We start from the raw sequence: 57,219 nt of genomic DNA on the forward strand, positions 1-57,219 counted from the left end.
CATCACCCCCGTCGACATCTCCGAACAGTTCACCGATGCCGACACCGGCGACGAGCTGACCTACTCGGCCACCGGCCTGCCCCCGGGCCTGACCATCGACCCGGACACCGGCATCATCTCCGGCACCCTGGACAAGTCCGCCTCGCAAGGCGGCGAGCACGGCGTCTACGCCGTCACCATCACCGCCACCGACAAGAGCGGCGCGTCGGTCTCGCAAGACTTCTCGTGGGACGTCGCCAACCCGGCGCCCACCGCCGTCGCCGACAATGGCGCGACCGACGAAGACAACGCCCTGAACGTGGACGCCGAAAACGGCGTGCTGGCCAATGACACCGATCCGGACGGCGACGCCCTCCATGTCTCGCAGGTCAATGGCCAGGCGGGCAATGTGGGCACGGCCGTTGCCGGNCTGAACGCCGACGGCTCCTACAGCTTCAACCCCGGGTCGACTTTCAACAGCCTGCCCGCCGGCGAGACCGCCACCAGCTCGATCACCTACACCGTCTCGGACGGCCAAGGCGGCGCCAGCACGGCCACCCTGACTGTCACCGTCACCGGCACCAACGACAACCCCGCCCTCACCCCGGGCGTGACGCTGGACGACCAGGCCAACAACGACGGCCAACGCATCACCCCCGTCGACATCTCCGAACAGTTCACCGATGCCGATACCGGCGACGAGCTGACCTACTCGGCCACCGGCCTGCCCCCGGGCCTGACGATCGATCCGGATACCGGCATCATCTCCGGCACCCTGGACAAGTCCGCCTCACAAGGCGGCGAGCATGGCGTCTATGCCGTCACCATCACCGCCACCGACAAGAGCGGCGCATCGGTCNCCCCGGGCCTGACCATCGATCCGGATACCGGCATCATCTCCGGCACCCTGGACAAGTCCGCCTCACAAGGCGGCGAGCATGGCGTCTATGCCGTCACCATCACCGCCACCGACAAGAGCGGCGCATCGGTCTCGCAAGACTTCTCGTGGGACGTCAAGAACCCGGCGCCGACCGCCGTCGCCGACAGCGGCGACACCGACCAAGGCACGACGCTCAGCGTCACCGCCAAGGACGGCGTGCTGGCCAATGACACCGATCCGGATGGCGATGCCCTGCACGTCTCGCTGGTCAATGGCCAGGCGGGCAACGTGGGCACGGCCGTTGCCGGCGTGGGCGGCGGCACCTTCACGCTGAACGCCGACGGCTCCTACAGCTTCAACCCCGGGTCGACTTTCAACAGCCTGCCCNGTGGGCACGGCCGTTGCCGGCGTGGGCGGCGGCACCTTCACGCTGAACGCCGACGGCTCCTACAGCTTCAACCCCGGGTCGACTTTCAACAGCCTGCCCGCCGGCGAGACCGCCACCAGCTCGATCACCTACACCGTCTCCGACGGCCAAGGCGGCACCAGCACGGCCACCCTGACTGTCACCATCACCGGCACGAATGCGGCTCCGGTTCTGGTGCCCCATACCAACGAAATTCTGGAAGATCAAACCGCGTCCGGCAACGTACTGACTGGCGCCACGGATGCCGATCACGACACGCTGACCGTCACGGAGTACACGATCAACGGAAGAACGTACACCGCTGGTACCTCCACGACCATCACGGATGTCGGCACGATCGTTATCAACGCCAATGGCAGCTACACCTTCAACCCCGCGGCGAACTGGAATGGGGAAGTTCCGCAGATCACCTACAGCGTGACTGACGGCGAGACCACCACCTCATCCAGTCTGAACATCGATGTTCTGCCCGTCAACGACGCACCTAGTTCCGAAGATGGCTCGGCCAACGTGGCGGAAGGCAAGACCTACACCTTCGGGACGGACGATTTTGCATTTTCCGATCCGGTGGAAGGCCACTCACTGGTCTCGGTGACGATCGACTCCCTGCCGTCCGGCGGCACGCTGTATATCGACGGCCGTCCGGTCCTTCAAGGGCAGGAGATCAGGGCAGCCGACATCGAAGGCGGCAAACTGGTCTTTAAGCCCGACGCATCCAACGTCGGCGAAAACGCAGGCTCATCCTTCCAGTTCCACGTCAAGGACTCTGGCGGTACCGCCAACGGCGGCCAGGACAGCTCCAGCCCGCAGACTTTCGAAATCCACGTGGATCAGTTCGTGGGCGCCGGCAACGGCAACGACACCGTCAAGGGCGGTTCGGGCAACGACGTGCTGCTGGGCGACCAAGGCGGCATGCTGAAGAACGTGACCCCGGGCACCAGCTACAACATCGCCCTGGTGCTCGACCTGTCCGACTCGATGAACGACTCGTGGGGCAGCGGTTCCAGCAAGGAGACGCGACTGGCGACTGCAAAGAAGGCATTGCGCTCACTGCTGGAAGATCTGGTGGACCACGAGGGCACGATCAACATCTCGTTGATCACGTTCAAGGGCACCTCCAGCACGCTGCAAACTTCCATTTCCGGTCTGGACGATAGCAACATCGATCAGATCGTCAATAAGATCCTGGGCCTGAGCGCAAGCGGCAACACGCCCTATGGTGCGGCGTTCAACGAAGCGACCGATTGGTTTGACGACCAGCCCAAGGTGGACGCTTATGGCAAGCCCTACGAGAACCTGACGTTCTTCCTGACAGATGGCGAACCCACTGATTCCTCGTGGTCCCGCGACCAGGCGTTCACCAACTTGGCCGGCGTGAGCCAGGTGCACGGTATCGGCATCGGCGATGGTGTATCCGTGTCCACCTTGGACAAGTACGACAACACGGGCGGCAATTACACGACTGGCGGTTCCGTCTATGCGAATTTCGAGAATACTCAAGGACTGAACAACCCCACCAACTGGGTGAAGACCGGCACTGGCGAACTGACCAGGTATGACGCAGGCAACTGGTGGTCCAGCGACTACAAGCTGCGCATCACCGATTCGAATCCGAACGGCCAGGCTTTCACCGTCACCATGCCGGAATCGCAGAAGATGATCATCACTGCGGCATCCGGCGCCTCGTTCGGGTTCAGCGCGACGATGGGCAACAAGGCCGCGGCCGACACTTTCGAGTGGCGCTTGCTGATGAAGGTCGGCTCGGAGTGGAAGGTTGTCGAACGCGGTACCCAGGCCGATACCATGACGGGTATCCATGGCCCCGGCGAATACCGCTTCGAATTCGCGGTGAACGACAATAGCAACAACGGAGATCGTTTCCGCGTCGACATAGACGACATCCGGTCATACACGTCCGGCCGCATTGGCGAGTCCCAAGTCGTGCGAGACCCTTCGGATCTGGAAACCGCGCTGGTCGGCGGCAGCACGACCGATGAACTTGCCCCGGTCGGCAACGACAAGCTTTTCGGCGGCGAAGGGTCGGACATCCTGTTTGGCGACACGATCAATTCGGATCATTTGCCGTGGGGAACTGGCGGCAACCCCGCCAAACCCGCGGACTTGCCAGAAGGCTCCGGCCTGGATGCGCTCAAGCTGTTCTTACTCATGAAGAACGGCACGCAGCCCACGGACGCCGATCTGCATAAGTACATATCCGACAACCACGGTCTCTTTGACGTGGCGGGCGACACGCGCGGCGGCAACGACGAATTGCATGGCGGTGCGGGCAACGACATCCTGTACGGCCAAGGCGGCGACGACATACTCTACGGCGATGACGGCAACGACATCCTGTATGGCGGCGCCGGCAAGGACACGCTGCATGGCGGCGCTGGCAACGATGTGCTGATCGGCGGCAAGGGCGACGACATCCTGTACGGCAATGGCGGCAGCGATACCTTCAAGTGGGAACTGGGCGACCAGGGCACCACGGCGCAGCCGGCGGTGGACGTCATCAAGGATTTCTCGAACGCCGCGGTTTCCGCCGGCGGAGACGTACTGGATCTGAAGGACCTGCTGCAGCAGGAGACGGATGGCACGTTGAGCCAGTATCTCCACTTCTCGAAGGATCCGGCGAACAGCGCCAACACGATCATCGAAATCAGCACCACGGGCAAGATCGGCCAGGGTGCGGACCAGAAGATCGTGCTGGAGAACGTCGACCTGACGGACGGCGGCAGGCTTGCAACCGACCATGCCATCATCAATGACCTGCTGACGAAGGGGAAGCTGCACGTCGACCACAACAACTAACCTGCAGCGCGGGGAGAGCCGACGGCGCTCTCCCCGTTTAACGCCGCACATTTTTTCCAAGGGCACCTCCAAGATCCCCGAAAAATGTGAAAATCCGTTTCATGTCATCGCCTCGCCGCTACAACAGCACGCTCACTCTATGCCGAGTGGCTCTGCTATGCCTGGCCTGCGGCTGGGGCGGCAGCTCTGCCCTTGAAGTGAATTCCGATCGGCTGCAAAGCCTGTCGGTCAATCGCTATGGTGCGAAAGGCTCCAAATCGGTCTCAAACTGGCTGCAGCTATTGCGCACCCCTGCGCCTGCGCTGGACAAAGACAGGCTGACGCTGGCCAACGATTTCTGGAACCGCGCCCTGCTTTCCGGCGAAGACGTGAACATCTGGAAGCAGGCCGACTATTGGGCCACGCCCCTGGAATCGCTGGGCAAAGGCGCGGGCGATTGCGAAGACTACGTCATCGGCAAGTATTTCACCCTGCTGGCGCAGGGCGTCCCGGCCAACAAGCTGCGTTTCATCTATGTCCGCGCCCGCATCGGCGGCCCCGCCAGCAGCAGCCAGGTGGCCCACATGGTGCTGGGCTATTACGAAACCCCGAACGCCGTCCCGCTGGTGCTGGACAGCCTGATCTCAACCATTCTGCCGGCGACGCAGCGGCGCGACCTGACGCCGGTATTCAGTTTCAACGCCGACGGCGTCTACGTGGACGGCAAGGCAGCCGCGCCCGTGGACCGTCTCAGCCGCTGGCGCGATCTTCTTCAACGCATGGAACGGGAAGGCATCCGCCCCTGATGTCCGGAAACAAGACTATGTCCATACTTCGTCAGCTACTGCTCAGCGTGACCCTTGCCATCAGCGTCATCTTGCTGGGCACTCTGGCGCTCAGCGTCAACTCCGCGCGCGAATACCTGTCGGGCCAGCTCCAGGTGCAGAGCACCGACGCCGCCGTGTCCCTGGCGCTGTCCCTGTCGCAGCCCGCGAACAACGACCCGGTCGTCCAGGAACTGTTGGTGTCGGCGCTGTACGACGGCGGGCATTTTTCGCTGGTGCGCCTGACCGACCCGGACGGCAAGGTCCTGATCGAACGCCAAGCCACGACCACCGCGGCCGCCGTGCCGGCCTGGTTCCAGGCCCTGGCGCCGCTGGATACGCAGCCGGCCACGCATGCGGTCAGCGACGGATGGCGGCAGATCGGCGAGGTCACGCTGATCGCCAACGACGCTTATGCCTGGGAGGCCCTGTGGCGCAGCAGCCTGAAGATGATTGCCCTGGTGGTGGGCGCGGGCATCCTGTGGGCGGTGTTCGCCTTTGTGCTGGTCGGCTGGATCAAGAACCGCCTGCTGCGCGAAATCAGTGACCACGTCCGCAGCATCGGCCAGGATTCGCCGGCCGAGCAGGTCGAGGCGCGCGTTCCCGAGCTGTCCGGCGTCGTCCAGGCCTTGAATCAGACGCGCGAGCGCGTGCACGCCAGCGTCGAAGAGCAAAACGCCAAGATCGAATCGCTGGAGCTCGAACTGAACCAGGACCCCGTGACCGGCTTGCCAAACCGCAAGTACTTCGTCAACGAGTTCCGGCGCGCGCTGGAAGCAAAGCCCGCCCGGACGCCGCACGGGATCGACGGCGGCCATGTGCTGGTGTTCCGTCAACGCGACCTGGCCGATCTGAACCGCTATATGCCCCGCGAGTTCATCGATCAATGGCTGCGCTCGGCATGCGAACGCATCCTGGGCACGTTGAAAAGCATGCATGTGGCGGCGCCCATGCTGGCCCGCCTGAATGGATCGGATTTCGCATTGCTGCTGCCCGGTTGCGCGGCGCCCCAGGCCATGATGGTCGCCGAACAACTGCGCGCGGATCTGCACGCCTCGCGTATTCCGGTCGGCGAAGGCCATTTGTGCCGCTGGGCTCAGGCCATGACCGACTATGGGCACGGCAACCAGGCCGGCCCGGTGCTCGCCCGGCTGGATTTCGGCCTGATGCGCGCCGAAAGCGCCGGCAACGATCAAGTCGTGATCGCGGGCGCTACCGACATGCAATCGCCGTCGGAATCGGGCGAGCGCGCCTGGAAGGATGCCATCCAGTCCGCGTTGGAAGACCATCGTTTCGAACTGGAAACCGAACACCTGGTGGCCCTGGACGGACATACCGTCCGGAACGAGGCGATGCTGATGCTGCGCACCGCCCCCGATCAGGTGCCGATCCCGGCCACGCTCTTCATCCCGCCCGCCGTGCGTCTGGACCTGGTGGCCGACTGCGATCTGGAATCGGTCCGCCTGGGCCTGGACTGGCTGGCCGCCCACGAAGGCGAACTGGCGGTCCGCGTTGCCCTGCCTTCGTTGCGGGGACAGAAATTCCTGCGCCAACTGGCTCTGCTGCTGACCGAGCGCCGGCCCTTGGCGCGCCGCCTGTTCCTTGAGATCGATGCGCACGGCCTGGTGGAATGCCACGAGCAGATCGCCGCCCTGGCGCGTGTCGTCTCGGAGTTCGGGGCGCACCTCGGCGTGCGAAGGCTGGCGCAGCAGTTCGGCGCCATTGCGCAACTGCACACGCTGCCCTTGTCCTACGTGAAGCTGGGCGGCGGTTTCGTGGGCGGAATGTCGCAAAGCCCGGGCAGCCAGCAGTTGACGGCTTCCGTGCTGGAAACGGCGCGGGCCCTGAATATCGCGGTTTACGCGGAAGATGTGCCGGACGCCGAAACGCAGCGCATTCTTGCCGGCCTTGGCATCGGCATCATGCGGGGTCAGGGCGTCAAGACCGCGAGCGCGGCGTAAGAAAGCGGCCTCGCCCCGAGGCCGCGCCCGCTCAACGGGCGGCGTTGCCTTTCGACTGCTCGTACAACGGCATCACCTTCTGCGCCGCCGCTTGCAGATCACCGATCCGCGAGGCGGCCGAAGGGTGGGTCGAAAGGATCTCGGGTGGCGCATTGCCCTGCTCGGCCGCACCCATTTTCTGCCAGAGCGACACGGCGGCGCGCGGGTCATAGCCCGCCCGTGCCGCCAATTCCACCCCCATCCTGTCGGCCTCCGTCTCGTGCGTGCGGCTGTTGGGCAGCGTGAACATCACGCTGGTCAGCTGCTCGCCCAGGTCCGTGGCCGCGGACGAGCCCATGGCGATGGACAGCACCGACAGGCCGAGATTGGTCGCCATCTGCTGGGACACCCGTTCACGCGCGTGCTCGCGCAGCGCGTGCGCGATCTCGTGGCCCAGCACCGCGGCCAGCTCATCGTCGGAAGGCTTGATCTTCGCGATCAGCCCCGTATAGACGGCAATCTTGCCGCCGGGCATGCACCAGGCATTGATCTCGTCGCTGGACAGCACATGCACTTCCCATTTCCAGTTGGCCGCGTCGGGGCGGAACACACCCGCCTGACCGATCAGGCGCTGGGAAATGGCCTGCACGCGTGCCAGCTGCTGGGCGTCGCGATCCAGCAGGCCTTTGGACTTTGCCTCTTTCAGGATGTCGGCGTACTGCTGGGTTGCCTCTTGCTCGAGCGCCTGCGAAGGCACCATGCTGGACATGTACTGGGTTCGGTCGACGCCCACGGCGCCGGACTGCGTGGTATTCATGCCCGTGCAACCTGCCAATGCGGCCAGCGACAGCACGGCTCCGGCATAGCGCAGAAAGTGACGCTTCTGGTTCATGTCGGCCTCCAAGCCATTTCAACAGCGACAGCGTATCAGACCGGCTCGCCGCATTGCCCGCGATGCCGCAGGGCGTGGTCGATGAGCACGAGCGCCAGCATGGCTTCGGCAATGGGGGTGGCCCGGATGCCAACGCACGGATCATGGCGACCCAAGGTCTGCACCAGCACGGGCTCATTGGCGCGGTTGACCGAGCGACGCTCGACCCGGATGCTGGATGTGGGCTTGATCGCCAGCGACACGGTGATCGGCTGGCCGGTGGAAATGCCCCCCAATACCCCGCCCGCATGGTTGGTCAGGAAGCCATCGGGGGTGATCTCGTCGCCGTGCTCCGAGCCGCGTTGCGCGATGCAGTCAAAACCCGCGCCGATGGACACGCCCTTTACCGCATTCAGGCCCATCATCACGTGCGCGATGTCGGCATCGAGGCGGTCGTAGATAGGTTCGCCCCAGCCCGCGGGCAAGTTTTCGGCCACGACTTCGATGCGCGCGCCGACGGAATCCCCGTCGCGGCGCAACTGGTCCATGTAGGCTTCGAGTTCTGGGACGACCTCGGCGTTGGGCGCGTAGAACGGATTGTTGGGCACTTCGTCCCAGGACACGAAAGGAATCGCAACGGGGCCAAGCTGGCTCATGTAGCCGCGCACCTTCACGCCGTACTGCTCGGACAGCCACTTCTTGGCAATCGCGCCCGCCGCCACGGTGGGCGCCGTCAACCGCGCCGACGAACGTCCTCCGCCGCGCGGGTCGCGCACGCCAAACTTGCGCCAGTAGGCGTAGTCGGCATGCCCGGGCCGGAAGGTGTCGGCAATGTTGGAGTAGTCCTTGCTGCGCGCATCGGTATTGCGAATCAGGAGGCCGATCGGCGTGCCGGTGGTGACCCCTTCGTATACGCCCGACAGGATCTCTACCTGGTCCGCTTCCTGGCGCTGCGTGACGTGGCGCGAGGTGCCCGGACGGCGCCGGTCCAATTCAAGCTGGATGTCGGAGGCGTCCAGGGCCAATCCCGGAGGACAGCCGTCGACGACACAACCGATGGCCGGCCCGTGGGATTCGCCGAAATTCGTGACGGTAAAGAGGGTACCTAGGGTATTGCCGGGCATAGGGAGTCAACAGGGTCGGGTTTGCAAGCAACCCCGATTATGACACCGCCGAGGCCAAAGCCTGGATTTCGGACGCCGGCGCGGGCCGGCCCAGCAGGAAGCCCTGCATCACCCGGCAGCCCAGGGACTTCAGGATTTCACGCTGGCCTTCGGTCTCGACGCCTTCGGCCACCACGGGCAAATGCATCGCCTGGCACAGGCCGAACAGCGCGGAAACGACCTCGCGGCTGCCCGCATCGGATTCCAGCGCCGAGATGAAACTGCGATCGATCTTGACCCAATCGATAGGCAGGTGCCGCAGGTGATTCAGGCTGGAGTAGCCGCAACCGAAGTCGTCCAGCGCCACGCCGATCCCCTTGTCACGCAAGGTGTTCAGGATTTTCACGTGCCGTTCGTAGTGCAGGATGAAGATGGATTCGGTGATTTCCAGCACCAGCTTGCGCGGCGCCAGACGGGTCGAGGCCAATACGTCGGTAACGAGCTGGACCAGGCCGTCCTCGTTCATCTGCTTGACCGACAGGTTCACATGCACGCGCCAGGCGGACGGCCAAAGCGCCGCTTGCGAACATGCGCGCTCCAGGATCCACGCGCCCAGCGGCACGATCAGGCCGCTGCGCTCAGCCAGTTCTATGGTCACGGCGGGAGAGACGCTGCCCAGTTCGGGGTGGTGCCAGCGCAGCAGCGCCTCGCAGCCCTGCACGACGCCGGTGCCGCTGTCGCAGACCGGCTGGTAATACAGTTCAAACTGTTCCATGGCCGGGGTGGTCAGCGCCAGTCTCAGGTCGTTTTCCAGCCCCTGCTGGTCCCGCTGGCGAGCGAGCAGCCGGAAATCGAACAGGTTCCAGCCCGGGCCGCCGCGCTCTTTGAGCGGAACCAGGGCCACCTGCACGCAGCGCTGCAATTCCTCGACGCTGCGGCCGTGCTCGGGATACAGCGCGGCTCCGATCCGAAAAACGGCAATGAGAGGACGCCCCCCGAGATCGTAGGGTGCGCTCAGATCTTCCAGCAGTTTGGCCGACACCTGCGCCGCGCCCTGTTCGTCCACCTCCGGCACACAGACGGTGAACGCGTCGGTGCCGGTGCGCGCAGCCATGCCGCCCAAGGTACGGGTAATGAGGCTGAGCCGGTCCGCCACCAGCACCAGCAGCGCCTGGTCTTCACCGGCGCGAAGCATGGCGCTGATCTGGGCGTAGTGTTCAAAACTGATCAGGAAGAAGGCACCCTGGCGGGCGGCCCCTTGAGGTTTGCCAAGCCACGCGCGCGCGCGACGATGCAGCTCCTGTTGGCTAAGGAGGCCAGTCAATTCGTCGCGCGTCAGGCGGCGGCGCAACGCGCGTTCCCGGCGAACGAACAACAGACTTATCGCTGCAAGTGCGCCCCCGAGGGTCAGGCACAGTGCGAGCAGGTAACTCTCACGCACGGAGCCCCCTATCTATACGCCCCTGACGTTGCGGCCCGCACACGGGCCCAAGGGCTGTAACATTCTTTAAATTATGCATTGTTTTCGCAAAAAGACGCCACATTTCAGAGGCAACGCACCCCTTTTTACTGAATTCCTTCGGATCTGTGTCTGCTCTTGGCGGCACATGACGGGTCCTGGTTAGCGGTCGCTGGCCGGTCCTTTTCGCCATGCCTTGCCCTTTCTACGACAGCCGAACCCCAAAAATTAATACGCTGTGTCTCAATAGTTCTCAGTGAGGCAATTATCACGAGCGAAATAATTGCACAGGTTGTCTGAAATCGAACCAGATTTCGTAATATTCTGTGCGTTCTGTGACATGCCGAATTACAGTGTAAGCGCCGTCACCGAGCTATTGGTAACGTGTGTCACGTTTCTTATCCAGGTTTTTTTCCCCTGCCAGGGCCCTCGCTGCGTGCTGCCTCCCTTTGAAGGCCAACCGAGCGCCCCACGACGCAGGCAACCGCGCAGTTCAGGAAGGGACCCTCAAGTACATGCCTACCCTACGCCGGCTACTTTTATGTTCCGCCCTGCTGATCGGGTTCATCCTGCTTGGCGCCCAGGCCTTGGGCATGCTGGCGGCGCACCGCTATCTGAATGCCCAACTGGCGCAGCAAAGTGAAGCGGGCGTCAACGCGTTGGCGTGGGCGCTGTCGCATGGCGAGGCGACTGGCGCCGAACAGGCGAAACTGGCAGACGAACTGTTCGGACAAGGCCTGTACTCCCTGGTGCGTATCACGAACGAAGGGAATGCAGTCAGCGCGGAACGGCGCCTGCATCCGGACGGCTCTAGCCGCGAGCGGGACTGGCGCGGCGCGTGGCTCAATATGGAAGCGCCCGTGGTGTCCCGGCCGTTCACTGCCGCGGACGGTGGGACAAAAGGCACCATAACGGTGCAATCGGACGCCCGGCTGGCGCGCGATACCCTATGGCAAGGCGGCATGAGAGTGCTTGGCCTGGTGCTGGCCGCTGGCGTCTTCTGGGCGCTCTTCGCCGTCAACCTCGTCCGCTGGATAGAAGCGCGAACCTCGCGCGACATCTGCGAGCGCGTACGCGCCCTTGCCCCGGGCAACGAAACACCATTGACGGGATCGTGCGAACTCGTCGGGGTGGATCAGGCACTGGTGGACGCGCAGCGCAGAGTGGCGGCCACGGTACAGGAACAGAACGCCAGGATCGAATCCCTGCAAAGCGAGATCTATCGGGATCCCATCACCCGCCTGTCCAACCGGAAGTATTTCGTCGACCAGTTCCGGCAGGCGCTGGCCGACAAGACCCACGACGCGGGGGGGCATCTGTTGATGTTCCGCCAGCGCGACCTGGCCCAGATCAACCGGCATCTGTCGCGCGCCTTCACGGACCAGTGGCTGCGTTCGTCGTCGGACCGGCTGCGCAAGCTGGTGGCGGAATTCGGCGGACCGGCCTCGCAGGTCGCCCGCATCAGCGGATCGGACTTCGCGCTACTGCTGCCGCGCACCTCCGCGCCGCAGGCCAGCCTGCTTGCCGAACGCGTGCGGCGCGAACTGCGTTCGCTGCGTGTGCCAATGGATAAATACGGATGGTGCCGCTGGGCGCTGGCCATGGCGGCCTTCGCGCCGGGCGACAACATGAGCGATACGCTGGCGCGGCTGGATCACGCGCTGATGTGCGCCGAAAGCGCCGATGACGATCAGATCACGCCGGCCAGCCAGGCGGCCGACAGCACCCGCATCGGCGAATACAGCTGGCACGACGCCCTGATCACGGCCCTGGAGCAGCACCGGTTCTCGCTTTCGGCCCAGCCGCTGCATGACCTGTCCGGCGCGCTGCTGCATCACGAAGCCAGACTGACTCTGCACGACCTTTCCGGCACCGATCCCGTGCCGGCCTCCATCTTCATGCCGCCCGCGGTACGCCTCGGCCTGTCGGCCGATTGCGACATCCAGGCGATCAGGCTGGGGCTGGACTGGCTGTTCACCCATGACGGCGCGCTGACAGTGCCCGTCTCGCTGGCGTCGCTGGCACAGGGGTCCTTTCTGCTCAGACTCGAGCGCATGCTGGCCGACCGCCCGGCGCTGACGTTGCGCCTGATCATCGAGGTCGATGCCGTGGGCCTGGTGGAACACGGGGCCGACGTGCGCCAGCTCTGCGACATCGTCACCAGCGCGGGCGCCCGTGTCGGCCTGTCGCGGCTGTCACAGCAATTCGGCGCCATGGAACACCTGCACGAATTTCCCGTGTCGTACCTGACGCTATGCGGCAGCTTCATCGCCGGACTGCTGCACAGCCCCGGCAGCCAGCATCTTGCGGCCACCGTGGTCGCCACCGCCATGACCCTCGACATGGCGGTCTACGCCGCGGACGTCCCCGACACGGCCACGCAATTCGTTCTGGAAGAAATAGGCGTCCGCGCGATACGCGGGGCTGTCGTAAACTTCGCCCACGCGCACGATCTCGCGCTTGATCACCAATGGGTTCCTAGTTGACGGAAGGATTGTTTCTTCGCACCCGCTGGCATTTCCGCCACCGCCGCGCCTGCTCCACGGACGCCACTTCGCAATACTCCTGGTCGCGAATGGGGCTGCTGTTCTGCGTCCTGTTCTGGCCCGGCTACGCCATGGCCTATGGCCTGAATGGCGACTACGAGAACATCCAGTCCGGCCTGACCGCGGGCGTCGCGATCGCTTGCGGCCTGGCGTGCGGCATCGCCTGGGCTCATACCCGGAACACCATGTACGCGGCAGGCCTCGCCTTCATGCTCATTGAAGGTTTGTTCCGCTCGCTGCCCACGCTGATGCCCCCGGGCGCGCTACAGGCAGGGTCATACGCGGCCCTGCTGGCGCTGACGATCCCGCTGTTGCAGGGTTCGCGCATAGCCGCCATGCTCGCGGCAGCATGCCGCTGGACCAGCATCGCGCTGGCCGGCATTGCGGCATTGGCGCTGATCTTCGTCTACGAAACCGAAAACGGCATCCTGCCCACGGCAATCGCCGCCGTCTGTGCCGTCATCAGCCTGCCATTGGCGGCGTGGTTTCTGGCGCGGGCGGCACGGCAGTCACAGGGCCGCGCCTCGTCCCTGGCGCTGGCATTCGCCTACGGTTTTTCGGCCTGGATGCTGTGGCACGACGCCTGGCACGCGGACGGCGCCGACACCGCTGGTATGGCTGCCGAACTGCTGCGGCTGATGCTGGTATCGGGCGCCCTGGCCTGGCTGGCGCTGAGCACGCCCGCTCGGGCGCAGGCCGCTTCGCCCCCCAATGCCATCGACCCTACCGACGCCGAGCATCTCGCCCAGGGAGAACTGCGGCTCGCGGAGCTTGCGGGCGCCCTGGATACGCAGCGCCAGATGAACGCGCTGATTTCGCACGAACTGCGCGCGCCGCTGGCCACCATCAGCGCGGCAGCCCAGTCGTTGGACATGATTCTTTCCGACAGCGGCGAAACCGTCGATAACCGCCTGGCGCGCATCCATCGCTCGGTCACCCGCATGACCGAGCTGATGGACCAATTGCTGAACCAGGACAGGCTGGACGAACAGGCATGGAACCCGCGCGGCGAACAGGCAGACATGGCGGAACTGGCGCGCGATGTCGTCACCGCCATGCAACCGGACACCGCCCATGCGCTGATGCTGCAAGCGGACGGAACCTTGCCCGTGTACTGCGATCGTCCCCTGACCAGCGTGGTGGTGCGTAATCTGATCCACAACGCAATCAAGTATTCACCCGCCAATGAGCCGGTCCGGATTGAAACGGGACACACCCGCGTTGGCGACATGCCGATGACCTGGCTGGCGGTCATTGATCGCGGGGCCGGCATCGGCGAAGAAGAGCAGGCCCGAATCTTCGAGCCGCGCTTCCGGCGTTCCGCGCATCGGGAAACCCAGGGCATGGGGATAGGTCTGTACCTGGCCCGGCGAATCTGCCAAAACCAGGGTGGCTCGCTGACCATGCAAAGCAAGGTGGGCGTCGGCACGCGTTTTGTCGTCACGTTGCCCGCCACCGCCCCGGCGGTGTGACCCCTACCCCGGCGACGGGGGCAGCCGGCCTCAGGCCGCGAACACGTATCCCTGTCCGCGCACTGACAGAACCGGCAGTTTCAGACCCGCGCTCTGCGCCTTGGCGCGCAGACGGCTCACCAGCACATCGATGCGGCGCAGTTCGAAACCGCCCGGGCTGTCGGGCAGAAACAGTTCCGCCAGGGCCTGGCGGCTGACCGCATTGCCAGCGGCATCCATCAAGGCAACCAGGAACGTCCGCTCCTGGGCGCTGAGGTGCAGCGAAGCGCCATCGGGCGCAACCAGGATCCACCCGCCATCCTGCAAGGACCAGTTGGTGTCCGCGGACGCGCGCGTTTCGGCGTCGGCCGGCCGAGGCGCTTTCGCCAGACGCATCCGGCGGGCCAGGCTGCGAATGACCGAGCTGAGTTCAAGTAGATCCACGGGCTTGGTCATATAGACATCGGCGCCGCCCTCCAGCCCGCGCACCCGATCTTCCAGGGCGCTGCGGCCCGTCAGCATCACAATGCCCACCGGGCTCAAGGCACGCAGGCGGGTTGCGACGGAAAAACCATCCTCGCCGGGAAGATGAGCATCCAATATGACGATGTCGCAGGGCTGCTCCTGCAATCGGCGGTAAAACGCCACTGCATTGTCACAGGCAAACGCCACGCGAAAACCGTAGCCGCCCAGGCCTAACGCCAACTCCTCCCGGAAGTCGGCATCATCCTCAAGCAGGCCGATACATAGCAAACCATCTGCGCCAGGCATATTCAGAGTGCTTTATATTGAAATTGTCGACAAATACCCCTGGAGGCCCATTGCAATAAAAGGCCCCGCAGCCGGCAATCTTACGACTTTTACAATGGAAACGAATGATTGCAGCGAAAAAAACCGCGATATTTCACATTTTTGCGCGCTTTTTTTCGTAATCCGTCCGCCACCGTCGATTATCCATCCGCAGATGCCGGTGAACCGCCATCAGGATGAACAGCTCACTTCGATTCCGCCCGCCCAATCCGGCGGCAGCGCCGCATAGCGTTCGTATCCGTCCTGCTCGACGTAGGGATTCCGCAGCAGTTTCATCAGCGTATCTATTTCGCCGGCGTCGCCCGTTTTGGCCGCGCGGATCGCCTCTTCCGCCAAATGGTTGCGCAGCACGTAAACCGGATTGACCGCATTCATGCCTGCGATCACTTCCGGCGCGGGCCGGCCATCCTGAGCCTGACGGGCCAGTAGCCTGTCCAACCAGTCCGCCGCGGCCGTCCGGTCGATGAAAAGATCCTCGAACGTCCGGCGCTGTCCTTGCAGCGCGTTCGCGAGCCGCCGCCAGGTCAGCGTGAAATCGGCCCCATTGGCGTCCATCAGCTTGAGCAGATCGTCCAGCAGCGCTTCGTCCGCGGGCTGCCAGGCCGCCAAACCCAGCTTCGCGCCCATTTTGTCATGGAAGGCCCGCGTGAAAACCGCCTCGAATTCGTCCAGCACGGCGCGCAGGGCCTCTACGTCCTGCACCAGCATGTGCAGGCTGCCGCCAAGCCGGTAAAGATTCCAAAGCGCCACCGAGGGCTGCCGATTCCACGAATAGCGCCCTTCGGAATCCGAATGGTTGCAGACGTGCCCCAGCCGGAAACCATCCATGAATCCATAAGGGCCATAATCCAGCGTCAGCCCCAGGATGGACATATTGTCCGTATTCATCACGCCATGGCAAAACCCCACTGCCTGCCAATCCGCCATCAATAGCGCCGTGCGCCGGGTAACCGCCCGCAGGAGATTTATATATGGCGCGGTTTCATTCCCGGATTCGCCAACAGCCGTTTCGCGGCATTCCGGGTAGTATCGGTCGATCACATAATCGGCCAGTGTCTTGAGCATGTCGGGCTGGCGCCGCGACGACCAGTGCTCGAACGAGCCAAAACGCACAAAACTGGGTGACATGCGCGTCACGATGGCGGCCGTCTCGACGGTCTCGCGCATGACCGGGTCATCCGACACCACCAGCGCCAGCGCACGCGTCGTCGGCACGCCCAGCCCATGCATGGCCTCGCTGGCCAGGTATTCGCGCACCGACGAGCGCAGTACGGCGCGGCCGTCGCCCATGCGGGAATAAGGCGTCATGCCCGAGCCCTTGAGCTGCAGTTCCCATCCCCCCTGAGGACCTTGGACTTCGCCCAGAAGGTGGGCGCGCCCGTCGCCAAGCTGGCCCGCCCAGATGCCAAACTGGTGACCGCTGTAGACGGCGGCCAGGGTGTCGCCACCCGGCAGCGGCTGGGCACCGGAAAATACGCTCAGAAATTCGGGCGTAGATAGGGCATCGGGCGCCAGCCCGATCAGGGCGGCCGCGTCCGCATTCGCATGCAGCAGACGCGGGTTGTTCAGCCCCTGGGGCTCCAGGCGGGTATAAAAGGCCGCGGGCAGGGCCGCAAACGAATTGACGGCTTGCAGTTCGGTCAGGGACAGGGCGTTCATGCGCGTTGACTCCTGGCGGCGCGCTTGGCGGGCCGCACATAGAAAATGGCGCTGAGGAAGAAGGTTGCCGACAGGAGGATTTCGCCCCACGCCATCAACACGGACAGGGGCGCCGGATCCGACATGGCGCGCACCACCCCTTCCATCAGGTACAAAAGCGACAGCATGGCCGCCCATTGGTACGTGTAGATATTGCCGCGTACGATGCCGCGCAGCGGAACCGCCAGCGGCAAGGCCTTCAGCAGCATCCACGAACCTCCCGGCCGCAACGGCGCCACCACCGTTTCCCAGGCGACGCAAAGCACGATCAGCGCAAACAGTGATACCGACGCCAGCAGGCGCAAGCGGGGGTTGAGTTCAGGGTTCATGCTGCTATTATCGCCTGATGAATCGCCCCGCCGAGCCCGCCGCCACCACGCCGGCGGCCACCGAGCCATCGACCTTGCGCTCTTCATGGGTCGCAAGGGCCGGACGCGTCTTTCGTTTTGTTGCTCAACGCGCCAACGAAGAAAAGCTGCTTCAGGTCGCATCCAGCCTGACTTTCACGACGGTCCTGGCGATCGTTCCAATGCTGGCGGTGGTGCTGTCGCTATTTACGGCCTTTCCCGTATTCCAGGAGTTCAGGGTCGCCCTCGAAGACTTCCTGACCCACAGCCTGATGCCGCCGTCCGTCTCGGACAACATCATGGAATATCTGAACCAGTTCGCGCGCCAGGCCTCCCGCCTGACGGCCATTGGCGGCGCTTTTCTGCTGGTCACCTCGCTGCTGCTGATCATGACGATCGACCAGGCGTTCAACGACATCTGGCGCGTCTCGCGCCAGCGGCCCCTGCCCCAGCGGGCACTGGTTTACTGGGCTCTCATCACGCTGGGGCCGGTTCTGGCCGGCGCCAGCCTTTGGGCGACCTCGTTTGTCGCCCGCGAGTCGCTGGGATTGGTCCAGGATGTGCCCGAGGCCGTCAGTGTTGCCGTGTCGTTCATCCCGCTGGTACTGACCGGGCTGGGTTTCGCGGCGCTGTTTGTCGTCGTGCCGAACCGCGACGTGCTGTGGCGCGACGCCCTGGTCGGTGGCGGCGTCACCGCAGTCGTGCTGGAAATCATGAAGTCGGGGTTCGCGTATTACCTGACGCGGTTTCCCACGTACACGGTCATCTACGGCGCCTTCGCAACCCTTCCCATCTTCCTTCTCTGGATCTATCTATCCTGGCTGGCGGTGCTGCTGGGCGCCACCCTCGCATCCAGCGCGCCGCTGATCAGGCTGGGGCGCTGGGAGATCAATCGCTACCCCGGCGCCTCGTTCGTCGACGCGCTGGACGCTTTGCGCGCCCTGCGCAAGGCCCAGGCCACCAGGCCGTCGGGTCTGTCCGCCAACGCGCTGGCCTCGCAGTTGCGGCTCCATCAGGACGAACTGAATGAAGTGCTGGAATCCCTGAGCGCCATGGGACTGGCCACCCGCAGCCCCGAAGACAACTGGATGCTCACCTGCGACGCCAGGGAAACGTCGATGGCGCCCGTGGTGGACCGTTTTCTGCTGGACCGCAGCCAGCCTCGGGTCCGCAATGACCCGGAAATTCTGCGAGTCGCATCCTCCGTGATTTCTCAGCAAAATGCGCCGACGCTGGAAGAACTCTGCGGAGAAGCGCAAAATACCCAAAATGGAATCGCTCCCGTACTGCAATTGGAAGCGAACAAGAAATAGCAAAGCATTCGGGCGTAGTCCGCCCAGGAGGAACCGATGTTGAAGGTCAGCGAGATTTTGCGCGTCAAGGGCGACACGCTCTATACGGCGTCGCCGGACATGCCTGTGTCCCAGGCAGTGCAAACCATGAGCGAACAGGACATAGGCTCGCTGGTGATCATGGAGTTCGGCACCTTGACCGGCATGCTCACGTTCCGAGAAATCATCCGGCACATGCATGCCCATGGCGGCGCCGGCGAAACGACCATCCGTTCCATCATGGACGACGCCCCGGTCAGCGTGTCCCCCAACACCAGCGCCGACGAAGTGCAGCGCCTCATGCTTGAAAAGCACGCGCGCTACATCCCTGTCATGGACGGCCCGACGCTGATGGGCGTCATTTCCTTCTACGACATGGCTCAGGCCATCGTCGCGGCCCAACAGTTCGAAAACAACATGTTGAAGGCCTACATCCGGGACTGGCCCACGGAAAGCCCCGAACCCGCCAAATCCTGAAGCTGAAGCGCCCGCCGCGCCCGCCGCGGACTCACACCCCTACCGGCGCCGCCTCGAACGCGGCGCCGCGTGTATCCGACGATTGCCGCTGGCTGCGCCAGGCGTCATAGATAAGCTCGGGATTGTTGGCCGCCAGCAAGGCCGGATCCGACAGCATCCGCCTCCAGCGGCGCGCGCCGGACTGGCCGTTCACCAATCCCAGCATCGGACGCGTCATCACGCGCAGCGGCACGCCCCTGGCGACCTGCCGCGCGGCGTATTCGGTCATGGCATCCACGACCTGCGCGTCGCTGGGCAGACGCACGGACGGCCACAACTGCAAGGAAACCTCGGACAGCACGCGCGGGGTGTGCCAGGCGGCACGGCCCAGCATCACGCCGTCAAAATCCTCCGAGGCGCGCACGGACTGTCCCGCATCCGCCAACCCGCCATTGAGCACGAAGATGCAATCCGGAAAATCGCGCTTGAGCTGCGTGACCACGTCGTAGCGCAGCGGAGGAATTTCGCGGTTGTCCTTGGGGGACAGGCCTTTAAGCACCGCATTGCGGGCATGCGCAATGAATACCCGGCAGCCCGTGTCGTAGATCTTGCCGACGAAATCGCGGACAAAATCGTAAGATTCTTCGTAATCCAGGCCCAGGCGGTGCTTCACGGTGACCGGAATGTCGACGGCGTCCTGCATGGCTTTCATGCAATCCGCCACCAGCGCCGGCTCCGCCATCAGACAGGCGCCAAACGCGCCCTTTTGCACCCGCTCTGAGGGGCAGCCGCAGTTCAAGTTGATCTCGTCGTAACCCCATTGCCGGCCCAGCCTGGCGGCATGCGCCAGGGCTTCGGGCTCGCTGCCCCCAAGCTGCAGCGCGACGGGGTGCTCGGCCTCGTCAAAGTCCAGGTGACGCGCGACATTGCCGTGCACCAGCGCGCCGGTGGTGATCATTTCCGTGTACAGGCGTGCGCGAGGGGCCAGCAGCCGGTGAAAAAAGCGGCAGTGGCGGTCGGTAACGTCGATCATCGGGGCGACGCATAGCCGCCAATCGGGGGAGTCCAAGAATCACTCTACAAAACAAGGGGATGCGGTATTTTACGGTGCTTGGCGGCATTATGCCCGGCGTCCTGATTCGTCCGCCTTCCGAACAGCCGCCAGGACCAGCCCGCCATGTGGTCTAAAATTGCGCCGCCGCCGCCGTTCAGGCATGTCCGAGCGTCCGTTAACCCCCTTACACCCGCACATCAATGGCCGTATTCACTCCCGTAACCGACGACGACGCGCGCGCCCTTCTGGCGCATTTCGACTTGGGCGAGTTCGTCTCGCTCCGAGGGATTACGGCGGGTATCGAGAATACCAACTATTTCCTGCACACGACGCGGGGTGAATACGTCCTGACGCTGTTCGAAGTGCTGACCCACGCCCAATTGCCGTTCTACATCGAGCTGATGTACCACTTGGCGGAACGTGGCATACCGGTGCCTCAGCCCCAGAACCTGCGTGACGGCACCCGCCTGACCACCCTGCACGGCAAGCCCTGCGCGATCGTGTCGCGCCTGCCCGGCGGCTATGAGCCCGCGCCTGGCGCGGCTCACTGCGCCCTGGCCGGCGCCACGCTGGCCCGCGCACACCTGGCCGCCCAGGACTTCCCTATCCGCCAGCCCAACCTGCGCGGGCTGTCCTGGTGGCTGGAAACGGCCCCGAAGGTCATGCCTTTCCTGGATACGGCCCAAGCCGGCCTTCTTGCTTCGGAGTTGGCCGCCCAACAAGCCGCCACCGCCACGCCCGCGTGGCAGGCGCTGCAGTCGGGTCCGGCCCACTGCGACCTGTTCCGTGACAACGTCCTGTTCGCGGGCACCTTCGAGAATCCGCTCATGGGCGGCATCATCGACTTCTATTTCGCGGGCTGCGATACCTGGCTGTTCGACGTGGCGGTCAGCGTCAATGATTGGTGCATCGACCGCGACTCCGGCGAATTCATCCCTGAATTGGTCCAGTCCTGGCTGAGCGCCTACGCGGGCGTTCGGCCCTTCACCGACGCCGAACGCGAAGTCTGGCCCCTGATGCTGCGCGCGGCCGCCCTGCGGTTCTGGGTTTCCCGCCTGTACGACTTTTTCCTGCCCCGGCCGGCCCAGACCCTCAAGCCGCACGACCCTCGCCACTTCGAAAGAGTGTTGCAAGCGCGCCACCGCTCGACCCTGCCAATATTGCCGTAACCGTTACGCCCCCCATAATGGGAATAGCGCGTCCCTTTCGAGAGATCACTCCTTCAGAGAGCCATGCAAGCAGCATTTCTTCCCGCGACGTCCGGCTGGCTTTGGGTCCGAGACGGATTCCGTCTGTTCCGCAAGCAACCCCTGGCCATGTTCACCTGGGCCATGGCCATCAGCCTGCTGGTCATCTTCGCCACGGCCACCCCGCCGGTAGGCCCGATCCTGGTCGTGGCCCTGATGCCCATCATCACCCTGATGACGCTGTCGGCCTGCAAGCATGTAGAGGCCGACCGTGTCATGCTGCCTTCCATGTGGGGCAAGCCGCTCAAGCAGCCTGGCGTTTTCAGAAAGCTGTTCCTGATGGGCCTGCTCTATGCGGCGCTCTGCATGGTGACCGGCCTGGTCATCTTCCTGCCGTTCACCGACGCGATGATGGAGGGCATGCGCATTGCGTCCGTCGAAAAAAGCATGGAGCCCATCCTCTCGGCCATGGCCGTGCCGCTGACCCTGTTCGCGGTCGTTTACATGGTGATCGCGGCGCTGTTCTGGCATGCGCCGGTCCTGGTGGCCTGGCACGGACTGCGCTTGATGCAGGCCCTGTTCTTCTCCGGCATCGCCTGCTGGCGCAACAAGCTGCCTTTTCTTGTGTATGGCGCCACCTGGATCCTGGTGTTTCTGTTCATCGACCTCTGCGCCGGCCTATTGGTCGCCATCGGTCTTTCTCCCCAGCTCGCCGGTACGCTGCAAATCCCGTTCAACATCGCGGCGGGTGGCGTACTGTATTGCAGCTTCTATCCGGCCTACACCTCCGTGTTCGGCATCAATAACGCCGGCGCGCAACTCGACGACGGCAACGGCGCCCAGGCATAGCGCCACGCGGCAGGGCGCTAGCGCCCTGCGCAGCCCCACAACCCGCCCGTCCCGCGCAACGAACGCCACATCGATGGCGTAGCGCATGCCAAAGGTGTGCACCGCCGCGCACCGACTCAGCAGGATGCCCGATCTGGGTCCGGGAGGGCCGCGACCCAGCAAGCCGCGCATCCGGCTCTGCCACGTCCCGATCCTCAGCAAGCGTAGGCGGTCAGCCGGCAAAGGCCCGGGCCGCTTCATTGCACGCTCTGCAGCAGTTGAACCGCGATCGGAAAGGCCAGCACGATGAACGTGCAGGGAAAGATGCAGCCGATCAAGGGCAGCAGCATCTTCACGGGCGCCTGCATCGCCAATTGTTCGGCGCGCACATGGCGGTCGCTGCGGCATTGCGCGGCCTGCGCGCGCAGCACCGGCCCCAGGCTGGCGCCCAGGGCCTCCGCCTGCGCCAGGGCAGCCGCCCAATTGCGTGCAAGCGGGCTATTGCTGCGCTCGGCCAACGCCTTGATTGCGGCGATTCTTGAAACGCCCGCCCGCATCTCGGCCAGGGCATCCGTCAGCGCATCCCGCAATACACCGCGCGGTCCGCTCTGGGCAGCCAGTTGCAGGGCCCCCTGCACGCTCAGGCCCGCCTCCACGCACAGCGTCATCATGTCGAACACGAACGGCAGATCCCGCTCGATGTCCCGGCGCCGCCTGGCACCCAGCCGGTGCAGCCACAGGATGGGGGCAATCCCGGCCGCAAGCGCCGCCGAAACCGACCACGGCGCCCACGCCAGAAAGTTCGATGATGCGGCCGTGATCGCCACGGCCCCTGTCAGCCCGCCCGCGGCCATCGCGGCACTCGCGGATAACGCCGCCAGGTGCGCATAGCCTACGCCCGCTGGCAAGGCCGCCTGTTCGATCGCCCGGGTCAGCCGGATGCGCCAGCGCCAAGAGCACAGCGGCCCCGCCAAGGGCGCCACGGCCGATATCCATGGCCAGGCCGCCCGCCACCACCATGGCAGGGCGGAGGACGCCTCCTGGTCCTCCCAAAGCAGCGGCCTCAACACGATCCATGCAAGCCACGCGGCCCCTGCCGCCGTTGTGAGCATGCCCAGATACAACCACATCGCGACCTCCCTTCAGATATCGATCCGGATGATGCGCCGGATCAGCAATACCCCTGCGGTTTCCAGCACCGCCACGATCGTCAACACGCCCCATCCCATCGGGGTGTGCCACAGCAACCCCATGATCTCCGGCTCCAGCCGGTCCAGCACCGCCAACAGGAGCAAAGGCAAGGCGCCAACGATCCAGGCCTGCAGCCGTCCCTGGGACGTCAGCGCCAACAGCTTGGCTTGCAGTTGCAGCCTGGCCCTCAAGGTCTGCGCAATGCTCTCCAGCGCCTCCGCAAGGTTGCCCCCGGTCTGCGCGGCGATGCGCATGGCCGCCACGACCAGCGAGGTCGAGTCGGCCGGCATCCTGCCATGCAGGTTGTCCAGCGCGGCATCCCAGGTCACGCCCAGGCGCTGCTCGCGCAGCATCAGACCAAACTCCTGAGCCAGGGGCGCGCCACTTTGGTCAACCACATGGCGCAGGCCGGTCGTCAATGCCACCCCCGCCCGCAACGAGGACGCCAGCATCAGCAGGGCCATGGGCAGCTGCTCTTCAAAGCGGCGCGCGCGCCGTCGCCGCAGTCCGTCCACCGCCATTCGAGGCGCGCGCGACGCCATCGCCGCAATCAGCGCGGCAAGCAGGCCGCTGCCGGTGGCCGAGAATGCCAGCACTGCCGCCACCGCCGCGCAACCCAGCGCGCCCACCCATAACTGCGCCGGATCGATGAACAGGAACACTTCGCTCAGCCGCACGCCGGCATCCTGGGTATAGACTTCCCGATAGCGCCGCAGCGCAGGCGCGAACCAGTTCTGGACACGCCAGGTCAGCAATACCGCGCAAAGCATGGCCGCCGCCGCCGCAAGCCAGATCATGGCAAACCTTGAGGAAAGCCGCCGGCGTCCGGCCCGCCGCCCGCCGCGTCGGAGAACCAGGCGGCCTCGAAGGCCGCCCCCGCTTCCGCCCACTCCCGTGCGAAGCTGGGCAGGCCGCCGCAACCCAGGAACCCCTGGATCCGGTCGTACCGGAACAAGTCCTGCAACTGGATGCGGCCGCTTTCCATCCCGGCGACTTCGACGATCGATGTCACGATGCGCCGCCCATCCGCCAACCGGGCCTGCTGCACGACAATGTCCACGCTGGCGGCGATATGCTCGCGTACGGCCGGCAACGGCAAGTCCAGGCCCGCCATCAAGATCATCGCCTCGAGCCGCGCCAGGGCATCGCGGGGCGAGTTGGCGTGCAGCGTCGTAAGTGAACCTTCGTGGCCCGTGTTCATCGCCGTCAGCATGTCGAAGGCTTCCGGTCCACGGCACTCTCCCACCACGATTCTGTCCGGCCGCATGCGCAAGGCATTGCGCACCAGTTCGCGGATATCGATGCGCCCCCTGCCCTCCTGGTTGGCCGGGCGCGCCTCCAGCGCCACCAGATGGTCGTGATTCAGCCGCAACTCCGCGGCGTCCTCAATCGTCACGACACGCTCTCCGTCCGGAATCTCATTGGACAGAATGTTCAGCAGCGTCGTCTTGCCCGACCCCGTCCCCCCCGAGACCACCAGGTTCTTGCGCATTCCGACGCACAACGCCAGAAACTGCGCCATGGCGTTGCTCAGGGCGCCCAGGGCGATCAGGTCGGGCATCTGCGGACGCCGCTGCGGGAACTTGCGGATGGTCAGGCTGGCGCCCTTCATCGCGACCGGCGGGATGATGGCGTGTACGCGCGACCCGTCCGGCAGGCGCGCATCCACCATGGGCGAGCTTTCGTCTATGCGCCGGCCCAGCGGCGTCACGATGCGTTCTATCACCCAGCGCACGGATTGCTCGCTGGTGAACGCCGCTTGATGGCGCCACAGGCGCCCCCCGCGTTCCACATAGATCTCGTCGTAGCGGTTGACCATGATTTCGGTGATGTCGCTGGCCGACAGCAACGGTTCCAGCGGCCCCAGGCCCACCGCTTCATCCAGCACCTCCCGGCACAGCGCCGCCCTGTCCGCGTCCGCGGGCAGATCCGCATCCGTCGCCACGATATGCGTCAACAAGCGCTCTGCTTCGGCACGAAGCATGCCGTCGCTCATGCCCGCCACATCGCGTCGGCGCAAGTCCAACGCGTTCAGCAAGGCGGTGTGCAAGCGGCGGCGATCATGCAGGCGATGCTGGGACGCCGCCGGTTGGGGAACCGGCGGCGGCAAGGCGGCGGCGGCTTCGTCCGGCCGATCCGCTACCCTGGCCGCCGACGGACTTTCAACGCTGGCATCTTCTTTCGACGCGGCTTCCTGCTGCGCCCACGACACCCGCAGCCGGCAGGGCCCGATCAGAATCTCATCATCGGGCAGCACGGGCGCGTGGCGCACCACCCTTAGGCCGTTCACCATCGTGCCGGCCAGCGTACCCAGATCTTCAAGCACGATGGCGGCCTCTTCGCACGACAGACGAGCGTGCTGGCGGCCAACCCGCCAGGTGACGATGCGCAAACCGCAATGCGCCCCCCGCCCGATCAACACGGGCGCCGGAACGTCCATGCTGCGCGTGCCGGCGTCTTCGAAGGTCATTTCTATTCTGAGCATCCGGTCACTCCCGCAAAGACAGGCCGGCGCCATCGGGTTGAACACGCCATTGGGAACCCGCGCCTGAATAGGGATCCCAGCCGCCCGGGTCGGCGGGCACCGACGTGCCCAGCCGTGGCGGCTCGGGAAAGGCCGCCTCCAGGGTTTCGCGGCCGCGCCGCACGCGGTCCGCCATGGCGGGCTCTCCCTGTGACACGATCTTCGGCGTCACGAAAATGGCCAGTTCGGTCTCGCGCCGCTGATAGCGGCGCGACGAAAACAGCGCGCCCAGAATGGGGATTTCCTGCAGCCAGGGCAGGCCATTGACTTCGCTGCCCTGCTCCCGCGAGAGGAATCCGCCGATGACCAGCGTGTTTCCAGAACGCACGTTGAACTCGGTGGATGCACGACGCGTACGCAACGCCGGTCCTCCCGGCAGGCTCAACGAGGTATCCACCGAACTGGCTTCCACCTCGATCAGTGACCGGATGACCCCGTTTCGGTCTATCCGGGGCGTGATGTTCAGCGAAACGCCATAGGGCTTGAACAGCGTCGTGGGATTGCCGCGAGAGTCGGTGGACTGATAGGGCACTTCCCCTCCCGCCAGGAAGGTTGCGCTGGCGCCACTGCGGGCAAGCAATTGCGGCTGCGCCAGCATGACGGCCTCGCCCGTCTGGGCCAGGGCCGCGATGCGGGCTGACAGCAAGGCATTTACGCCAAAGTAGCCCGCGGCCGGCGATGCCGGGCCCGCGGTCTCGATTACCTGTTCTCCGGGCCGGGTCGTTCGGCCACGGGATCCGGCATCCCACGCCAGGCCGGCATTGACTCCGCCCTGAGTCACACCGTCCCAGCGCACCCCGAATTCCCTTAATCTGGAAGTGGGGATCTCGACCACCTGGACATCGAGCAGCACCATGCGATCCCAGCCCACCTGCCCCGTGAAATCCAGCACATCGGGATAGCGGTCGGCCAGGGCGGCGATGCGAGCGCGATCATCGTCCGACAGGTCATCGCCTTCAATCAGAATGCGCCCGCCCACGCTCGTGCTGCGCGCCCCCGGAATACGCGACAGCAAGCTCTGGACTTCGCCGCGCAAGCGCGGCGTACCCGCCGGAACCACCCGCAGCTCATAGGCGGTGATCCGGTCGCGGCCGGTCCAGACGTGCACCGAAGACACGCCTTCCGCGCGCGCAAAGAGCACGACCTCGCGCCCTTCGGCCGCCACGGCGCTCAACACCTGGCTGTTGCCGATCGCCACTCGCCGAACGCCGGGATGCGGCAAGACGCGTGTTTCGCCCACTTGCAGCTCCAACGACTCGGTCGCGGGCCAAGCCGGCCCGGCCGCCAGACACAGGCACAACGCAGCCAGTACGCGAAGAATCCGGATCATGGCCGCTCCGGGCCAAGGCCGGCCTGAGCATCGAGGCGGTCGCCATAGAGGATTGCCACGCCGGGCGCGGGCTTGGGGTCGGATTCCAATCCGATCAGCGACGCCAGATCGCTCTGCGTGGACATGCCGACCGCCGCCCCATCATCGCGATGCCGCAACATGGCGGTCAGGGCGCCGGCCTGCCGTGCCGCGATAAATCGCATCGCTTCGTCCGGCGTGGCCGCCAGCGTGATATTGCCGGGCCCGTCGGCGCCGCTGCCCACGGTCAATACGCGCATCCCCTGGAGCACGGGGACGGTGAGATCGCGCTGCCGGTGCGAGAAGCTCACATAGATGTCGATGGCATCCCCCGCGCGCAGCATGTCCGCCAGTCCGCCCAGGTCGGTTCCGGCCACGGTAAGCGCGCGCTGTCCGGCCTGCAGACGGGTTGCCAACGCGGGGGCCGGGGCATTGAAACTCAGATATCCCCGCAGCAGCGGTTCGCCGTGTGCGACGTCGGCGATGAGCGTGGCGCCAAGCAGGCTGCCCAGCTCAAGCGGGTCCAGGCTGGCGCTGGGCGCCCACGGCTGGGGGATTTCGCGCACGGCCACGTGCACCTCTTCCAGCAGCGTCCCTGCGGGCAGGTCATAGGCCGCTACGAGGCGGCTGACCAGGGGCGTCCGCGCTTCGGCTTCCAGCGCCTGGACCCGTTGTTGAACGTGCTCTCGCACCGCCCAGGCGGAAACCAGGCCGGCAAGCAAGGCCAGGGCATAGACGCCAGTACGGCGCAGGCGCGCGGCGCCATGCGTGATCCAGGCTTTCATGGCGCCCACCCGTTGACTCTGAGTCCGCTGCCCGCATCCAGCGGAACCAGCAACAACTCCATACGTTCGCGTTCACGCGCCCACGCCTGCACGGCACCCGCTTTCCGGTCGGGCGCCCATCCGTCTCGCCGCAAGCCCGCCTCGATCAGAGGCGCCATTTTCGCGGGAGGCAGCGCGTACTCCCAGATGCGTTCCGACACCCGAACGCCACGCTCCGTGGTGGCGACGTCCAACCTGACGCGCGCGCCCTCCGGCAGCCAGGCCGGCTGCGGATTCGCGGGGACCGCCCTTGCGCTGACCGACGAAATGCTGCCTATCGTGCGCTCCCTGCCCGCGGCCTCCATCCGGGCTACCCAGCGGTCGTCGCCGACATGCCCCGACAGGATGAGTTGCCCCGGCAGCACATGCAGGTCAGCCAGGCCGGGCTGCTGGCGGGACAGTGCGCGAGCAAGCTCCCGTGGACTTTGCGGCACGTCAAACACCAGCACCTGCGCCGGCAAGCCATGAAGCCACAGCCGATCCGCCAATAGTTCGTGCGTGGCGCCGGCGGGAAAACGCAAACGCCCCAGGGCATTGGCGCCAGCAGATGCGCTAGCACCCGAAGCCATGACGATCAGGACGCTACATAGCGCCGCGCGGGATGCACGCGCTGCCGCGCGGCAGGAATCCCACTTGGGTTTCTGCAAGAAAATGCACGCACTCATCTGTTTTGCCCCCCATGATTTCCCAGCCGGTCCGCAGGCACCACATCCGCCCACGTCGATAACCAATCCAGCGACAGCTTCGGGCGGCCCCAAGGTCCGTCCACCCGTTCAATGGAACGCGCCAAGCGGCTCGCCTCCGACAGCGAACCCTGGCCGGCCTGTCGCCAGCCTGTGCGGGCGCCCCCGACACGGCGTTGCGCGTCGGCATCGCCATGCGCATGACCCGCCCCGCTGGCCACGCTGATGCGGCGCGCAATTGGCAACCACGTCGACGGATCGCGAGTTCGCGGCTGCGTTCGAACTTCCACGGACAGCATCCGCAAACCTGTGCCGAACCATTCGTCCTGCAATGCAGAGACAGGCGGCCGCGCCACGTCGGCCAATGCGGCGGCATCGCTCGACAATTGCATGCCCGCCGGTGCGCGCAGCGCCTCCAGGGACTGCCCCAGCGCTCCCGACATCACGGCCTTGCGGCTGGCCTGCGCCGTCTGCTGCGCCGAAAATTGCAGGTTGCCGATCCCTGTCACCGCCCACAACAGCAAAGCCATGAGGGGCAGCATCAACAGCGACTCGATCACTGCCTGCCCCTGCTGGCGGCTTGCGAACCTGATCATGGCGTCATCCTTGCCCGCATGGCCTCTTGCGGTGTCACCGCCGACAGACGGGCTTGCCAGTACGGGCGGAAAAGCGTCGCGGTTTCAGCGCGGCCATCGGCGCGGCGCTCGGGGCGGGAAAAATAGGTTTCAGCGGCGCTGCTGACGGTGACGGCGCCGGTTTTGCCCAACGCGGCATAGCGGAACAATCCGACGGGCGCCGCCACCGCGCTGTCCGCATCCGTGGTCTTGAGCGCCGCCGCATCCAGGCTGACAGCCACCGCGAAGCGCAAGGGATCGCGAGCACGCGTCAGCGCCACTTCGCGATAGGCGGGCAGACCGCCGCCCGGCCAACGTTGCGCCGATGCCATCGCATAGGAATTCGCCATGGGATTGGTGGCCCCGCTGAAAATGTCCCATGACGTGGAATGTTCGACCCATCTCCAGAAATCTTCCTGCGAGAAGTCCGCCGGGGGTTCGTCCACATATTCCAGATCGCCGGGTGCCTTGCTCTTCTCGCCCTGGGCGGTTCCCCAGCCCATGGCATATTCGCGAAAATAGCAGCCCACCCAACGGTTTGACCGCAGCGCATGATAGGACTGGGTGTCCAACGCCCCCCAGCGCCCATCGGGCCCCAACCATGTGGAGCCTCGCCGCCGCAATTCATGGCGGTGCAACGGACAGCGCGGACTGACCATCCAGGCATTGCGGCGGGTATGGCTGCGGCTGTCCAGAAATCCGTAACGCGCAACCGCCTGTTCCGTGGCGGGCCGCAAGCCTGCCTTGCGCGTGGAAACGCTGCGCTCCACGTAGCCCGGCCACCCGTCCGTCAGCAGGCGCAGCGTCACGGGCGAGGACCCCGCCCTGATGCCCTCGCCCACTCGCCCGCTGGACGGGAAATTGGCTGCCAGCACCTTGCGCATGATGCGTTCTCGAGACGCGGTCAGGTCCGCGACCGCCTCGCGCGCCGCGGCCTCCAGGACTTGATGCACGATCCGGTCATGCTGATCGAAAGCACGAGCCAGCCGAGCCTCGGCGTCAGACGGCGCCTGAGCGGCCTGATAGGCAAGGCCCATATCCGGGCCGAACAGCATGGCGATCAGGCCGGCCGGCGGGTTGCCGCGGCTGCGTTGCGACTGCAAGGCACGAAGGTACTGCGCGGACGCGCCCAGCGTGACCAGATGCGCCATTGCGACCTGATGAGCGATCTGACTGCGGTTGATGTACGCGATGGCATTGAGTGCGCGCGCCTGCTCAAGTGCGCCGCTGTACGCGGCTGCGTCCGCCGCGTGGGTCAGGCGGCCGCGCGCCTCCACGGTCTGGCCCAGGTTGTACAGAACGACAAGGGAAGTCGCGGCGACTGCCACCATCAGCATGCCCAGGACCAGCGCCTGGCCTTGCTGATGGTTGGCCGCCAGGAACCGGGGCGCAGTCAATTTGCGTCCGCGGCGTTGCCGGTGAAGGACTTGAGCGAACGCGCCTTGGTCTGCGCCGCCGCCTTTTGCGCGGCCTGCTGCGCGGCGCGTGTTTGCGTGCCGCCATCCTCGCCGGCGAGCTCGCGCGCCATGGCCGCGGTCTGCGAACGCACGACTTGGCCAAAGTACTGATACACGGCGATCGCGGCAACGGCCACCAGGGCCACGACCACGATGTACTCCGTCATGCCTTGTCCCAATTGACGCTTTCGATGCCCCATCATGTCTGCTCTCCGATGCAGTGAATGTGGAGCTCAGTGTCGCCATCGTGCGATTGACCGGCAATTCGTGGATGCCGAGGCGGACAAATCGATGCCGCCGCATTGACGGGGCGTAGGCATTCCTGCAGGGGAGAGAAAAAGGGCGATGCCGGGCCAGACCGGCCAGGACAATAGATAGCGCGTAGCGGTACAGACAGGGCGAACCAGCCCCATTTTTGGCTGAGGGTTTCCCCTATTGCCGGCCCTCTGGACCAGCAGTAGATTTGAGTTGCCGGGCTGTCTGACACCCATCGCGTGCGAAGCCGGGCAGGAGCGCCTCAGACTCACCTTGAGCTGGGGCGCTCTTCCATTCCGGCCCTGAAATTACGGCCGTGAAATTCCAGCCAGGAGTCCCAACCTTTTGCCGTCGGCGGCGATAGCCGGGGCACCCTACGCCGACCTCCTGCTCGCTGCCCGGGTGTCCGCCTCACGCGATCTCACGCTGCCCTATCGCCAGCGTCCGCCCTCAGTTCCCGATACGCCACGGCACACATGGCCGTTGCCACCATGACCGAGACCACGCAAAAAACGATACCCAGCACGCTCTGCGCCAGCGATGCGCCAGACCTTTCCCACAGCAGGCGGCTCAGCGCAACGCGGGTCAGGACGGCCGAGCCAATCAGCATCAGTTGCATCCCCACCATCGGCCACACGCTGGTCCGAAGCGCCCCGCGTAGCCGCCGAAAGTCGTACTTCCCCGACACCGCCACGCTTGGCAGGCTTAGCGCGAAAGTGCCGATCAGATAAGGCAAGCCGCCCCACATCACCGCCCAGGCGGCAAACACGCAGGCGAAGAACAGCACGTCGCCGCCACGATTGTTCAACGCGATATACACAAGGAATGGCATCACATCATTCGCGGACACCAGCGCCACCGCCAAGGCACTGAACAGGACGATCAACAACAGGTACTTCCACCCCGCACCGCGCGGGCCCTCGGCGGCGTCATGTGCCGCGATACGCCTATGCCACGCCAGCGACACGTGCACCAGCGTCAACAGATTTCCCGCGCAGATGACGGCCACGAATCCTGGTTGCACCAACTGAATCAACTTGGGCGTCAGCAGCACGAACGGCAGCGACAGGACGAACAGGGCTAGTGACCAAGGCGCGGCGGTCATCATGACCCTGCCATGCTGCCGGATGGCGCTTGCCGTCAGTGTCACAAGGCGGCTTGCAGGGAGCTTTGTCGGCACGGAATTCCTTTGCGGATGAAGAGGGGACGGCCGAAAGCGTTATACATCATCCCGCATTTCCAGGTTCAAAACGCAGGCCCTTAGAATGAGGTCATTGCGCGATCCTCTCACCCGCATGGAGGCGGGTTCACCATGACCGAATCGATAAAGTATGTCGTTGTCTTGAGAAAGGGCTGCGAAACCGAAGTCATCTTTGGCGATGATCACGACGCAAAAGCGGGAAGCCGCGTAGCGCTCTATTGCACTGCGTTGGATTTGTCCGGCTTTCATGCGCGAGTCGTCCGTGTTCCTGCCCCCTCGAGCCAGGCGGCCGCGCAGGGCGCGGAGACACGGACGTATTGGTTCCCCACCTCGGATGTGGCCTTTGCGTTTGAAGTCAACGGCGGGGAACTGCCGACGGGATTTACCTCGTAATCGCATAACGGCGGCGCGTTATCGCGCACGCCAGCCGCTGAATCAAGGCCCCTTCTCCCGAGCCGCCGAGGGGGGCTGGACCAGTTCTATTGCATCGTCCGGTCCATTGCCGCCCACGCTCAGCAGGGCATTGTGCGCCTTGCACGCAGGACACTCGAAATAGCAGCCCTCGTGCGCGTCGGTCTCGATCGGCGCGTCCTGCTGGTCAACTTTGCAGCCACATTGTGTACAGGTCCACATAGCACCCTCCTGCCAATGTGACTTCATCATAGCGCCGGGCCGGAACAGAAGAAAGACAGGCGCGGCGGCCCCGCCCGGAGCGCGGCTTGCGCTGCCGCGCAAAGCGGCCCCTCAAAGCTCGGCCGTGGCCGAGGTTGTTACCGCCCTATATTTTTTTGACGCCGGTTGAACTACCGTTAGACAAGCGGTGTGCAGAGGTCAGGGAGGACGCGCCGCTGCCCTTACATGCCTCCGGAGGGACCCATGCTCATGGTCATCCTCAGAACCCGATGTGCGGGCGCCGGAACGCGTTCGGCGTGCCGTATGGCATGCGGCATCGCGTTGTTGTGGGCATTGACGCTGGTTAGCGCCTGGGGCGAAACCACTCCGGCGTCCGGCGCTCAGCGATCTGCCGTCGTGCTGTCCCTGGACGGCATCGTGGGCCCCGCCACGGCGGATTACCTGATCCGTGGCCTGGCTGCCGCGCACGAACAGAATGCGGCGCTGGTCGTGGTGCGCATTGACACACCCGGCGGACTCGACGCCTCGATGCGCGACATCATCCGCGCGATCCTCGCCTCGCCGGTTCCCGTGGTCTCGTACGTAAGCCCCAACGGGTCCCGTGCCGCCAGCGCAGGCACCTACATCCTCTATGCCAGCCATATCGCGGCAATGGCGCCCGCGACGAATCTGGGGGCCGCGACGCCGGTCGCGCTTGGCGGCGGATTTCCGCAGCCCGCGGACAAGGAGCCTGGCTCCGCGGAGAAACCCGGCGACCAATCGGACGCGCCATCCGACCGCAAGCCGCGTCCCGCAGCCCCCAAAGACGCAAGCGAATCCAAAGCGATCAACGACGCGGTCGCGTATATCCGCGCATTGGCCGCCCTGCGCGCCCGCAACGCCGACTGGGCGGAACAGGCCGTCCGTTCCGCGGCCAGCCTGTCAGCGGGCGAAGCGCGTGCGCAGAACGTGATTGATCTGATCGCCGACGACATACCGGATCTTCTGGCAAAGGCGGACGGGCGAATAGTCAGAGTCGGCAACAGCGATGTGCAGGTGCATAGCAAAGGGCTGCAACTGCAGCACAGAGAACCCGATTGGCGCACGCGGGTTCTGAGCGTCATCACGAACCCCAACCTGGCCCTCATGCTTCTGATGGTGGGCGTGTACGGACTGATCTTCGAGTTCATGAGCCCCGGCGCCGTTTTTCCTGGCGTCATCGGCGCCATCTGTCTGCTGGTCGGCCTGTATGCCCTGTCCGCGCTGCCGGTGACCTATGCCGGGCTCGCCCTGGTCTTGCTTGGCGCGGTGCTGATGGTGGCGGAGATATTCACGCCCTCGATCGGAATCCTGGGGATAGGAGGCGCAATCTCCTTCGTCCTCGGTTCCATCCTGCTCATCGACACGGATGTGCCAGTGTATGAAGTATCGCTTCCACTCGTGGCGGGGGTGGCGATAGTCAGCCTGGCAATGACTTTCCTCATCGGCCGGCTGGCCCTGCGGTCGCGCCGCGTGCCCATCGTCAGCGGGGCCGAGGCGCTGATCGGCCAGCACATCAAGGTTCTGAGCTGGGAAGGAGCGCATGGCCACGTATCCGCGGCAGGCGAGCGCTGGCGTGCCGTCGGCCCGGATGGCCTGAGGCCCGGCGACACGGTCGTGATCGCAGCCGTCCAGGGCGTGACCCTGCACGTCCTGGCTGACACCAGCCATGCTCCGCCAGGTCCCTCCCGGGATCGGTGAAGCCTGCCCCCCAAACGCCGCACCTTACTTCCGGAGCTCGCCATGTTGATGCAACTAGCCTTCTACGGTCCCATTCTTGTCTTGATTGCCGGCTTGTTCGCACTGTCGGTTCGTATCTTGCGCGAATACGAACGTGGCGTGATTTTCACGTTGGGCCGCTTCACGGGCGTCAAGGGCCCGGGGCTGATCCTGCTGATCCCGGTTGTCCAGCAAATGGTGCGGGTAGACCAGCGCATGAGCGTATTCGACGTCCCCAGCCAGGACGTCATATCGCGAGACAACGTGTCCGTGAAGGTGAACGCCGTCATCTACTTTCGCGTGATCGATCCGGAGCGCTCGGTGATCCAGGTTGAGAACTTCCGGCAAGCCACCAGCGAACTGGCGCAGACGACACTGCGCTCCGTGTTGGGAAAGCACGATCTGGACGAAATGCTCTCCGAGCGCGACAAGCTGAACAATGACGTGCAGGAAATTCTCGACTCGCAGACCGATGCCTGGGGCATCAAGGTGGCGAACGTGGAGATCAAGCACATCGACCTCAATGAGAGCATGGTCCGCGTCATCGCCCGGCAGGCCGAAGCCGAACGCGAAAGGCGCGCCAAGATCATCCATGCCGAAGGGGAAGAACAGGCGGCCCAAATGTTGCTGAACGCCGCGCGCACGCTTGCCCAGCAACCGGAGGCGATGCAGTTGCGCTATCTGAGCACGCTCGCCATGATAGGCACGCAGAACAACTCGACCATTGTGTTCCCGTTTCCCACGGAGCTTGGACAGGTGCTCAGGGGATTGGCGGGGAATCCTCAGGCAGACACCCACTAGGCGGGACGCCCCGCGCAACAGGAGGCAAGATGAAGACCCAGATCAGTTTCAAGAAGACCAATGGCTCCGATGGAGTCGCCCTGTTGGATGGCGACGCATCCAGCATCCTGCAGGCCAAGAGAGAATTGGCCAACAAGCTTGACCTCCCCGCCGCGGGATCTAGTTCCTCCGAGACCGAAGCCCTGGACGCTCGGCTTCGCCACGGCGGGATTGATCCTGACTCGCTGAAGATCCATCACGTCAGCGAATAGCCGACATCAAATGGCCCTGTGATCAGCGTGAAGCAGGGCTCAGGCGCCGCGGCCGATTCGGGTCAGTTGCCCGAGCTGCGGCGTAGCTTATCGGACGACGCCTTGTTCAGGCGTTTTGCTTCTTCCTCGGCATAGTCCTCTTCCCCTGCCTCGTACCCCCCTTCGTACAGGCAACTGCTGCGGCTCCACTTGCACTCATCCGAGCGGCTCGAACCCCCTAGACCGACCCAAGAGCACCCGGAACCCAGGACGAAAAGAAGCAATGCAATACCGCAACGGCTCAACATTTGAACGGACATTTTCCTCGCTTTACAAAGATGCTGTAGCTGTCTTTATAACAAGCTCGGATTTCGTTCCTGGCGACAGGCGCTACGCATAGCACGCACGGCCGGTCTTTCCGCGCCCGATGAAGGCGTCTACGCCTGAGCCCCGGGTCAGCGAGTCAGTTAGAGATCCTTGCTGAGGATGTAGCCAAACGACGGATGTACAGAACCGGCCGCCGGACGCGAAAATCATAGGCTAATCCTAGTAAAACAAAATAGGAGATGCAAAATGCCGGCAAACCAAGTCAAGCGCCCCATTGCTGTCGTAGCGATCGCGGACGACGGTACAAGATACCGTATAGAGCGGCGGGCCCGCGCCCTGCCAGGGGACAAAGGCGTAAGCGCCTTCTTCTATTGCTGCCTCCCGGATGGCCAATCCGTCGGCTGGTTGGGATACGGTCAATATCAGCTCCCTGATGGCACGGTGGTGCAAACACCCACTTCCGGGCTTAACGCCTAGCGCGGTAGTCAAAAGGCCCGCTCGGCTTTCGCTGGCGGGCCCTTTTGGGGCGACTTCCTAGAACGAAACAGCCGCCATTGCTGGCGGCTGTAGGTACCTGATTGCTCAGGATTTTGGTAGCCCCCCCGAGAGTCGAACTAGTACCTTTTCACCAGAAATTCGACTGGTTTACGTCAAGATTACGTCAAGCTCTCACCAAACCGCCATGCACGCGGCCTGCAGCTTTCGACGAGATCACCCCGCCCGTTCTTTTAAATTCAGCGGGCGCCGGCCGGATGGCGAGTATCGGCTTTACTGTTTCCACGGTTGATGGTCGTCGTGTCGTGGCCGCCGCTTAGGTTGGAAGTACTTCGGGAGGTGGTGCCATCGCTGTAGCTCGTGTCGTAGCCACCGCTCAAGTTGGAGGTACTGCGCGAGTTTCGCCCATCGCTGTAAGTCGTGTCGTAACCGCCACTCAGGTTGGACGTGCTCCGGGAGGTGGTTCCGTCGCCGTAGCTCGTGTCTAAGCCACCGCTCAAGTTGGATGTGCTGCGCGAAGTCCGCCCATCGCTGTAGACCGTGTCGTAGCCTCCACTCAGATTGGACGTACTCCGAGAGGTGGTGCCGTCGCCATAGGTGCAATCTTGCCCACCCGACAGATTGGACGTGCATCTTTCCGCCTGGGCGGCCGAGGCTGCGAACACGGAAAGCACGACGAAAGACAATATGGATGTGAGTTTCATTTTGTTCCTATGGCATGAAGGCCGATGTCGTCATCGCCGCGTTGTTGTGCGGCGTGGCAACCACCATAGGCGACTATTCCAACGGGGGGATGCGCGTGTTTTGCGCAAGGCGATTTCAGCCGATTTCGGGGCGATTCAGCCTGTTTCCGGGCCACATTTTCCGTGCTCCCGTCCTGCCTGCCGGCGTAGAAATTCAATTGTTTCTATTGTCGCCAAGCGCCGGCGACCTAGGCATCGGCATGGCAATGTTTGATGCGACTTGGGCGGCAGAGCACTGCGTTGCGCTGATCGACATTTTCCGGACCCGCCGTGCCGTGTCGCCGCCACCCATTGGCTTTCTTATCATCCTGCTGCCGATAAAGCTCGGCGTTCTCTCACAGCTGCGGCGAAGAACCGATACCTTGCGACCATCCAGGGGGTGATGTCGCTAAGCGTCGAATGGGGTTGGTTGAGCCGCGCGCCAAAGCTCCGCAAATTCGTCGAGCCCGATGTGCGAGTGCGCCCAGATCAGCCAGATCGACTCGTCAATCCTGGCCAGCGCCGGCAAACAGGTGGGCATCACCGGGTTTCGCTTTCACGACTTTCGCCACACCTGGGCTTCGTGGCACGTGCAGGCCGGGACGCCCTTGATGGTCTTGAAAGAATTGGGCGGGGGGGAACGGATCGAGATGGTGCAGAAGTACGCGCACCTCGCTCCCACCCACCTCGCCTACCACGCCGAGAACGTCAAGATTACGTCAATGTCCGCGCCGAAAACGAAACAGCCGCCATTGCTGGCGGCTGTAGGTACCTGATTGCTCAGGATTTCTTTGGTAGGCCCCCCGAGAGTCGAACTCGGCACCAACGGATTATGAGTCCGCTGCTCTAACCAGGCATGAGCTAGAGGCCCAGGAAAACTTACTGCCCTTCCAGGAAGCTCTTCAGCTTATCGGCCCGGCTCGGGTGACGCAGCTTGCGCAGCGCTTTAGCCTCTATTTGGCGGATGCGCTCACGCGTGACGTCGAATTGCTTGCCCACTTCTTCCAGGGTCTGGTCGGTGCTCATTTCGATACCGAAACGCATACGCAGAACCTTGGCTTCACGCGGGGTGAGAGAGTCTAGCACTTCCTTGACCACGTCGCGCATGGAACCATGCAGCGCCGCGTCGGAAGGGGCCAGCGTCGAGGTATCCTCGATGAAGTCGCCCAGGTGGGAATCGTCGTCGTCGCCGATCGGCGTCTCCATGGAGATCGGTTCCTTGGCGATCTTCAGGATCTTGCGGATCTTGTCCTCGGGCATGTCCATCTTCTGCGCCAGCGTCGCGGGATCCGGCTCGGCGCCGGTTTCCTGCAGGATCTGACGGCTGATCCGGTTCATCTTGTTGATCGTTTCGATCATGTGAACCGGAATACGGATGGTACGCGCCTGGTCGGCGATGGAACGCGTGATGGCCTGACGGATCCACCAGGTGGCGTAGGTCGAGAACTTGTAGCCGCGACGATATTCGAACTTGTCCACGGCCTTCATCAGGCCGATGTTGCCTTCCTGGATCAGATCCAGGAACTGCAGGCCGCGGTTCGTGTATTTCTTGGCGATCGAGATCACCAGGCGCAGGTTGGCCTCGGTCATTTCGCGCTTGGCCTTGCGGGCCTTGGCTTCACCAGTGGCCATGCGCTTGTTGACGTCTTTCAGGTCCTTCAGCGGCAGAACGACGCGCGTTTGCAGGTCGATCAGCTTTTGCTGCAGTTCCTGCACGGCGGGGATCTGGCGCTCGAGCGTTTCGGCGTACGGATGGCCGGCGGCGACTTCCTCGACAACCCATTGCAGGTTCGTTTCGTTGCCCGGGAACACCTTGATGAAGTGCAGGCGCGGCATGCCGGCACGGTCCACACACGTGTGCAGAACGGCGCGCTCGAGCTGGCGCACTTCCTCGACCTGGTTGCGCAGGGTGTCGGCCAGCTTCTCGACCATCTTGGCGGTGAAGCGGATGCCCATCAGTTCGTTCTGGATGGATTCCTGGGCGCGCACGTAGATGTCCGACTTGTAGCCGTCCTTCTCGTACGACAGGCGCATCTTGTCGAACTGCTTGCCGACCTCGTCGAACTTGGCCAGGGCCTTCACGCGCAGGTCTTCCAGCTGCTTGCTGGACATGCCGCCGGCGGGGCCGTCATCGCTTTCGTCTTCGTCGGCGGTCACGCCGGCGCCGGCGTATTCTTCACCGTCTTCCGGATCAACGAGGCCGTCGACGACTTCGTCGATCTGCGCCTGACCTTCGCGCACGCGCAGGATGTGGGCCAGGATTTCGTTGATCGTGGTCGGGCAGGCGGAGATGGCCATGACCATGTGCTTCAAGCCGTCTTCGATGCGCTTGGCGATTTCGATTTCGCCTTCGCGCGTCAGCAGCTCGACGGAACCCATTTCGCGCATGTACATGCGCACGGGATCCGTGGTGCGGCCGAAGTCGGAATCCACGGTGGTCAGCGCGGCCTCGGCTTCATCCTCGACGTCGTCGTCGTTGGACGCAACCGGGGCGTTTTCGCTCATCAGCAGCGTTTCGGCGTCGGGTGCCTGGTCGTAGACCGCGATACCCATGTCGCTGAAGGTGCTGATGATGCCATCGATGGCTTCGGCGTCGACCAGGTCATCCGGCAGATGATCGTTGATTTCGCCATACGTCAGGTAGCCGCGGTCCTTGCCCAGCTTGATCAGCTGCTTCAGGCGGTTGCGACGGGCTTCGTATTCTTCGGGCGTCACGGGGCCGCGGGCAATCAGATCCTTGGGATCCGCCTTGCCGCGCTTGCCGCCGCGCTTGGGCGGCTTCAGATCGGGCAGGACTTCGCCTTCACCGTCCATCGTATCGTCGAAACCATCGGAATCGTTGTTGGCATTCTTGGCGGGGCGGCCCGGGCGGCGGCCGCTCGGCACGGGACGCGCGCTGCCGACCAGGTCGGCAAGCTTGTCTTCGGCCTTCTTGGCGCGCGCCTTCGTCACCTTTTCAGGCTTGTCAGCCGCGGCAGCCGGCTTCGCGGCCTTTTTGGCAGCCGTCTTGGCTGCGGGCTTGGCGACCTTCACCGCCGTCTTGGCGGGCGCTTTTTCCGCCGCCATGCTGACGGCGCGCTTGGCCGTCAGGGCCTTGGTATCGGCCGCATCAATTGCAGAGGAGGATTTGCCGGTGGATTTGGTCATAGTCGCTTCCGTGGTCGTCGCAACCCGTTTGGGCATGTTGCACCGCATAAAACCGCCTTGGACGGAAGTCCAACGCGGCATAGCATACGGGTAAAACTGGTGAATCGGCGGAGGTCACGCGGCTGCGTTGTTCGCAGCGCCAGCTCTTGCGAGCCCGCTTGGCGCCGCCGCGGTGCAATACCGTCCTGGCGCTTGGCGTGCATGACCTCATTCTTCGACGGATTCCGGACATCGGGGGGGCTGCCTGCCTATAAATAGGCTTTGCTTGCTTATCGGGTCGTTGCCCAAAGCAGCTATGAGTACACAGCACCCAAACCACTAACGCCACACGGAAATACCGCCGCCGAACTGCATAATTCACCGCTCAGCTATATTAATTAACTATGTAACAAACTTGACGCGGCTGACCGCTATCCGGAATACGTACTTTCCCGGGTAATGCGCCAGGCAGGTGCGTTGCCGCCCCACTGCGCCTGGCCGACCGTTTTGCCGACCGTTTCGCCGACCGTTCTGCCGACCATTTAGTCGTTTAGCCCTCTGGCGCCAAACCTCCCGGCGCCCAGCCAAACCCTCACGTCAAACCCATACAACAGTTAGATTCCGGCAGCCGGAATAGATTCCGCCTGCCGCACTACAATTTTTCTAAAGGCTCGCTGCCTGCCCACCTGGAAGAACGCTCTGCCAGCGGACAACCTTTGATTTTAGCGCATTTAGCGTATGCCGGCACCTTTCAGCACGGTCATGCGGCTGGACAGCTCCAGGTAGCGCTTGCGCGCATCGTCAGTCACCAGACCCGTGGCCGCCAGTTTGGCCATTTCTGCCTTCGCCGAATCGAACTCGATGCGACGCAGCGCATCGTCCCATTCGGTCTGCGGATCCGGCAGATCCTCTTGCGACAGGATGTCCGCCCGCAAGCCTTTCAGCACGGTCGCCAGGTCCGAATCCGGTTCGGCAGCCTCCAGCAACGCGCCGACATGGCGTGCTCCGCTGGACTGCGCCAGCATGATCAGATCCCTGACCAGACCTAGATGGGGGCCGTGATCGATAACTTCAAGCTGCTGGTCCCCCATGGAGTCCACCAGTTCGGGATGCGCCAGCAGCAATCCCAGCAGCCGTTTCGCCAGGGACGGCATGGTGCGGCGCCCCTCGAACCCGCCTACGTCGTTGTCGCGCCGCCCCTTCCAGTTACCCTTGCCGCCCTTCCAGTCGCCCTTTCCTTTCCAGTCGCTCTTGCCCTTCCATTCCTGCTTTCCGCCGTACTGCCTTCCGCCGTCCGCGCCGGGCGGTTCGCCGCCTTGCGATGGAAAATGGCCGTAATCGGTGAAATCGGCCTCTTCGGCGGGAATGTCGTGGAAATCGTGCCCGGCGAAGTCGTAACCCGCGTCGGGATACCCGCCGTCATGGCCCTGCGGCGCCCCGGAAACCGCCGCCGTCTCGCCGCCGCCAGCCGGCGCGGACTTGGGCGCGGGCGCGAACGGCTTGGCGGGCTGCTGCGCCAGCACTTGCGCCATTTCTTCTGGCGTCAACTGCACCAGCTTGGCCATTTCCCGCTCGATTTGCACGCGCAGCGCGCATTCGGGAATCGCCGCCAACAGCGGCTTGGCTTCGTGCAGACAACTGGCCCGGCCTTCCGCCTCGGTCATGTTGTGCCGCGATCCCAGCTCATCGAGAAGGAATCGCGACAAGGCGACCGCGTCGCCGAGGCAAGTGCGGAACGCCTCGGCCCCCAGTTCGCGGACATAGGAGTCCGGATCGTGCTCGGCCGGCAGGAACAGGAAACGAATCGCGATGTCGTCCCGGAGCACCGGCAGGCAAGCCTGCAACGCGCGCCAGGCGGCGCGCCGCCCGGCTTTGTCTCCGTCAAAGCTGAAGATCACCTTGTCGCTTGTGCGCAAAAGCTTCTTCACGTGGTCCGGCGTGGTGGCCGTACCGAGCGTCGCGACAGCATTGGCGATGCCTTGCTGCGCCAGCCCGACCACGTCCATGTAGCCTTCGACCACGATGACTTGGCCTTCCTGACGAATGGCCTGCCGCGCTTCCCAGAGGCCGTAGAGTTCCTGGCCCTTCGAGAACAAGGGCGTCTCGGGCGAATTCAGGTACTTGGGCTCGCCCTTGCCGATAATTCGCCCGCCAAACCCGATCAGGCTGCCGCGAACGTTGCGGATGGGGAACATGACACGCTCGCGAAAGCGGTCGTAGCGACGCCCGTCCTCGGACTCGATGACCAGTCCGGACTCGACCAACGTGGGGTCTTCGTAATTGGGGAATACTTGCGACAGGCCGTGGCGGTCGGTGCCCGACCAGCCCAAGCCAAAATGCGCCGCGATTTCGCCGGTCAGGCCGCGCTGCTTCAAATAGCGAACCGCCGCGGGCGATGCGCGCAGTTGCTTCAGGTAATGCGCCTGGGCGGCATCCAGCACCTGCGTGTGGCGGGATTCCTCGGCTTTGCGGCGCGCGGATTCCTGCTGTTGGCGTGGACTGCGGTTTTCTTCGGGAACCGTCATTCCCGCCGAAGCCGCGAGCGTGCGCACGGCTTCGGGGAAACTGGTACCCGTGTGTTCCATCAGAAATGTGATGGCGCTGCCATGTGCTCCGCAGCCGAAGCAGTGATAGAACTGCTTGGTGGGACTGACAGTGAACGACGGACTTTTTTCGTTATGAAAGGGGCACAGGCCAAGCAAGTTGGCCCCACCCTTTCGCAACTGCACATATCGCCCGACTATATCGACGACGTCGACTCGGGCGAGTAGATCCTGGATGAATGATTCTGGAATCAATAGATTCGGGAATCAAAAATCAATACAGGCGCGGGGGCAGTTGTTGGCTACGGATGCGCTTGTAGTGACGCTTCACGGCGGCAGCATGCTTGCGCTTGCGCTCGGCCGTGGGCTTCTCATAGAACTCGCGCGAACGCAGCTCGGTGAGCAAACCGGTCTTTTCGATGGTGCGCTTGAAGCGGCGCAGAGCGGCTTCAAACGGTTCGTTTTCCTTCAGTCGAACGATAGGCATAAAGTGATTGGCCTGCTTGTAGGGTAACAAAAGTTGATGACAAACCTGGCTTGCTTTACCAGCAACGCTGCGCGGATCCAGGTACGCGAAGACGACCCTCGGCGGCACGACACCCATACTACGGCGCACATACCAATCAGAGGCAAGTACCGCGAACTAGGAACCTTGAAAGCGCAACCCGAGCGTAGGTGCTCTCAGGCTTGAGCTGGCTGTTTCCGTTACCCAAAGACTACCCAAAGAGTAACAAGCCAAGTTCGGTTTAGCGATAACCAGCGATTCTAGCATGGCCGCAGCCATTTTGACTACTGGAAGGGCAACCCGGTGACAGATGGCCCTTCCCTCGCGGCGCGTGCGCTCAGCTTTGGGAACCCTTGCGGATCCAAGCTTCAAGTTGATGCGGGCGCAGGCTGTCGTAGTCTTCGAACGGCTGGTGAATCCAGGGATTCGTGGGCAGTTTGTCGACATAGTAGTCGGGGGTTGCCTGGGAATGCCCCTTCCACCACAGCACGGCGCTACGCAGTTCCGTAATATCGGCAAACTGCCGCTTCAGGTGATCGTAGACCTTGTTGAAGGTCTTGCCGGTATCGACCATGTCGTCCACCAGCAACACCCGGCCCGACAGCGTGCCACGCGTGATGGTGATGAACTGGGCGATATCCATATCACCCTGCTTCGTGCCGGCCGCCTCGCGATAGCTGCTCGTGGCCAGAATTCCCAGCGGCACGTCGAAAATACGGGACATCACGTCGCCGACGCGCATACCGCCACGCGCAAGGCACAGAATCTTGTCGAACTTCCACCCCGATTGATGCACCTGCAAGGTAAGGCGTTCGATCAAGCGGTTGTAATCGTCCCACGTCACCCACAGATGGCTGTCATCATTGGTCGGCGTGCTCATAGGCAAGCATCTCCTGCTTAAAGATACGAAAAGGCCGCCGCCGGTATGAGACCGGCGGCGGCCTTTGGAATGATAACCCGATGTCAGCCTTTCAGGGGATGACGCAGGACAATGGTTTCGTTGCGGTCCGGACCGGTCGACACGAGGTCCACCGGCACGCCGCAAACCTCGGCGACACGTTCCAGGTAACGGCGGGCGGCCTGGGGCAGCTTGTCGTACTCGGTGATGCCGACGGTCGATTCCGACCAGCCCGGCAGCTCTTCCAGCACCGGCTGCGCCTGGGCCACGGCGTGCGCGCCATAGGGCAGCACGTCGCGGAATTCGCCGTTCACACGGTAGCCGACGCCAAGCTGGATGGTTTCCAGACCGTCGAGCACGTCCAGCTTGGTGATGCACAGGCCGGAAATGCCGTTCAGGCGGACCGAACGCTTCAGCGCGGCGCCATCGAACCAGCCGCAGCGGCGCGGACGGCCGGTGACCGAACCAAACTCCTTGCCGATCGTGGCCAGGCGCGTGCCGATCTCGTCGACCAATTCGGTGGGGAACGGGCCGGAACCGACGCGGGTGGTGTAGGCCTTGGTGATGCCCAGGACGTAATCAAGCTGCTGCGGACCCACGCCAGCGCCCGCCGACGCCGCGCCAGCAACGCAATTGCTGCTGGTCACGAAGGGGTACGTGCCGTGATCGACATCCAGCAATGCGCCTTGCGCGCCTTCGAACAGCAGGCGTTTGCCTTCCTGTTGCATGGCGTACAGGTTGCTGGATACATCCTTGACCATCGGGGCGATGGCGGGAGCCAAAGCCATGGCCTGATCGCGCACTTCATTGGCGGAGACCGCTTCGGCGCCCAGGTACTTGGTCAGCACGAAGTTGTGATAATCCAGCACTTCGGCGAGCTTTTCGTCGAACAGCGCGGGATTGAACAGGTCCTGCACGCGCAGCGCGCGGCGAGCCACCTTGTCTTCGTACGCCGGGCCGATGCCGCGACCGGTCGTGCCGATCTTGCCCTCGCCCTTGCGCGCTTCGCGCGCCTTGTCGATGGCGACGTGGTACGGAAGGATCAGCGGGCAGATTTCGGAAATCTGCAGACGCGAACGCACGTCCAGGCCGGCGGCCTCAAGCTCTTCGATTTCCTTGAGCAGGGCTTCCGGGGACAGCACGACGCCATTGCCGATGAAGCAGGTGACACCGGGATGCATGATGCCCGACGGGATCAGGCGAAGAATCGTCTTCTTGCCGTTGATCCACAGCGTATGGCCGGCATTGTGACCGCCTTGGAAGCGGACCACGCCCTGGACGGATTCCGCCAGCCAGTCGACGATCTTGCCCTTGCCCTCGTCACCCCACTGGGTGCCGATTACGACTACGTTCTTGCTCATGTTACGAATCAATATCGAGTTTCTCGGGAAATCCGGAAATCTCCCCGCGGCCCTCTCGTTTCCGAGAGGGAGTTAGTCACAGCGTTCTGACCGTCCAGGCGCCATCCTGCAGCGCCAGCTCGCGATCGCAAACGAATTCGTCCTGATCCTGCTCGTGACCGGGCAATACCTGAACGACAATTTCCCCTGACCGGCGAAGGCGGCGAACCGCCTCGGTCAAAGCGGGGGCCTGCCCCCAGGGCGCGCGAACCGCTCGCGCCCTTTCCGCTGGCGGCAAACCCGCCGCCAGTTTGCGTAAATCAAGACTGAAGCCAGTGGCCGGACGCGCCCGGCCAAAGGCACGGCTGACATCGTCATAGCGGCCGCCGCTGACCAGCGCATCGCGCCAGCCTTCCGCATACAGCGCGAACTTCACGCCGGAATGGTACCCATAGCCGGCCACATCGGCCAGATCGACGCTGAACGACACATTCGGCATCGCATCCACCACGACCTGCAGCGCATCCAGCGCAGCGACGACACCCGGCAACGAAGGCAGATCCCGCCGCGCCTCTTCCAGCACTTCCTGGCCGCCGTACAGATTAGGCAGCAACTGCAGCGCCTTCAGCGTTTCTTGACGCATGCCGGGCGCCCGCGCAGCCAGCTCGCCCAACCCGGGCACGTCCTTGTCGCGCATCAGGCGGATGACATCCTGCGACAGCACCGCGGCCGCCGGATCCGATTCCAGGATGGCGCGCAGCACGCCCGGGTGGCATAAGTCCAGCCGGGGATTGCGCACGCCGGCGATCGCGACGGTTTCCAGCACGAGCTGGATAATTTCCAGATCGGCTTCGAAACCGGCATGACCGTAAATCTCGGCGCCGATCTGCAACAGCTCGCGGCTGGACAGCAAGTCCGCCGGGCGGGCGTGCAGCACATTGCCGCAGTAGCACAGGCGAGTAACGCCAGCGCGATTCAACAAGTGCGCATCGATACGCGTGACCTGCGGCGTCATGTCCGCGCGCACGCCCAGCGTGCGGCCCGAAAGCTGGTCGATCAGCTTGCAAGTGCGCAGATCCAGATCGCTACCGGTACCGGACAGCAATGAATCGATGTACTCGACCAGGGGCGGCGCGACCAGCTCGAAGCCGTAAGTACGGTACAAATCGAGAAGTTCGCGGCGCAATTCCTCGATGCGCCGGGCCTCTGCCGGAAGTACGTCGGCAAGGCTCTCGGGCAGCAACCAGTTACCCATGAATGTTTACCTGAATAACGCCAAGTGATGCGTGGGCGTCGCCCAAACGAAAAAGCGGCTGAGGGGGCGTAAGCCCGCTCAGCCGCTGCGGAATGTTTTCTAGCTTACGGGGTATTGTACATGGTTCAGCGGCCAGCGCCACCCCGCGCTCCCGCCAAGCGAACCCGTCCCCAATACGATCCCAGGGCAATCCGGACGCACCATAAGACAAAGCCCCTTGGGCGACCAAGGGGCTTGTCTTGCCTGCTTACCGCAGCCGCATCACTTGGCCGGCACGGTGACCGGAGCCAAGGCGGCGCCGGCCGGATCCTTCATGAACTGGAAGAAGCTGGAGCTGGGGTCGACCACCAGCACGTCGCCCGGCTTCGAGAACGAAGCGCGATAGGCTTCCAGGCTCTTGTAGTACGTGTAGAAATCCGGGTTCTTGCCGTAGGCCTGGGCATAGATAGCCGCCGCGGCGGCATCGCCTTCACCCATGATGCCCTGGGCCTTGGCGTAAGCCTGGGCCACAATGACTTCACGTTGGCGATCGGCTTCGGCGCGGATCTTTTCGCCTTCGGCGGCGCCGATGGAACGCAGCTCGTTGGCGACGCGCGTACGCTCCGCTTCCATGCGGCGGTACACCGATTCCGAAATTTCCGGCGCGAACTCGATCCGGCGCAGACGGACGTCGACGATCTGCACACCCAGGGGCTCGGCACGCTTGGCGACGTTGGTCAGGATCTCGGCCATGATCTTGTCGCGTTCGGTCGATACCACGTCGCGCACCGTGCGCACGTTGACCGAGGCGTTCAGCGCGTCGCGGATCTGGGCTTGCAGCCGTTCTTGCGCCGCGCGCTCATTGCCGCCGAACGTCACGTAGAACAAGCGCGGGTCCGCGATGCGCCACTTGACGTAGGAGTCGATCAGCAGGTTCTTCTTTTCGGAAGTCTGGATGCGTTCGGCTTCGTTGGTTTCGATGGTCAGAATGCGCTTGTCGAGCGTCACGACATTCTGGAACGGCGGCGGGGCCTTGAAATACAGGCCCGGTTCGCTGATGACCTTGCGTACTTCACCGAGCGAGAACACCAGGGCGTAATCGCGCTCTCGGACGACGAAGACGCTGGAGGAAAGGACGGCAAGCACAATGAGCAGGCCGACCAGGATAGGCATAAGACGGTTCATGATCAGGACTCCTCCGGGTTAGCGCGACGTACGGTCGCGGGGCAGCGTGTTGCTATTGCTGCTGCCGGAAGGCTGAGGCGCCGGCGCGGCGTTGCCACGCAACGGCGGCTGGACGGGCGGGCTGATCAGAGCGGGTGAACCAGGGTTGCCGACACTGGACTTGCCTCCATCTTGCGCGGCCAGATGCATGATCTTGTCCAAGGGCAGGTACAACATGTTGTTATTGCTCTTGGTGTCGACCATGACCTTGCTTGCGCGTGTGAAGATGTCCTGCATGCTTTCCAGGTACATGCGCTGGCGCATGACCAAAGGCGATTTCTCGTACTCGCCGAGAATGCTGGTGAAGCGCGAGGTATTACCCTGGGCATCACCCACGACCTTGGCCTTGTAGCCTTCGGCCTGCTCCGTCATGCGCGACGCCTGGCCACTGGCCAGCGGCACGACCTGGTTGGCATATGCCTGGCCTTCGTTGATCTGGCGCTCGCGGTCCTGACCCGCCTTGACGGCGTCGTCGAACGCAGCCTGCACCTGCTCGGGCGGCTGCACGTTCTGGATGGCGACGGTGCTGACCTGCACACCAGTCTGGTAGCGGTCCAGAATCTGCTGCATCAGGGCCTGAACCTGGGAGGCGACCGTGGTGCGCCCTTCGTAGAGCACGAAATCCATGGACTGCTTGCCCACGACTTCGCGCATGGCGGTTTCAGAGGCCTGACGGACGGATTCGTCCGGATCGCGCGTCATGAAGAGGTAGTCCGGCGCGCCATCGGCGCGCAGGCGATACTGGACGACGAACTGCATATCGACGATGTTCTCGTCCGTCGTGAGCATCAGCGCTTCCGGCAGCACCTTGTTGCGCGAACCGCCACGGAAACCGACTTCGAACGTACGCAACTGCGACACGTTGACGATTTCGTGGCTTTGAATGGGATAAGGCATACGCCACTGGAAACCAGCCTGCGACGTGCTCTTGTACTTGCCGAACTGGGTCACGACCGCGACCTGGCCTTCTTGCACGATGTAGAAGCCGCTTGCCAGCCAGATGCCCGCGGCAACCAGGGCGATGACGCCCAGTCCGATGCGCGCGCCACGCGGCGATGGCGGCGTCATGCCGCCGCGGTTGCCAGGGCGGTTGTTGCCGCCCCCGCCCTTGCGTCCGAACAGCGATCCGATGCGATTATTGAAATCGCGCCAGACCTCGTCCAGATCGGGAGGGCCGTCTCCACTGCCTTGAGGCCGCTTGGGCGGCGGCTCGGAGCCATTGTTGTTCCCACGACCCCAACCGGGATCATTCAGATTGAAGAGTTTGATAATTCGCGGCATTGTTTCCCACAATCTGTCCGGTCTCCGCAATTGCCCCGCGCAACGCATCCAGACCGGCGCGCTCGGTGGCGCTTACAAATACTCGCGCAATCGTACCATGTGCATCGCGCTCCACCCGGGGTTCCAATCCAGCCCGGTCTATCTTGTTGTATACCAGAATGGTTGGAATCGCGGCAGCGCCTATTTCAGCGAGAACCTTGTTGACCTCAAAAATCTGTTCATCCCGTTGCGGGCTTGCGGCGTCCACGACGTGCAGCAGCAAGTCCGCGTGCACCGTTTCTTCCAGGGTGGCCCGGAATGCCGCGATCAGGCCATGAGGCAGGTCGCGGATGAAGCCGACCGTATCGGACACCACCACCGCCCCCGCCCCTTCGATCCAGATGCGGCGGGTGGTCGTATCCAGCGTCGCGAACAGTTGATCGGCGGCGTAGGCGTCGGCCCGGGTCAAGGCGTTGAACAGGGTGGACTTGCCGGCGTTGGTGTAACCCACCAGCGACACCGATAACGCGCCCCCGCGGGCGCGGGCGCGACGCTGAGTCACGCGCTGGCGCTCCACCCGGTCCAGCCGCTCACGCAAAGTCTTGACCTTGGCGCCGATCATGCGGCGGTCCATTTCAAGCTGGGATTCGCCGGGGCCGCGCATCCCGATGCCGCCGCGCTGACGTTCCAAGTGACTCCACATGCGCGTCAGGCGCGTGGCCAGATGCTGCAACTGGGCCAGTTCGACCTGCAGCTTGCCCTCGTGGCTTTTTGCGCGCAGCGCAAAAATATCCAGGATGAGCGCGACCCGGTCCACCACGCGTAAATTGAACGCGCGTTCCAGATTGCGTTGCTGGGCGGGGGACAGAGGCTGATCGAACAGGACGATATCGGCCAGCAACGCTTCTGCCATGGCCACGCCCTCGTCGGCCTTGCCCGAACCAATGAAGAATTTAGCGTCGGGGCGGTCGCGCCGCGCCGTCAAGGTACCCACGATATCCGCGCCCGCGCCCTTCGCCAGCATGGCGAATTCCTCGGCGTGGGCGGCAAAGTCCGGATCACCCAGATCCACGCTGATAATCAGAGCGCGCATACATGCACCATAGTCGAGCCAAAGCGAAAATGCCCGCCGACGTGTACCGTCTGGCGGGCAATAAAAGGTAAAGCTGGAGCGAGATTACTCAGCAGGGACTTCCACCTGAAAATTCACGGCGCGCGCGGGAACTACGGTGGAAATGGCGTGCTTGTAGACCATTTGGGTGACCGTATTGCGCAGCAGTACCACGTATTGGTCGAAGGATTCGATTTGCCCTTGAAGCTTGATACCGTTCACCAAGTAAATCGACACGGGCACATGATCCTTGCGCAGCGTGTTCAGGAACGGATCTTGCAGAGTTTGCCCTTTATTGCTCATTGGCCAGGCTCCATTGTTTGTTATTGAGTGGTGGCGTACTTTTTGTACTGGTGGTGTACGCCGAAACACGTACTCTACAGGGTTTTCCCGGCCCGTGCTACTTGACCGGGAAGCAAAAATGAGACCAGAGTTTTCCAGCTTAAATACGTCTGAAAGTCACCCTGACAGAACCTCCGCAAGCGCCTTCAGAAGCAGTTCGCACTGCGCTTCGGTACCCACGGTAATGCGTAAGAACTGATCGATGCGTTCATTGCGGAAATGGCGCACGATGATGCTGCGCTCGCGCAAGGCCGCGGCCAGGCCAGAGGCATCTTGCGAGGGGTGCCGGGCGAACACGAAATTCGCGCTCGAAGGCAGGACCTCGAAACCCAAGGACTCCAGCCCCGCCGTCATTCGCGACCGGGTTTCGATCACGGCTTGGCGAGTCTTCTCAAAGTACTCTGTATCTTCCAATGCCGCCACTGCGCCGGCGGATGCCAGACGATCGATGGGGTAGGAGTTGAAACTGTTCTTTACGCGCTCGAGCCCATCGATGAGCGCGGCGCTGCCCACGGCGAAGCCGACGCGCAGGCCCGCCAGCGAACGGGATTTCGAGAGGGTCTGCACCACGAGCAGGTTGTCGTAACGGGCGACCAGCGGAATGACCGATTCTCCGCCAAAATCCACATAGGCCTCATCCACCACGACGACCGTGTCGGGATTTCCGGCCACGATGCGTTCGACTTCGGCGGCGCTGAGCGCACATCCGGTGGGAGCATTGGGATTCGGGAAGATGATGGCGCCAGCCTGGCCATTGCGCTCGGGCAGGTAGTCCTCTGCGTCAATGCGGAAATCGGCCGTGAGCGGGATGGTCTTGTAGCTGATGCCATACAGGCCGCAATAGACCGGATAGAAGCTGTAGGTGATGTCCGGAAAATGCAGGGGCCGGTCATGCTTGAGCAGCGCCAGAAACGCGTGCGCAAGCACTTCATCCGAACCATTACCCACGAACACCTGGCCCGGCTGCACGCCTGCCGCCGAGGCGATAGCCTGGCGCAGACGGTCGGACGAAGGGTCGGGATAGAGCTTGAGCGAATCGTCGCAGGCCGCGCGGATCGCATCGAGCACCTTGGGCGATGGCCCGTATGGATGCTCGTTGGTATTCAGTTTGACCAGATTCTGAAGCTTGGGCTGCTCGCCCGGAACATACGGATGGAGCGTCCCGACCACGGGACTCCAGAAACGGCTCATGGATCAGCTTTCCTGCGCGTAGGGGTTGTGCGAGGACTTGAATTCGATGCGCAACGGCGTGCCGGCCAGATCGAACGCATTGCGGAAACGCGTTTCCAGGTAACGGCGATACGAATCGGGGATGGCGTCGAGCGCGTTGCCGTGGATGACGACCAGCGGCGGGTTCTGTCCGCCTTGGTGCGCGTAGCGCATCTTGGGACGGAAAATACCCTTGCGCGGAGGCGGCTGCTGCTCGACGGCGGCTTGCAGTTCGCGCGTCAGCTTGGGCGTGGACAGCTTGGCAAACGCGGCGGCATGCGCGGCATTGATGGACTTGAGCAAAGGCTTGATACCCTGCGCGCGCAACGCGGAAATCGTGTGCATGCGCGCGAACGACAGGAAGCGCAGCTTGCGCTGGAATTCGCGCTCGATGCGCTCTTTTTCCTCGCCGTCCAGGCCATCCCATTTGTTGATGGCGACCACCACCGCGCGGCCCGTTTCCAGAACGAAGCCAGCGATGTGGGCGTCCTGTTCGGAGATCTCGGTCTGGGCGTCCAGCATCAGCAGCACGACATTGCTGGCCTCGATGGCCTGCAGCGTCTTGATGACGGAAAACTTCTCGACGGCCTCGAACACCTTGCCGCGCTTGCGCAGGCCGGCCGTGTCGATCAGGGTGTAGCGCCGGCCGTCGCGCTCGAAATCGATCTCGATGGCGTCGCGGGTCGTGCCAGGCATGTCGAACGCGATCACGCGTTCTTCACCCATGAAGGTATTGATCAGCGTGGACTTGCCCACGTTGGGACGGCCCACGATCGCCAGTTTGATGCGGTGATCGTGGTCGCCCTCTTCGGCGGCGTCTTCCTCGGCAGGCGGTTCGGCCAGATCCTTGAGCGCAAGCTCGATCAGGTCGACGATGCCGTCGCCGTGCGCCGCCGAAATCGGATACGGCTGACCCAGACCCAGTTCGTGGAATTCGGAGATGGCGGGCCCCAGGCCCATGCCTTCCGCCTTGTTCACGGCCAGCAGTACGCGCTGCTGGCCCGACTTGCGCAGGAGCTGGGCGATCTCGTGATCGTGCGCGTTGATCCCCGCGCGGGCATCCACCAGGAACACCACGACGTCGGCTTCGGCGATGGCCTGCCGCGTCTGGCGCGCCATCTCAAGCAGGATGCCGTCCTTGGCAACGGGCTCGAAACCGCCGGTATCGATAGCGATGAAGGGGATCTCGCCTACCCTGCCCTCGCCGTAATGGCGATCGCGGGTCAGGCCGGAATAATCGGCCACCAGCGCGGCGCGCGATCGCGTCAGGCGATTGAAAAGGGTCGACTTCCCCACATTGGGGCGACCGACCAGGGCAACGACAGGCTTGAAAGACACGGTGTAAGGCTTTGTTCTATAGGTTTTAGTTGGTGCCGATCATGACGAGATTGCCATTGCCCGTCTGGACCAGCACTCCTTGGGGAGTCGTTTGCGGCGGCGAGACGACTGCTCCTCCGCCCACGGACAGCCGCGCCATCAGGCTGCCGTCACTGCGCGAAAGGAAGTGCACGTAACCGTCAAGGTCGCCCACGGCCAGCGCGCCCCCCAGCATAGCCGGAGCGGTGAGCTGACGGTTCTTCAGTGCCGCCTGCTTCCAGACATTGCCGCCATTATCAAGCGCAAACGCGTTCACGACGCTGTTCTGGTCCGCGGAATAGGCAAAACGGTCGCCCAGGGTCATGCCGCTGACGCTCGAAAAATCCTTGGTCCAGATCGGACGGCCACCAGCGGTGACATCGAAGCAGACAATACGTCCTTGATAGGCCACCGCGCAGAGCAGGTTGCCCGCGATGCGGGGCGCACCGACCACATCGGTCAGGCGTTCAAGGTCGCTGGCGCCTCGCGGCGTGGCCACGGTGCCTTCCCACTGGACATTACCACTGTTGGAAGCAATGGCCAAAAGCTTGCCGCCGGGCAGGCCGGAAATGACCAGGCCTTCAGCCAGGACCATCTGCGACACGCTGCGTAGCGCCAGCGACGGGCCGGGACGCTGCACGTTCCAGACCCGTTCGCCGTTGTTGGCGTCAAATGCCTGGATCCGGTAGTCGCCGCTGCGGACCACGACAATGCCGTAGCCCACGACGGGCGGAACGTTGACGTCGCTGGTGGCGCGAACCTTCCACTTCACCTTGCCGGTGTCGTCGAAGGCGATCACTTCGCCGTCGGGCGAAGCAACGGCGGTGGTGGTGCCATCGCTACCAGCGCCGGCGGACAGCTTGCCGTCGGTGTCGGCCTTCCAGATGGCGCGGCCGCTTTGCAGGTCGAACTTGCCCACCGAACCGTCGGGCGTGGCCGCGTAGATCGCATCGCCCAGCACCGTGGGCGCGAAGCCCAGGCCGGAACCGCTGCCGATCGACGTGGACCAGACCTGGCGCACCGACATGCCAGCCTTGTATTCGGTCAGGGGCGCGGGGTCGTAGCGGCCGTCGTCATGGGAGAACATGCCGCATCCGCCCAGTGCAAGCAGGCTTGCCAGGCAAACGGCGCCGCGCCACGTACGGCCAGGTGCAAATTTACGCATTACAGTCACGCTCCGCTCAAGGCATCCAATTTCAGTTGCACAACCTGGGTCAACGGATTTGCCGTACCCAGGCCATCAATGGCGCTTTGCCATGCCGCACGCGCTTCCTCGCGCTTGCCCTGCGAGGCGAGGACATCGCCACGGCGGTCGGCAAACAAGGCGGCGAAGGCGGCCGGCGGGTTGTTCAATTGCGCCAGCGCGGCATCGTATTGCTTTTGATCCAGCAGCATGCCCGCCAGGCGCAGCCGCGCCACGGCCTGCATCGAGGGGTTCTTGCCCTGCGCGGCCAGCCATTCGAGCTGTTCGCGGGCGCCGGCCTCATCCTTCTGGGCTTGCAGCGCCTGGGCGGCCACCAGCGCGCCGCGCGTGGCGTAGCCCGTGGCCGGATACTTCTCGCGCAGGGTCGCGGCGGCGGTCTTGATGCGCACCGATGAATCGGCGCCGCCGAGGCGCGCCGCATCTTCCAGCGCTTCGAAATAACCCATTGCCTGATTGGCGCGATGCGATTCATACGCCTTCCAGCCCCACCAGCCGCCCCAAGCCAGGGCCACGACCGCCACCAGCGTGAACACCAGGGTGCCGTAACGAGCCCACCACGCCTTGATCGCGTCGAGTTTTTCCTGTTCTTCCAGATCGTATGCCATGCCTTAACCCTTGTTATTCAATGCGTCGGCCAGTTGAGCCAATGGAACCTGCTGCTGCGCGGCTTCGCCCTGCTCGCCGGCGCGCAGGAATTTGACGCTGGCGCTCTGCGAGGCCACTTCATCGGCGCCAAGAATAACCGCAACGCGAGCGCCGCTGGCATCCGCGCGCTTGAATTGGGATTTGAAACCCGCCGAACCCGCATGCACGATGACAGACAGGCCTGCGTCGCGCAGGTCTTCGCCCACCCGGGCGGCCAGGCGCTGCGCGTCTTCGCCCTGGTGCACGACATAGACGTCGCATTCCGCCGGAGCATCGACTTCGACGCTTTGCTCCCACAGGTCCAGCAGGCGCTCCATGCCGATGGCAAAGCCCACCGCGGGCGCATGCTTGCCGCCCAGCAGTTCGACCAGCCCGTCGTAGCGGCCGCCGCCGCAAACGGTGCCCTGGGAACCCAGGCGGTCCGTGACCCACTCGAACACGGTCAGGTTGTAGTAGTCCAGCCCGCGGACCAGGCGCGGGTTCAAGCGGTATTCGATCCCAGCATCGGCAAGGCGCTGGCAGACGCCGTCAAAGTGCGCGCGAGACTCATCGCCCAGGAAGTCGAACAGACGCGGGGCGCTGTCGGCCATTTCCTGCATGGCTGGATTCTTGGTGTCCAACACGCGCAAGGGGTTGGAGTACATGCGGCGCTGGCCGTCTTCATCCAGGATATCGCGGTGCTTTTCCAGGTGTTCGATCAGGGCGGCACGGTGCGCGGCGCGCTCGGCGGGCTGGCCCAGCGAGTTCAACTCCAGGCGCACGTCCTTCAGGCCCAGCAGCTTCCAGAGGCGGGCCAGCATGACGATCAGCTCGGCATCCACGTCGGGCCCGGCAAAGCCCAGGGCTTCGACGTCGATCTGATGGAACTGGCGGTAGCGGCCGCGTTGCGGACGTTCGTGGCGGAACACCGGACCGATCGAGTAGACGCGTTGCGGGCGGTCATAGAGCAGGTTGTGCTCGATGGAGGCGCGCACGATGCCGGCGGTCATTTCGGGCCGCATCGTCAGCGATTCGCCGTTGAGCGCGTCGGTGAAGGTGTACATCTCTTTCTCGACGATGTCGGTCACTTCGCCGATGCCGCGCGCGAACAGGCGCGTATGCTCAAGCACCGGCGTACGCACGTTGCGGTAGCCGTACCCGCGCAGCCAGCCACGCACGATTTCCTCGAATTGCTCCCAGCGGGCGCTCGCCCCCGGCAACAGATCATTCATGCCGCGTATCGCGGCGACTTTCTGGAAAGCTTGAGTCATGTTGATCATGCCGCGTCGCACGCCGGCGCGCGAGCGGCTACACCCTTACTTTAATGAGAGGCCGACGCGCCATAACGGCGCGCAACGTAATCTTCAACGATGGCCTGGAACTCTTCGGCGATGTGATCGCCCTTGAGCGTCACCGTGCGTTCGCCGTCGACGAACACCGGAGCGGCCGGCACTTCGCCGGTGCCCGGCAGGCTGATGCCGATGTCGGCATGACGGCTTTCGCCCGGCCCATTGACCACACAGCCCATGACGGCGACGTTCATGCTTTCCACGCCGGGATACTGCGCCCGCCAGACGGGCATCTGCCGGCGCAGATAGGACTGGATGCTATCGGCCAGTTCCTGGAAGAACGTGCTGCTGGTGCGTCCGCAGCCAGGGCAGGCCACGACCATGGGCGTGAATGCGCGCAGGCCCATCGTCTGCAGGATTTCCTGCGCGACGATCGCTTCGCGGCTGCGGTCGCCGCCCGGTTCCGGGGTGAGCGAAATACGGATGGTGTCGCCGATACCCTTCTGCAGCAGCACGGCCAGCGCGGCGGTGGACGCCACGATGCCCTTGCTGCCCATGCCGGCTTCGGTGAGCCCGAGGTGCAGGGGATAGTCGCAACGGGCGGACAGATCCTGGTAGACGGCGATCAAGTCCTGCACGTGACTGACCTTGCACGACAGGATGATGGCGTCGCGCCGCAGGCCGAGTTCCTCGGCGCGCTGGGCGTTCGTGATGGCAGACACCACCAGCGCGTCGCGCATGACGGCCTGGGCCTCCCAGGGGTCGGCGCGGCGGCTGTTTTCGTCCATCTTGCGCGCCATCAGTTCGTGATCCAGGCTGCCCCAGTTCACGCCGATGCGCACCGGCTTGTCGTAGCGGCAAGCCACGTCGATCATCTGCGCGAAATTGTCGTCGCGCCGCTTGCCGCCGCCCATGTTGCCCGGATTGA

Annotated in this window: 52 protein-coding genes, 1 tRNA gene and 2 pseudogenes (1 of these 55 only partly in view); 18 read left to right on the top strand and 37 right to left on the bottom strand. The window is 63.9% G+C overall.

Going from position 1 to position 57,219, the window contains the following annotated elements; all coding sequences use genetic code 11:
- Window positions 1-76: 76 nt before the first annotated feature.
- From ASE30_RS29420 to ASE30_RS07685, 6 genes and pseudogenes are all read left to right on the top strand, one after another.
- Window positions 77-408, top strand: a 332-nt coding sequence (locus ASE30_RS29420) for a putative Ig domain-containing protein (protein ID WP_235515218.1), incomplete at its 3' end; no start/stop codon positions are given.
- Between the two features lies 1 nt (window position 409).
- Window positions 410-838: putative Ig domain-containing protein (locus tag ASE30_RS29425; RefSeq protein WP_235515209.1), on the top strand; the 429-nt coding region annotated here is incomplete at its 3' end.
- Between the two features lies 1 nt (window position 839).
- Window positions 840-1,246: pseudogene (locus ASE30_RS29430) on the top strand (Ig-like domain-containing protein); the annotation flags it as partial.
- 22 nt (window positions 1,247-1,268) lie between these two features.
- Window positions 1,269-4,100: an Ig-like domain-containing protein gene (locus ASE30_RS28415; protein WP_304438812.1), complete on the top strand. Its 2,832-nt coding sequence runs from the start codon at window positions 1,269-1,271 to the stop codon at window positions 4,098-4,100.
- Window positions 4,101-4,201: 101 nt separating this feature from the next.
- Window positions 4,202-4,885, top strand: a complete 684-nt coding sequence (locus ASE30_RS07680) for a transglutaminase-like cysteine peptidase (RefSeq protein ID WP_057283717.1) — start codon at window positions 4,202-4,204, stop codon at window positions 4,883-4,885.
- Window positions 4,886-4,902: 17 nt separating this feature from the next.
- The gene (locus ASE30_RS07685) at window positions 4,903-6,864 is read left to right on the top strand and encodes a LapD/MoxY N-terminal periplasmic domain-containing protein (RefSeq protein ID WP_057283718.1); all 1,962 of its coding nucleotides are present in this window, start codon (window positions 4,903-4,905) and stop codon (window positions 6,862-6,864) included.
- A gap of 31 nt (window positions 6,865-6,895) precedes the next feature.
- Here the strand turns inward: ASE30_RS07685 and ASE30_RS07690 are convergent, their stop codons facing one another.
- The 3 genes from ASE30_RS07690 to ASE30_RS07700 are packed head-to-tail and all read right to left on the bottom strand — an operon-like array spanning window position 6,896 to window position 10,201.
- Complete coding sequence (locus ASE30_RS07690) at window positions 6,896-7,735, bottom strand: M48 family metallopeptidase (protein WP_057283813.1); 840 nt, start codon at window positions 7,733-7,735, stop codon at window positions 6,896-6,898.
- A gap of 35 nt (window positions 7,736-7,770) precedes the next feature.
- On the bottom strand, window positions 7,771-8,838 hold the full coding sequence (gene aroC / locus ASE30_RS07695; RefSeq protein ID WP_057283719.1) for a chorismate synthase: 1,068 nt from the start codon (window positions 8,836-8,838) through the stop codon (window positions 7,771-7,773).
- A 37-nt stretch (window positions 8,839-8,875) separates the two neighbouring features.
- Window positions 8,876-10,201 carry a bifunctional diguanylate cyclase/phosphodiesterase gene (locus ASE30_RS07700; protein WP_235515220.1) on the bottom strand — a complete coding sequence of 442 codons (1,326 nt, stop codon included), beginning with the start codon at window positions 10,199-10,201 and terminating at the stop codon, window positions 8,876-8,878.
- A 590-nt stretch (window positions 10,202-10,791) separates the two neighbouring features.
- Here ASE30_RS07700 and ASE30_RS07705 point away from each other — a divergent pair.
- The gene (locus tag ASE30_RS07705) at window positions 10,792-12,762 is read left to right on the top strand and encodes an EAL domain-containing protein (protein ID WP_082601499.1); all 1,971 of its coding nucleotides are present in this window, start codon (window positions 10,792-10,794) and stop codon (window positions 12,760-12,762) included.
- Between the two features lie 8 nt (window positions 12,763-12,770).
- Window positions 12,771-14,294, top strand: coding sequence for a sensor histidine kinase KdpD (locus ASE30_RS07710; RefSeq protein ID WP_235515210.1), 1,524 nt, complete (start codon window positions 12,771-12,773; stop codon window positions 14,292-14,294).
- Between the two features lie 30 nt (window positions 14,295-14,324).
- Here ASE30_RS07710 and ASE30_RS07715 read toward each other — a convergent pair whose 3' ends face one another.
- The 3 genes from ASE30_RS07715 to ASE30_RS07725 all read right to left on the bottom strand — a co-directional run bounded on the left by ASE30_RS07715 (window position 14,325) and on the right by ASE30_RS07725 (window position 17,110).
- Window positions 14,325-15,044 carry a response regulator transcription factor gene (locus ASE30_RS07715; RefSeq protein ID WP_057283722.1) on the bottom strand — a complete coding sequence of 240 codons (720 nt, stop codon included), beginning with the start codon at window positions 15,042-15,044 and terminating at the stop codon, window positions 14,325-14,327.
- A 210-nt stretch (window positions 15,045-15,254) separates the two neighbouring features.
- Entirely contained in the window at window positions 15,255-16,742 is a 1,488-nt protein-coding gene (locus tag ASE30_RS07720; protein WP_057283723.1) for a YdiU family protein, read from the bottom strand.
- A complete protein-coding gene (locus ASE30_RS07725) occupies window positions 16,739-17,110 on the bottom strand; it encodes a DUF2069 domain-containing protein (protein ID WP_057283724.1) in 372 nt (123 codons plus the stop codon). Before ASE30_RS07725 ends, ASE30_RS07720 begins: the two co-directional genes overlap by 4 nt.
- Window positions 17,111-17,127: 17 nt before the next feature.
- On the opposite strand from ASE30_RS07725, the gene ASE30_RS07730 reads away from it, so the two are divergent.
- Window positions 17,128-18,441 (top strand): YihY family inner membrane protein, encoded by a 1,314-nt coding sequence (locus ASE30_RS07730; RefSeq protein WP_057283725.1) that lies wholly within the window; start codon window positions 17,128-17,130, stop codon window positions 18,439-18,441.
- A gap of 36 nt (window positions 18,442-18,477) precedes the next feature.
- On the top strand, window positions 18,478-18,936 hold the full coding sequence (locus tag ASE30_RS07735) for a CBS domain-containing protein (RefSeq protein ID WP_057283726.1): 459 nt from the start codon (window positions 18,478-18,480) through the stop codon (window positions 18,934-18,936).
- 31 nt (window positions 18,937-18,967) lie between these two features.
- Here ASE30_RS07735 and dusA read toward each other — a convergent pair whose 3' ends face one another.
- Window positions 18,968-19,984 carry a tRNA dihydrouridine(20/20a) synthase DusA gene (gene dusA / locus ASE30_RS07740; RefSeq protein WP_082601500.1) on the bottom strand — a complete coding sequence of 339 codons (1,017 nt, stop codon included), beginning with the start codon at window positions 19,982-19,984 and terminating at the stop codon, window positions 18,968-18,970.
- Between the two features lie 185 nt (window positions 19,985-20,169).
- Between dusA and ASE30_RS07745 the strand changes: the two genes are divergently transcribed.
- Window positions 20,170-21,138, top strand: a complete 969-nt coding sequence (locus ASE30_RS07745; RefSeq protein ID WP_057283728.1) for a homoserine kinase — start codon at window positions 20,170-20,172, stop codon at window positions 21,136-21,138.
- A 63-nt stretch (window positions 21,139-21,201) separates the two neighbouring features.
- Window positions 21,202-22,005, top strand: coding sequence for a BPSS1780 family membrane protein (locus ASE30_RS29445; protein WP_057283729.1), 804 nt, complete (start codon window positions 21,202-21,204; stop codon window positions 22,003-22,005).
- Between the two features lie 6 nt (window positions 22,006-22,011).
- Here the strand turns inward: ASE30_RS29445 and ASE30_RS29885 are convergent.
- The 11 genes and pseudogenes from ASE30_RS29885 to ASE30_RS07800 form a co-directional block, all read right to left on the bottom strand.
- A pseudogene (locus tag ASE30_RS29885) lies at window positions 22,012-22,245 on the bottom strand (DUF192 domain-containing protein); the annotation flags it as partial.
- Window positions 22,242-23,114, bottom strand: a complete 873-nt coding sequence (locus tag ASE30_RS07755) for a type II secretion system F family protein (protein ID WP_057283730.1) — start codon at window positions 23,112-23,114, stop codon at window positions 22,242-22,244. The pseudogene ASE30_RS29885 and the gene ASE30_RS07755, both read right to left, overlap by 4 nt.
- 12 nt (window positions 23,115-23,126) lie before the next feature.
- On the bottom strand, window positions 23,127-23,972 hold the full coding sequence (locus tag ASE30_RS07760; protein ID WP_057283731.1) for a type II secretion system F family protein: 846 nt from the start codon (window positions 23,970-23,972) through the stop codon (window positions 23,127-23,129).
- Window positions 23,969-25,660, bottom strand: a complete 1,692-nt coding sequence (locus ASE30_RS07765; protein ID WP_057283732.1) for an ATPase, T2SS/T4P/T4SS family — start codon at window positions 25,658-25,660, stop codon at window positions 23,969-23,971. The genes ASE30_RS07760 and ASE30_RS07765 overlap by 4 nt, the downstream gene beginning before the upstream one ends.
- 4 nt (window positions 25,661-25,664) lie before the next feature.
- Window positions 25,665-27,029, bottom strand: a complete 1,365-nt coding sequence (locus ASE30_RS07770) for a type II and III secretion system protein family protein (RefSeq protein ID WP_057283733.1) — start codon at window positions 27,027-27,029, stop codon at window positions 25,665-25,667.
- Complete coding sequence (gene cpaB, locus ASE30_RS07775) at window positions 27,026-27,832, bottom strand: Flp pilus assembly protein CpaB (protein ID WP_057283815.1); 807 nt, start codon at window positions 27,830-27,832, stop codon at window positions 27,026-27,028. The genes ASE30_RS07770 and cpaB overlap by 4 nt, the downstream gene beginning before the upstream one ends.
- Window positions 27,829-28,440: a hypothetical protein gene (locus ASE30_RS07780; RefSeq protein WP_235515211.1), complete on the bottom strand. Its 612-nt coding sequence runs from the start codon at window positions 28,438-28,440 to the stop codon at window positions 27,829-27,831. The genes cpaB and ASE30_RS07780 overlap by 4 nt, the downstream gene beginning before the upstream one ends.
- Window positions 28,441-28,532: 92 nt before the next feature.
- Complete coding sequence (locus ASE30_RS07785) at window positions 28,533-29,150, bottom strand: pilus assembly protein TadE (RefSeq protein WP_057283735.1); 618 nt, start codon at window positions 29,148-29,150, stop codon at window positions 28,533-28,535.
- Window positions 29,147-30,505 carry a hypothetical protein gene (locus ASE30_RS07790; RefSeq protein ID WP_057283816.1) on the bottom strand — a complete coding sequence of 453 codons (1,359 nt, stop codon included), beginning with the start codon at window positions 30,503-30,505 and terminating at the stop codon, window positions 29,147-29,149. Before ASE30_RS07790 ends, ASE30_RS07785 begins: the two co-directional genes overlap by 4 nt.
- 56 nt (window positions 30,506-30,561) lie before the next feature.
- A complete protein-coding gene (locus tag ASE30_RS07795; protein ID WP_057283817.1) occupies window positions 30,562-30,825 on the bottom strand; it encodes a hypothetical protein in 264 nt (87 codons plus the stop codon).
- Between the two features lie 476 nt (window positions 30,826-31,301).
- On the bottom strand, window positions 31,302-31,988 hold the full coding sequence (locus tag ASE30_RS07800; RefSeq protein ID WP_057283736.1) for a hypothetical protein: 687 nt from the start codon (window positions 31,986-31,988) through the stop codon (window positions 31,302-31,304).
- A 204-nt stretch (window positions 31,989-32,192) separates the two neighbouring features.
- Between ASE30_RS07800 and ASE30_RS07805 the strand changes: the two genes are divergently transcribed.
- The 4 genes from ASE30_RS07805 to ASE30_RS07820 all read left to right on the top strand — a co-directional run bounded on the left by ASE30_RS07805 (window position 32,193) and on the right by ASE30_RS07820 (window position 35,503).
- Entirely contained in the window at window positions 32,193-32,474 is a 282-nt protein-coding gene (locus ASE30_RS07805; RefSeq protein ID WP_057283737.1) for a hypothetical protein, read from the top strand.
- A 543-nt stretch (window positions 32,475-33,017) separates the two neighbouring features.
- Window positions 33,018-34,433: a nodulation protein NfeD gene (locus ASE30_RS07810; RefSeq protein ID WP_057283738.1), complete on the top strand. Its 1,416-nt coding sequence runs from the start codon at window positions 33,018-33,020 to the stop codon at window positions 34,431-34,433.
- Between the two features lie 42 nt (window positions 34,434-34,475).
- Window positions 34,476-35,252 carry a slipin family protein gene (locus ASE30_RS07815; RefSeq protein WP_057283739.1) on the top strand — a complete coding sequence of 259 codons (777 nt, stop codon included), beginning with the start codon at window positions 34,476-34,478 and terminating at the stop codon, window positions 35,250-35,252.
- A gap of 29 nt (window positions 35,253-35,281) precedes the next feature.
- Window positions 35,282-35,503, top strand: a complete 222-nt coding sequence (locus ASE30_RS07820; RefSeq protein ID WP_057283740.1) for a hypothetical protein — start codon at window positions 35,282-35,284, stop codon at window positions 35,501-35,503.
- A 62-nt stretch (window positions 35,504-35,565) separates the two neighbouring features.
- Here ASE30_RS07820 and ASE30_RS29450 read toward each other — a convergent pair whose 3' ends face one another.
- Window positions 35,566-35,802, bottom strand: coding sequence for a hypothetical protein (locus ASE30_RS29450; protein ID WP_082601503.1), 237 nt, complete (start codon window positions 35,800-35,802; stop codon window positions 35,566-35,568).
- Window positions 35,803-36,543: 741 nt separating this feature from the next.
- Entirely contained in the window at window positions 36,544-37,008 is a 465-nt protein-coding gene (locus ASE30_RS28435) for a hypothetical protein (protein ID WP_082601504.1), read from the bottom strand.
- Window positions 37,009-37,022: 14 nt separating this feature from the next.
- On the opposite strand from ASE30_RS28435, the gene ASE30_RS28895 reads away from it, so the two are divergent.
- Both ASE30_RS28895 and ASE30_RS28900 read left to right on the top strand, forming a co-directional pair.
- A complete protein-coding gene (locus tag ASE30_RS28895; RefSeq protein ID WP_057283741.1) occupies window positions 37,023-37,430 on the top strand; it encodes a hypothetical protein in 408 nt (135 codons plus the stop codon).
- A gap of 66 nt (window positions 37,431-37,496) precedes the next feature.
- The gene (locus ASE30_RS28900; RefSeq protein ID WP_235515213.1) at window positions 37,497-37,802 is read left to right on the top strand and encodes a tyrosine-type recombinase/integrase; all 306 of its coding nucleotides are present in this window, start codon (window positions 37,497-37,499) and stop codon (window positions 37,800-37,802) included.
- A 16-nt stretch (window positions 37,803-37,818) separates the two neighbouring features.
- Here ASE30_RS28900 and ASE30_RS07835 read toward each other — a convergent pair.
- The 17 genes from ASE30_RS07835 to ispG form a co-directional block, all read right to left on the bottom strand.
- Window positions 37,819-37,897, bottom strand: a tRNA-Ile gene (locus ASE30_RS07835).
- Between the two features lie 8 nt (window positions 37,898-37,905).
- Complete coding sequence (gene rpoD / locus ASE30_RS07840; protein ID WP_057283742.1) at window positions 37,906-40,173, bottom strand: RNA polymerase sigma factor RpoD; 2,268 nt, start codon at window positions 40,171-40,173, stop codon at window positions 37,906-37,908.
- 710 nt (window positions 40,174-40,883) lie between these two features.
- Window positions 40,884-42,950 carry a DNA primase gene (gene dnaG, locus ASE30_RS07845; RefSeq protein WP_057283743.1) on the bottom strand — a complete coding sequence of 689 codons (2,067 nt, stop codon included), beginning with the start codon at window positions 42,948-42,950 and terminating at the stop codon, window positions 40,884-40,886.
- Window positions 42,951-42,969: 19 nt separating this feature from the next.
- Entirely contained in the window at window positions 42,970-43,182 is a 213-nt protein-coding gene (gene rpsU, locus ASE30_RS07850; RefSeq protein WP_006218592.1) for a 30S ribosomal protein S21, read from the bottom strand.
- 355 nt (window positions 43,183-43,537) lie between these two features.
- Entirely contained in the window at window positions 43,538-44,080 is a 543-nt protein-coding gene (locus ASE30_RS07855) for a phosphoribosyltransferase (RefSeq protein WP_057283744.1), read from the bottom strand.
- Window positions 44,081-44,163: 83 nt separating this feature from the next.
- The gene (locus ASE30_RS07860; RefSeq protein ID WP_057283745.1) at window positions 44,164-45,459 is read right to left on the bottom strand and encodes an adenylosuccinate synthase; all 1,296 of its coding nucleotides are present in this window, start codon (window positions 45,457-45,459) and stop codon (window positions 44,164-44,166) included.
- Between the two features lie 76 nt (window positions 45,460-45,535).
- A complete protein-coding gene (locus ASE30_RS07865; protein ID WP_057283746.1) occupies window positions 45,536-46,693 on the bottom strand; it encodes an ATP phosphoribosyltransferase regulatory subunit in 1,158 nt (385 codons plus the stop codon).
- A gap of 261 nt (window positions 46,694-46,954) precedes the next feature.
- A complete protein-coding gene (hflC, locus tag ASE30_RS07870) occupies window positions 46,955-47,857 on the bottom strand; it encodes a protease modulator HflC (RefSeq protein ID WP_057283747.1) in 903 nt (300 codons plus the stop codon).
- A gap of 18 nt (window positions 47,858-47,875) precedes the next feature.
- Window positions 47,876-49,177 (bottom strand): FtsH protease activity modulator HflK, encoded by a 1,302-nt coding sequence (gene hflK / locus ASE30_RS07875; RefSeq protein WP_057283748.1) that lies wholly within the window; start codon window positions 49,175-49,177, stop codon window positions 47,876-47,878.
- On the bottom strand, window positions 49,143-50,249 hold the full coding sequence (hflX, locus tag ASE30_RS07880) for a GTPase HflX (RefSeq protein WP_057283749.1): 1,107 nt from the start codon (window positions 50,247-50,249) through the stop codon (window positions 49,143-49,145). Before hflX ends, hflK begins: the two co-directional genes overlap by 35 nt.
- 84 nt (window positions 50,250-50,333) lie before the next feature.
- Complete coding sequence (gene hfq, locus ASE30_RS07885; RefSeq protein WP_006218585.1) at window positions 50,334-50,570, bottom strand: RNA chaperone Hfq; 237 nt, start codon at window positions 50,568-50,570, stop codon at window positions 50,334-50,336.
- A gap of 156 nt (window positions 50,571-50,726) precedes the next feature.
- Window positions 50,727-51,800: a histidinol-phosphate transaminase gene (gene hisC, locus ASE30_RS07890; protein WP_057283750.1), complete on the bottom strand. Its 1,074-nt coding sequence runs from the start codon at window positions 51,798-51,800 to the stop codon at window positions 50,727-50,729.
- A 3-nt stretch (window positions 51,801-51,803) separates the two neighbouring features.
- On the bottom strand, window positions 51,804-53,156 hold the full coding sequence (gene der / locus ASE30_RS07895; protein WP_057283751.1) for a ribosome biogenesis GTPase Der: 1,353 nt from the start codon (window positions 53,154-53,156) through the stop codon (window positions 51,804-51,806).
- 25 nt (window positions 53,157-53,181) lie between these two features.
- On the bottom strand, window positions 53,182-54,339 hold the full coding sequence (gene bamB / locus ASE30_RS07900; RefSeq protein ID WP_057283752.1) for an outer membrane protein assembly factor BamB: 1,158 nt from the start codon (window positions 54,337-54,339) through the stop codon (window positions 53,182-53,184).
- Window positions 54,340-54,344: 5 nt separating this feature from the next.
- Window positions 54,345-54,983 carry a tetratricopeptide repeat protein gene (locus ASE30_RS07905; RefSeq protein WP_057283753.1) on the bottom strand — a complete coding sequence of 213 codons (639 nt, stop codon included), beginning with the start codon at window positions 54,981-54,983 and terminating at the stop codon, window positions 54,345-54,347.
- 3 nt (window positions 54,984-54,986) lie between these two features.
- On the bottom strand, window positions 54,987-56,273 hold the full coding sequence (gene hisS, locus ASE30_RS07910) for a histidine--tRNA ligase (protein WP_156407580.1): 1,287 nt from the start codon (window positions 56,271-56,273) through the stop codon (window positions 54,987-54,989).
- Between the two features lie 50 nt (window positions 56,274-56,323).
- Window positions 56,324-57,219 carry the 3' portion of a flavodoxin-dependent (E)-4-hydroxy-3-methylbut-2-enyl-diphosphate synthase gene (gene ispG, locus ASE30_RS07915; protein WP_057283755.1) on the bottom strand. It continues 391 nt past the right edge of the window, so the window shows 896 of its 1,287 coding nt (coding positions 392-1,287); its start codon lies beyond the right edge, outside the window; its stop codon occupies window positions 56,324-56,326.

The organism is Achromobacter sp. Root83, from assembly GCF_001428845.1.
Taxonomy (GTDB): Bacteria; Pseudomonadota; Gammaproteobacteria; order Burkholderiales; family Burkholderiaceae_B; genus Achromobacter.

What these genes read in the sequence shown, in the direction of transcription:
- ASE30_RS07680 (WP_057283717.1), top strand. Translation starts at nt 4,202, where the DNA reads ATGTCATCGCCTCGCCGCTACAACAGCACGCTCACTCTATGCCGAGTG.
- ASE30_RS07685 (WP_057283718.1), top strand. Translation starts at nt 4,903, where the DNA reads ATGTCCATACTTCGTCAGCTACTGCTCAGCGTGACCCTTGCCATCAGC.
- ASE30_RS07690 (WP_057283813.1), bottom strand. Translation starts at nt 7,735, where the DNA reads ATGAACCAGAAGCGTCACTTTCTGCGCTATGCCGGAGCCGTGCTGTCG.
- aroC (WP_057283719.1), bottom strand. Translation starts at nt 8,838, where the DNA reads ATGCCCGGCAATACCCTAGGTACCCTCTTTACCGTCACGAATTTCGGC.
- ASE30_RS07705 (WP_082601499.1), top strand. Translation starts at nt 10,792, where the DNA reads ATGCCTACCCTACGCCGGCTACTTTTATGTTCCGCCCTGCTGATCGGG.
- ASE30_RS07715 (WP_057283722.1), bottom strand. Translation starts at nt 15,044, where the DNA reads ATGCCTGGCGCAGATGGTTTGCTATGTATCGGCCTGCTTGAGGATGAT.
- ASE30_RS07720 (WP_057283723.1), bottom strand. Translation starts at nt 16,742, where the DNA reads ATGAACGCCCTGTCCCTGACCGAACTGCAAGCCGTCAATTCGTTTGCG.
- ASE30_RS07725 (WP_057283724.1), bottom strand. Translation starts at nt 17,110, where the DNA reads ATGAACCCTGAACTCAACCCCCGCTTGCGCCTGCTGGCGTCGGTATCA.
- ASE30_RS07730 (WP_057283725.1), top strand. Translation starts at nt 17,128, where the DNA reads ATGAATCGCCCCGCCGAGCCCGCCGCCACCACGCCGGCGGCCACCGAG.
- ASE30_RS07735 (WP_057283726.1), top strand. Translation starts at nt 18,478, where the DNA reads ATGTTGAAGGTCAGCGAGATTTTGCGCGTCAAGGGCGACACGCTCTAT.
- ASE30_RS07745 (WP_057283728.1), top strand. Translation starts at nt 20,170, where the DNA reads ATGGCCGTATTCACTCCCGTAACCGACGACGACGCGCGCGCCCTTCTG.
- ASE30_RS29445 (WP_057283729.1), top strand. Translation starts at nt 21,202, where the DNA reads ATGCAAGCAGCATTTCTTCCCGCGACGTCCGGCTGGCTTTGGGTCCGA.
- ASE30_RS07755 (WP_057283730.1), bottom strand. Translation starts at nt 23,114, where the DNA reads ATGTGGTTGTATCTGGGCATGCTCACAACGGCGGCAGGGGCCGCGTGG.
- ASE30_RS07760 (WP_057283731.1), bottom strand. Translation starts at nt 23,972, where the DNA reads ATGATCTGGCTTGCGGCGGCGGCGGCCATGCTTTGCGCGGTATTGCTG.
- ASE30_RS07765 (WP_057283732.1), bottom strand. Translation starts at nt 25,660, where the DNA reads ATGCTCAGAATAGAAATGACCTTCGAAGACGCCGGCACGCGCAGCATG.
- ASE30_RS07770 (WP_057283733.1), bottom strand. Translation starts at nt 27,029, where the DNA reads ATGATCCGGATTCTTCGCGTACTGGCTGCGTTGTGCCTGTGTCTGGCG.
- cpaB (WP_057283815.1), bottom strand. Translation starts at nt 27,832, where the DNA reads ATGAAAGCCTGGATCACGCATGGCGCCGCGCGCCTGCGCCGTACTGGC.
- ASE30_RS07780 (WP_235515211.1), bottom strand. Translation starts at nt 28,440, where the DNA reads ATGGCTTCGGGTGCTAGCGCATCTGCTGGCGCCAATGCCCTGGGGCGT.
- ASE30_RS07785 (WP_057283735.1), bottom strand. Translation starts at nt 29,150, where the DNA reads ATGATCAGGTTCGCAAGCCGCCAGCAGGGGCAGGCAGTGATCGAGTCG.
- ASE30_RS07790 (WP_057283816.1), bottom strand. Translation starts at nt 30,505, where the DNA reads ATGCTGATGGTGGCAGTCGCCGCGACTTCCCTTGTCGTTCTGTACAAC.
- ASE30_RS07795 (WP_057283817.1), bottom strand. Translation starts at nt 30,825, where the DNA reads ATGGGGCATCGAAAGCGTCAATTGGGACAAGGCATGACGGAGTACATC.
- ASE30_RS07800 (WP_057283736.1), bottom strand. Translation starts at nt 31,988, where the DNA reads ATGATGACCGCCGCGCCTTGGTCACTAGCCCTGTTCGTCCTGTCGCTG.
- ASE30_RS07805 (WP_057283737.1), top strand. Translation starts at nt 32,193, where the DNA reads ATGACCGAATCGATAAAGTATGTCGTTGTCTTGAGAAAGGGCTGCGAA.
- ASE30_RS07810 (WP_057283738.1), top strand. Translation starts at nt 33,018, where the DNA reads ATGGCATGCGGCATCGCGTTGTTGTGGGCATTGACGCTGGTTAGCGCC.
- ASE30_RS07815 (WP_057283739.1), top strand. Translation starts at nt 34,476, where the DNA reads ATGTTGATGCAACTAGCCTTCTACGGTCCCATTCTTGTCTTGATTGCC.
- ASE30_RS07820 (WP_057283740.1), top strand. Translation starts at nt 35,282, where the DNA reads ATGAAGACCCAGATCAGTTTCAAGAAGACCAATGGCTCCGATGGAGTC.
- ASE30_RS29450 (WP_082601503.1), bottom strand. Translation starts at nt 35,802, where the DNA reads ATGTCCGTTCAAATGTTGAGCCGTTGCGGTATTGCATTGCTTCTTTTC.
- ASE30_RS28435 (WP_082601504.1), bottom strand. Translation starts at nt 37,008, where the DNA reads ATGAAACTCACATCCATATTGTCTTTCGTCGTGCTTTCCGTGTTCGCA.
- ASE30_RS28895 (WP_057283741.1), top strand. Translation starts at nt 37,023, where the DNA reads ATGAAGGCCGATGTCGTCATCGCCGCGTTGTTGTGCGGCGTGGCAACC.
- ASE30_RS28900 (WP_235515213.1), top strand. Translation starts at nt 37,497, where the DNA reads ATGTGCGAGTGCGCCCAGATCAGCCAGATCGACTCGTCAATCCTGGCC.
- rpoD (WP_057283742.1), bottom strand. Translation starts at nt 40,173, where the DNA reads ATGACCAAATCCACCGGCAAATCCTCCTCTGCAATTGATGCGGCCGAT.
- rpsU (WP_006218592.1), bottom strand. Translation starts at nt 43,182, where the DNA reads ATGCCTATCGTTCGACTGAAGGAAAACGAACCGTTTGAAGCCGCTCTG.
- ASE30_RS07855 (WP_057283744.1), bottom strand. Translation starts at nt 44,080, where the DNA reads ATGAGCACGCCGACCAATGATGACAGCCATCTGTGGGTGACGTGGGAC.
- ASE30_RS07860 (WP_057283745.1), bottom strand. Translation starts at nt 45,459, where the DNA reads ATGAGCAAGAACGTAGTCGTAATCGGCACCCAGTGGGGTGACGAGGGC.
- ASE30_RS07865 (WP_057283746.1), bottom strand. Translation starts at nt 46,693, where the DNA reads ATGGGTAACTGGTTGCTGCCCGAGAGCCTTGCCGACGTACTTCCGGCA.
- hflC (WP_057283747.1), bottom strand. Translation starts at nt 47,857, where the DNA reads ATGAACCGTCTTATGCCTATCCTGGTCGGCCTGCTCATTGTGCTTGCC.
- hflK (WP_057283748.1), bottom strand. Translation starts at nt 49,177, where the DNA reads ATGCCGCGAATTATCAAACTCTTCAATCTGAATGATCCCGGTTGGGGT.
- hflX (WP_057283749.1), bottom strand. Translation starts at nt 50,249, where the DNA reads ATGCGCGCTCTGATTATCAGCGTGGATCTGGGTGATCCGGACTTTGCC.
- hfq (WP_006218585.1), bottom strand. Translation starts at nt 50,570, where the DNA reads ATGAGCAATAAAGGGCAAACTCTGCAAGATCCGTTCCTGAACACGCTG.
- hisC (WP_057283750.1), bottom strand. Translation starts at nt 51,800, where the DNA reads ATGAGCCGTTTCTGGAGTCCCGTGGTCGGGACGCTCCATCCGTATGTT.
- bamB (WP_057283752.1), bottom strand. Translation starts at nt 54,339, where the DNA reads ATGCGTAAATTTGCACCTGGCCGTACGTGGCGCGGCGCCGTTTGCCTG.
- ASE30_RS07905 (WP_057283753.1), bottom strand. Translation starts at nt 54,983, where the DNA reads ATGGCATACGATCTGGAAGAACAGGAAAAACTCGACGCGATCAAGGCG.
- hisS (WP_156407580.1), bottom strand. Translation starts at nt 56,273, where the DNA reads ATGACTCAAGCTTTCCAGAAAGTCGCCGCGATACGCGGCATGAATGAT.